General features: G+C 43.5%; 40 protein-coding genes. 34 read left to right on the top strand and 6 right to left on the bottom strand.

Annotated elements, in window-relative coordinates:
* The first annotated feature begins 255 nt into the window (after window positions 1-255).
* Window positions 256-468, top strand: a complete 213-nt coding sequence (locus ACYUJT_RS21880; RefSeq protein WP_125082044.1) for a hypothetical protein — start codon at window positions 256-258, stop codon at window positions 466-468.
* A 511-nt stretch (window positions 469-979) separates the two neighbouring features.
* Here ACYUJT_RS21880 and ACYUJT_RS21875 read toward each other — a convergent pair.
* The gene (locus tag ACYUJT_RS21875; RefSeq protein ID WP_460326311.1) at window positions 980-2,650 is read right to left on the bottom strand and encodes a cellulase family glycosylhydrolase; all 1,671 of its coding nucleotides are present in this window, start codon (window positions 2,648-2,650) and stop codon (window positions 980-982) included.
* A 417-nt stretch (window positions 2,651-3,067) separates the two neighbouring features.
* Complete coding sequence (locus ACYUJT_RS21870) at window positions 3,068-4,459, bottom strand: helix-turn-helix domain-containing protein (RefSeq protein ID WP_460326308.1); 1,392 nt, start codon at window positions 4,457-4,459, stop codon at window positions 3,068-3,070.
* A 335-nt stretch (window positions 4,460-4,794) separates the two neighbouring features.
* On the opposite strand from ACYUJT_RS21870, the gene ACYUJT_RS21865 reads away from it, so the two are divergent.
* Window positions 4,795-7,377, top strand: a complete 2,583-nt coding sequence (locus ACYUJT_RS21865) for a U32 family peptidase (RefSeq protein WP_460326305.1) — start codon at window positions 4,795-4,797, stop codon at window positions 7,375-7,377.
* A 963-nt stretch (window positions 7,378-8,340) separates the two neighbouring features.
* Here the strand turns inward: ACYUJT_RS21865 and ACYUJT_RS21860 are convergent.
* Window positions 8,341-8,979 carry a hypothetical protein gene (locus ACYUJT_RS21860; RefSeq protein WP_460326303.1) on the bottom strand — a complete coding sequence of 213 codons (639 nt, stop codon included), beginning with the start codon at window positions 8,977-8,979 and terminating at the stop codon, window positions 8,341-8,343.
* 308 nt (window positions 8,980-9,287) lie between these two features.
* Between ACYUJT_RS21860 and ACYUJT_RS21855 the strand changes: the two genes are divergently transcribed.
* From ACYUJT_RS21855 to galU, 6 genes are all read left to right on the top strand, one after another.
* Complete coding sequence (locus ACYUJT_RS21855; protein WP_460326301.1) at window positions 9,288-9,485, top strand: hypothetical protein; 198 nt, start codon at window positions 9,288-9,290, stop codon at window positions 9,483-9,485.
* Between the two features lie 193 nt (window positions 9,486-9,678).
* Complete coding sequence (locus tag ACYUJT_RS21850) at window positions 9,679-11,313, top strand: helix-turn-helix domain-containing protein (RefSeq protein ID WP_460326299.1); 1,635 nt, start codon at window positions 9,679-9,681, stop codon at window positions 11,311-11,313.
* A 146-nt stretch (window positions 11,314-11,459) separates the two neighbouring features.
* Window positions 11,460-12,464 (top strand): FecCD family ABC transporter permease, encoded by a 1,005-nt coding sequence (locus ACYUJT_RS21845; protein WP_460326533.1) that lies wholly within the window; start codon window positions 11,460-11,462, stop codon window positions 12,462-12,464.
* A gap of 2 nt (window positions 12,465-12,466) precedes the next feature.
* A complete protein-coding gene (locus tag ACYUJT_RS21840) occupies window positions 12,467-13,492 on the top strand; it encodes a FecCD family ABC transporter permease (RefSeq protein WP_460326297.1) in 1,026 nt (341 codons plus the stop codon).
* A gap of 23 nt (window positions 13,493-13,515) precedes the next feature.
* A complete protein-coding gene (locus ACYUJT_RS21835) occupies window positions 13,516-14,475 on the top strand; it encodes an ABC transporter substrate-binding protein (protein ID WP_460326294.1) in 960 nt (319 codons plus the stop codon).
* Between the two features lie 134 nt (window positions 14,476-14,609).
* The gene (galU, locus tag ACYUJT_RS21830; RefSeq protein WP_460326292.1) at window positions 14,610-15,503 is read left to right on the top strand and encodes a UTP--glucose-1-phosphate uridylyltransferase GalU; all 894 of its coding nucleotides are present in this window, start codon (window positions 14,610-14,612) and stop codon (window positions 15,501-15,503) included.
* Between the two features lie 23 nt (window positions 15,504-15,526).
* On the opposite strand, the gene ACYUJT_RS21825 is transcribed toward galU, so the two are convergent.
* The 3 genes from ACYUJT_RS21825 to ACYUJT_RS21815 all read right to left on the bottom strand — a co-directional run bounded on the left by ACYUJT_RS21825 (window position 15,527) and on the right by ACYUJT_RS21815 (window position 19,627).
* Window positions 15,527-17,983 carry an O-antigen ligase family protein gene (locus ACYUJT_RS21825; RefSeq protein WP_460326289.1) on the bottom strand — a complete coding sequence of 819 codons (2,457 nt, stop codon included), beginning with the start codon at window positions 17,981-17,983 and terminating at the stop codon, window positions 15,527-15,529.
* A 115-nt stretch (window positions 17,984-18,098) separates the two neighbouring features.
* Window positions 18,099-18,830: an ABC transporter ATP-binding protein gene (locus ACYUJT_RS21820; protein ID WP_460326287.1), complete on the bottom strand. Its 732-nt coding sequence runs from the start codon at window positions 18,828-18,830 to the stop codon at window positions 18,099-18,101.
* 20 nt (window positions 18,831-18,850) lie between these two features.
* Entirely contained in the window at window positions 18,851-19,627 is a 777-nt protein-coding gene (locus ACYUJT_RS21815; protein WP_460326285.1) for an ABC transporter permease, read from the bottom strand.
* A gap of 222 nt (window positions 19,628-19,849) precedes the next feature.
* On the opposite strand from ACYUJT_RS21815, the gene ACYUJT_RS21810 reads away from it, so the two are divergent.
* The 26 genes from ACYUJT_RS21810 to ACYUJT_RS21685 all read left to right on the top strand — a co-directional run bounded on the left by ACYUJT_RS21810 (window position 19,850) and on the right by ACYUJT_RS21685 (window position 57,215).
* Window positions 19,850-21,121: a nucleotide sugar dehydrogenase gene (locus tag ACYUJT_RS21810; protein WP_460326283.1), complete on the top strand. Its 1,272-nt coding sequence runs from the start codon at window positions 19,850-19,852 to the stop codon at window positions 21,119-21,121.
* Window positions 21,122-21,135: 14 nt separating this feature from the next.
* On the top strand, window positions 21,136-21,855 hold the full coding sequence (locus tag ACYUJT_RS21805) for a DUF6270 domain-containing protein (protein ID WP_460326280.1): 720 nt from the start codon (window positions 21,136-21,138) through the stop codon (window positions 21,853-21,855).
* Window positions 21,856-21,881: 26 nt separating this feature from the next.
* Entirely contained in the window at window positions 21,882-23,207 is a 1,326-nt protein-coding gene (locus ACYUJT_RS21800) for a nucleotide sugar dehydrogenase (RefSeq protein WP_460326278.1), read from the top strand.
* Window positions 23,208-23,225: 18 nt separating this feature from the next.
* Window positions 23,226-24,236 carry an FkbM family methyltransferase gene (locus ACYUJT_RS21795; protein ID WP_460326276.1) on the top strand — a complete coding sequence of 337 codons (1,011 nt, stop codon included), beginning with the start codon at window positions 23,226-23,228 and terminating at the stop codon, window positions 24,234-24,236.
* 50 nt (window positions 24,237-24,286) lie between these two features.
* Window positions 24,287-27,823 (top strand): glycosyltransferase, encoded by a 3,537-nt coding sequence (locus ACYUJT_RS21790; RefSeq protein WP_460326274.1) that lies wholly within the window; start codon window positions 24,287-24,289, stop codon window positions 27,821-27,823.
* Window positions 27,824-27,886: 63 nt separating this feature from the next.
* Window positions 27,887-29,650, top strand: coding sequence for a glycosyltransferase family 2 protein (locus ACYUJT_RS21785; protein WP_460326272.1), 1,764 nt, complete (start codon window positions 27,887-27,889; stop codon window positions 29,648-29,650).
* A gap of 30 nt (window positions 29,651-29,680) precedes the next feature.
* Window positions 29,681-30,328, top strand: a complete 648-nt coding sequence (locus ACYUJT_RS21780) for a hypothetical protein (RefSeq protein WP_460326270.1) — start codon at window positions 29,681-29,683, stop codon at window positions 30,326-30,328.
* 24 nt (window positions 30,329-30,352) lie between these two features.
* Window positions 30,353-33,667 carry a glycosyltransferase family protein gene (locus tag ACYUJT_RS21775; protein WP_460326268.1) on the top strand — a complete coding sequence of 1,105 codons (3,315 nt, stop codon included), beginning with the start codon at window positions 30,353-30,355 and terminating at the stop codon, window positions 33,665-33,667.
* Between the two features lie 32 nt (window positions 33,668-33,699).
* Window positions 33,700-34,809: a glycosyltransferase family protein gene (locus tag ACYUJT_RS21770; RefSeq protein WP_460326265.1), complete on the top strand. Its 1,110-nt coding sequence runs from the start codon at window positions 33,700-33,702 to the stop codon at window positions 34,807-34,809.
* Window positions 34,810-34,827: 18 nt separating this feature from the next.
* Window positions 34,828-36,246 (top strand): MBOAT family O-acyltransferase, encoded by a 1,419-nt coding sequence (locus ACYUJT_RS21765; protein ID WP_460326263.1) that lies wholly within the window; start codon window positions 34,828-34,830, stop codon window positions 36,244-36,246.
* 45 nt (window positions 36,247-36,291) lie between these two features.
* Complete coding sequence (locus ACYUJT_RS21760) at window positions 36,292-37,482, top strand: alginate O-acetyltransferase AlgX-related protein (RefSeq protein WP_460326261.1); 1,191 nt, start codon at window positions 36,292-36,294, stop codon at window positions 37,480-37,482.
* A gap of 12 nt (window positions 37,483-37,494) precedes the next feature.
* Entirely contained in the window at window positions 37,495-38,238 is a 744-nt protein-coding gene (locus ACYUJT_RS21755; RefSeq protein ID WP_460326259.1) for a sugar phosphate nucleotidyltransferase, read from the top strand.
* Between the two features lie 19 nt (window positions 38,239-38,257).
* Window positions 38,258-38,800, top strand: coding sequence for a dTDP-4-dehydrorhamnose 3,5-epimerase (gene rfbC / locus ACYUJT_RS21750; RefSeq protein WP_460326257.1), 543 nt, complete (start codon window positions 38,258-38,260; stop codon window positions 38,798-38,800).
* A gap of 24 nt (window positions 38,801-38,824) precedes the next feature.
* Window positions 38,825-39,757: a glycosyltransferase gene (locus tag ACYUJT_RS21745; protein ID WP_460326255.1), complete on the top strand. Its 933-nt coding sequence runs from the start codon at window positions 38,825-38,827 to the stop codon at window positions 39,755-39,757.
* A gap of 54 nt (window positions 39,758-39,811) precedes the next feature.
* A complete protein-coding gene (gene rfbB / locus ACYUJT_RS21740; RefSeq protein WP_460326253.1) occupies window positions 39,812-40,834 on the top strand; it encodes a dTDP-glucose 4,6-dehydratase in 1,023 nt (340 codons plus the stop codon).
* Complete coding sequence (rfbD, locus tag ACYUJT_RS21735) at window positions 40,831-41,706, top strand: dTDP-4-dehydrorhamnose reductase (protein ID WP_460326251.1); 876 nt, start codon at window positions 40,831-40,833, stop codon at window positions 41,704-41,706. Before rfbB ends, rfbD begins: the two co-directional genes overlap by 4 nt.
* Before the next feature lie 247 nt (window positions 41,707-41,953).
* The gene (locus tag ACYUJT_RS21730; RefSeq protein ID WP_460326249.1) at window positions 41,954-44,869 is read left to right on the top strand and encodes an S-layer homology domain-containing protein; all 2,916 of its coding nucleotides are present in this window, start codon (window positions 41,954-41,956) and stop codon (window positions 44,867-44,869) included.
* Between the two features lie 168 nt (window positions 44,870-45,037).
* Window positions 45,038-45,982, top strand: a complete 945-nt coding sequence (locus ACYUJT_RS21725) for a glycosyltransferase family 2 protein (RefSeq protein ID WP_460326245.1) — start codon at window positions 45,038-45,040, stop codon at window positions 45,980-45,982.
* The gene (locus ACYUJT_RS21720; protein WP_460326242.1) at window positions 45,979-47,385 is read left to right on the top strand and encodes an undecaprenyl-phosphate glucose phosphotransferase; all 1,407 of its coding nucleotides are present in this window, start codon (window positions 45,979-45,981) and stop codon (window positions 47,383-47,385) included. The genes ACYUJT_RS21725 and ACYUJT_RS21720 overlap by 4 nt, the downstream gene beginning before the upstream one ends.
* Before the next feature lie 42 nt (window positions 47,386-47,427).
* The gene (locus ACYUJT_RS21715; RefSeq protein WP_460326240.1) at window positions 47,428-48,285 is read left to right on the top strand and encodes a phosphatidylinositol-specific phospholipase C/glycerophosphodiester phosphodiesterase family protein; all 858 of its coding nucleotides are present in this window, start codon (window positions 47,428-47,430) and stop codon (window positions 48,283-48,285) included.
* Between the two features lie 163 nt (window positions 48,286-48,448).
* Entirely contained in the window at window positions 48,449-49,147 is a 699-nt protein-coding gene (pcrB, locus tag ACYUJT_RS21710) for a heptaprenylglyceryl phosphate synthase (RefSeq protein ID WP_460326238.1), read from the top strand.
* Between the two features lie 53 nt (window positions 49,148-49,200).
* Window positions 49,201-51,519, top strand: coding sequence for a DNA helicase PcrA (gene pcrA, locus ACYUJT_RS21705; protein ID WP_460326235.1), 2,319 nt, complete (start codon window positions 49,201-49,203; stop codon window positions 51,517-51,519).
* A gap of 25 nt (window positions 51,520-51,544) precedes the next feature.
* A complete protein-coding gene (gene ligA, locus ACYUJT_RS21700) occupies window positions 51,545-53,554 on the top strand; it encodes an NAD-dependent DNA ligase LigA (RefSeq protein WP_460326233.1) in 2,010 nt (669 codons plus the stop codon).
* A 208-nt stretch (window positions 53,555-53,762) separates the two neighbouring features.
* The gene (locus ACYUJT_RS21695; protein ID WP_460326231.1) at window positions 53,763-55,259 is read left to right on the top strand and encodes an ABC transporter substrate-binding protein; all 1,497 of its coding nucleotides are present in this window, start codon (window positions 53,763-53,765) and stop codon (window positions 55,257-55,259) included.
* Window positions 55,260-55,371: 112 nt separating this feature from the next.
* A complete protein-coding gene (locus ACYUJT_RS21690) occupies window positions 55,372-55,701 on the top strand; it encodes a hypothetical protein (protein ID WP_460326229.1) in 330 nt (109 codons plus the stop codon).
* A gap of 95 nt (window positions 55,702-55,796) precedes the next feature.
* Window positions 55,797-57,215 (top strand): ABC transporter substrate-binding protein, encoded by a 1,419-nt coding sequence (locus tag ACYUJT_RS21685; RefSeq protein ID WP_460326227.1) that lies wholly within the window; start codon window positions 55,797-55,799, stop codon window positions 57,213-57,215.
* The last annotated feature ends 456 nt before the right edge of the window (window positions 57,216-57,671 follow it).

Genomic DNA, 57,671 nt, shown 5'->3' with positions numbered 1-57,671 from the left:
TTCTATAACCGCAAGAAAAATTACCGCTAAACGCGTTCTGTCTTCTTTGAAGGTACATCGATAGCTGTATTTCGTTTGTCTGAACTGTGAAAGTCAAGGAAAGTGGTTACTTTTTTTCAGTGAACTACGCTGAAATATTGTCTAAATTGTGACAAATTCATTTTTTATTTGCTGTTCCCCTTGCATCCAGGCCCTGGGAAAGATAACATATAGGGAGATGTGTATATACGTGATTTTAAAGAAGGGGGTTACGGCATGCGACTGCTCGCAGAAGCGGCAGAGAAGACATCAAACTTCAACGGTTTCGATATTTTTATGCTGCTGTTTACAGTAATTATTTTGATCGGCGTGGTTCGGCTCATGGTCGCTCGTCCGAAGAAGAATTTGTTTGCAATCGGTTTCGGCATCGTGAGTTTGCTCGTTTTCCTGGCATCGGATGCTGTGATGATCAGCGGCTGGTTTAAATAAATACGGAATGAGCGGAAGACACTTTGTTTCGTTACGGGACAGGGTGTTTTTTTCATTTTCATGTGATATGAAAGTGATGAGAATTGGATACCCCTAGGGTTCACCAATAACTAAAACAAACGGCAGGGATGCCGTTTGTTTATTTTTGGGAATTTGGAGGAAGCATCCGCCAGTTAGTTCGTTAGCCTGTAAGTCCGTAACCCCGTAACCCCGTAACCCCGTAACCCCGTAACCCCGTAACCCCGTAACCCCGTAACCCCGTAACCCCGTTAGCCCGAGTCTAACGAATCTCATCCACGTTATTTGTACATATTTGCTCTTATTTTGAATCTAACGAATTTCAGCAACGCTATTTACGGTTTATCTGCCTATTAGAGCAATAAAGATTGAAATAACGGCACCCAGATTCGTTACATTTCTGACAGGGGATATTTTAAACAAATAGCGATTGTGAGATTCGTTATAAAGTAAAGTCGTGAGATGGCGAACGATCTAACTTGAGATTTTAGAATTAAGTAATCGGCAGCCATTCCAGCCAATCGATGGCGATAGTACCGCTGGCAACTTCTATTTTTAACTCGAACTCTCCGCTGTTGGATATCGTCTGCTGCCCCGCCGAGATGACGCTCCAGTCTTGTGAGGACACGCCGATGGTTTGGCGTCCATAACGGCCCGTGTGCACAGCGAGCTCAGCACTCCCGGTTAAGGCGCGCAGTTTGATTTGCAGCGTGTAGGCGGCGGGGGCTTCGCACAAGAACGGGTATGCGACCCACTCTCTCGCAGAAAGAGTGACGCAGAGGCGATGCTCTTCGTTCCATTCCTCTTCCGGTTTCAAATGATAATTTGGCGTACCTTCCTGAGCCGTGAGGAATCCGATGCGGATGCCGTCACCTGGGCGAAATACGTTACTAGGGTGCTCCTTGGTCGCTAAAGCTTGTAAACCTAATAGTTCGCTATCAGCAGCAGTACCCCAGCTAGTGCCTTGGCCCAGATGTCCATAATGCTCGGCAGGTATGCGAAGCGGCAGCTTGCGCTGAACGGCTCGCAGTACGTCTGGGAGGTAATCGCAGTTGCCAAGCAGAATGTTGTCCAGGTATTCGTTGAGAATGGCTGTTGAAGCCGTCTGATCCGGTTTGTCGCCACTGCCTTCCACATAGTTCAAAATAAGCTCCCAGTTATGCGGACGGCGGATGGAGCAAGGGGAGTTAGCTGTATCGAGTTTTTTCCAGGTCCAGAAGTTCCACGAAATGTCATGACCCTCATATAAACCAAAGGCTCCGGCATACCAGCCCAAGCTGTTCTCGCCGCCTTCGCCCATGTATATAGGCAAGTTTAGTTTTTCGCGTTTCTCTAAATATGGTGCGATTCCTTCCTGGTCAGGACTGCTCCAGTACTTATGAAATTGCAGCAAAAGATTGTCATCGAACATTTCGTCTGCGGTAAACATCGACCAGTCGGTCGCCCAATGGGCGCCTTCAATGATGATCATATGCTTGTCGTCGACTTCGCGGATTGCGGCGGTTATTTCCTTGTACAGCGGCATCAGCTTGTCATTATGCATGTTGAACCATTCTGGAAGCGGCTCATTCAGCAGATCGTAGCCGCCGACGATCCATTCGTCCTTGTAGCGGTCGGCCAGCATTCTCCAGAGCTCGACTGTACGCCGCCAGTAGTTCTCGTCAGTGAACAGCTCGGGCTGGTCATGCTCGGAATCGTCGATATTCGCCCCCGTCTGCCCGCCGGGTGCTCCATGCAGATCAAGGATGACGTACAGGCTGTATTTTTTGCACCATCCAATAAAACGATCGATTAAAGCGAGTGTATCCGGGTTAAACCGTACTGGCTCGCCCTCTTCCAGCAGCCCGCGCGCATTGATTGGCAGGCGAATAGAGTTCAAGCCTTCCGCGGCGACTTGGCGCACGTCATCTTCGGTAATAAACCGTTCGCGAAACGTATCCCAAAACTCCTTGGCAGCTTGCTCTCCAATCAAATCCGTTATGAGCTTCTCGATTCGTCTTGGCCGATCCGCGTTCGTCGGCGGGAACTTCCACATATAGCCTTCCGGCAGCAGCCAGTTTCCTAGCCCCACGCCGCGAAGCAGCAGTTCTTGCCCGTCTCCGTTCACAATTCGCTGGCCTTCGGCACGCAAGTAGCCTTTTACCCGTCCATCGTCTCTGTACATTGCTTGCTCACACCTTTCGGTTGAAGTTGAGGTAGTAAAAGTGGACATTCAGCCTTAATATAGTCCTAACTTCGCCGGTTTGGGTAGGTCTCGGATTTCGGGTACGATTTTTCGGGTGGAAGAAAAAAAGACTCCTGTATTTATCTACAGGAGCCAATAGTTGTGGCTAGTTCAGTTTCTCTAGGGATGAGAGATGTTTGCTCAAATAAAAACAATTTGGAAGTGGGATGAACACAAGAAACCCACCGTGTAGGTTGTTCCTACCGATGGGTTCACTTTGTGCAACTAACTATTGTCATTAGGATGAATGAAGGCTCTAGAAGCAGGGGTTAGTTCTATCCTCCGTGCTGTGCTAAATAGCTGATAACCTTATTATTTGTTAAGTATTGAGTAGGAACGAACAGGGCAAATGCAAAGCTAGCTGTCAAAAAAAGTAACAGGATTTTTTTCTTCATTTTCATAGACTCCTTTTATTAAAGTTTTATAACTGATCAGGCTTTCTGAAGATGCTAGATCCCTATATTGTTCGAATAGCCCCATACATTTAATCATACACTTTTTATTGTTAATAAAGGAGGATTTTTCAAGTCCCTTTAGCAAAAATATGAACCCAGTAGTATAGTGTCCCTTTTTTAAATAATAGTAAGAAAGATTGTGCAATAATAGCGAGAAAAGGGTTGTACTATAATGGTTTTTGTAAATGTCAACAGTCTTATTCTCATTAAGATAATTCGCAATTTTCGACTCAAATTGCTCGAGAATATGATCTACATTGATATGATACCGATTAGCGGCTTCCATAATATTAAATAATGCTGGAATAAATTCACCTTGCTCTTTTTCGATATAAGTAACGTACTCTGGAAGTATACTGGCATCTCCAGACATTAGCTTATTCACATAAGTGTTGGCTCGCGCCCATTCTAGAAAAACATTTTTCCAATGTCGAGCGTCTGTGTCATCTTCTTTAACCCAGCTTAAATCGGCGTAGTGAAGGGTATACTGTAGTGCCCGCTCATAATCTCTCCGTGCATCCCAAACATCAGCGAGAAATAGGTTGGCTAATGCTATATATGTAAACAACGGCCTGCTTGGTTTAGAGTCTTTTTGAATTTTTACAGGTCGAGCTGCGAAGTATAGAGTTCTGGCTAAACGACCTAGTCTACTTGCTATCATCTCAACTTTATCCCACTGATTTAAAGAGCGGTATATATTGCCTAAGTCTTTGAATGCATCCAATTGATCAAGTTCATCCAGTCGCTCAACATAAGGCTCGAATAGTATAGCAGCTTGGTAATTTTCCTCTTGATTCGTTCCCAAACGGATTAAGAATAATCGATATTGGCAGAAGGCGAGTCGTTCTGAGTGCTGATGTTTCTCGCTAATTGCAACATTTTCAAACATTAATCTTGCTGCTTTACGTTTATTTTTCTGGTAGAGGTCTTCCGCTACATCGAATAGAAGGGGGGAGTACATAAGGTTATCCATTAACAAACTGATAACTTGCTGAATGCAATTCAATTTATCGAGATCTGCGCAGCGGTATAAAAAGGGCTTGAATCTTCGCCAATTGGGGATGTTTTGGCTCAAGTGATCTTTAATATACTGCTCGTAAAAATATCCCTCTGGATAATTCATTACCTTTGTAAGACGGTCCAGATGATCTACTGTTAATGTTTTGTTTTTGTTTAGTATGGAACTAAGTGTGCCTGCGTTAATATCAGATTTACTTGCTAATTTTCTTAGATTCATATTTTCATGTTTCATAAAATGGTTGAGTTGTTGGAGAATCGGGGCTGTGTGGTCCATACAAATCATCCTTTTTCAGAAATAAATTCTTATCAAACTAAAAAGAGTACCATATAAAATTGTGAATTCTCTAACTCAATAGATACTTTAAAGTCTAATAATTGTTAACATATTACAAATATAAACAATATTTGAAAGGTGGTCAATTCTATTTAATACGTTTTATAAATTTTGTTATAAATTGGATTATTAATTGAGTTTGTTGACGTGCTGGAAGGGATTAAAGCTAGAGTCTGCAAGGAATGTCTGATAAAATAAATAAGTTATCGTCGTTTCATTTTAAATTTAATGGAAATCAATATACGAGAGCCAATCGGCCTCTCGGGGAGGAATATATGAGCAGCACAACATTAACGCGGCAAGACGTGGAATTGCTGGCGCCGGCGGGCGATTGGGACTGTATGCGGGCCGCGGTGGCGAACGGGGCGGACGCGATATTTTTTGGAGTAGAGAAATTCAATGCCAGAGCCCGGGCGAACAATTTTCGTATGGACGAGCTTCCGGAAATTATGGCTTTTTTGCACAGCTATGGGGTTAAGGGGTTCCTGACCTTCAATATTCTCGTGTTCGAGGATGAGCTGCGGGATGCGGCAGAGCTGATTGAGGCTTGCATTGATGCGGGCGTGGACGCGGTGATCGTGCAGGATTTGGGATTGGTCAAAATGATTCGCGAAATGTCTCCGGACTTTCCGATTCACGGCTCAACCCAGATGACGATTACTTCGCCGGAAGCGGTCGAGTTCACGAAGCCATGGAATATGGAACGCGTGGTGCTGGGTCGCGAGAACAATTTAAAGCAAATTCAGAAAATCGGGGAGCAGGCGAAACTGCCGATGGAAGTGTTTGTTCATGGGGCGCTTTGCGTTTCGTATTCGGGACAGTGCTTGACTTCGGAAATGTGGGGCGGCCGCTCTGCAAACCGGGGGGAATGCGCTCAGGCCTGCCGACTTCCGTATGATCTAATGGTGGACGGAGAGCAGAAGCCGATGGGGGATGTGGCGTACTTGCTGTCTCCGAAGGACCTGGCGGCGATTGATTTGATGCCGGAGCTGATCGAAGCGGGTGTGACGTCTTTTAAAATCGAAGGCCGCCTGAAAAGCCCGGAATATGTCGCTAACGTCGTGAGCAAATACCGTAAGGCGATTGACCGTTATTTTGACGGGGAGGATGCCCGGCCGTCGAAGGAAGAAGTTCGGGAGCTGCAGCAGAGCTTTTCGCGCGGTTTTACGCACGGCTTCCTGGAGGGCACGAACAATAAGAAGCTCGTGGAAGGCACGTTTCCGAAGAGCCGGGGCGTGTATCTGGGGCGGGTGGAGCAGGTGCTGCGCGATGGTGTGGTCTGCCGCCTGGAGGCTCCTGTGAAGCGCGGAGACGGGGTCGTCTTCGATGCCGGGGATCCGACGAAAAAGGAAGAGGGCGGCCGCGTCTACGATTTGCGCCGTAAAGGCGTGAAGCTGGAAGGCGAAGCGGACGAGAAATGGATCGTCGATATCGTTCCGGGACGGAATGACGTCGATCTGCGGAAGGTTCACGTCGGCGACCGGATTTGGAAGACGAGCGATCCGGCGCTCGATAAGAGACTGCGCCAGACGTTCGAGACGGATAAGCCGTATCGGGTGTTTCCGGTGCATGTCCGCGCAACTGGACGGGCTGGCGAGCCGCTGGCGACCTTCTGGACGGATGTCCAGAAGGGAACGACGGTGCGCGTCGACTCCGAGCTGCTGCTCGAGACGGCGCAAAAGCGGCCGATGGACGACGCCCTGCTCGAAGAGCAATTCGGCCGTCTCGGCGGCACGCTGTTTCAGCTCGAGCAGTTGGACACATCGCTGCATGGCGATGTGATTCTGCCGATGCGAGAGCTGAACAGCATCCGCCGGCGCGCAGTAGAGCTGCTAGCCGGCGAACGGCCAAAGCCGCCCGTTTACGTGAAACGGGCGGATGCCGCCGCCACAGCTGTGCTGGGCGCGGCGGGAGGCGCTGGCGCACCACGCGCAGCGGGTGCGCCCGAAGGCGGCGGCGCGGGCGTAGCCGCGCGCCGCGCTTTGCGCGGTGAAGCGGAGCTCACCGCGCTGTGCCGCAGCCTGCCGCAGGTGCAGGCTGCGCTGGAGGCCGGCGTAGGGATGATCTACGCCGACTTTGAATTCATCAAGCAGTTCCCGGCAGCGGTGGAAGCCGTTCGGGCCGCCGGTAAGCGAATCGCGCTGGCGACGCCGCGCATCCATATGCCGGGCGAGAACGGCTACCATAACAACATCCTGCGCCTTCAGCCAGATGCGGTGCTGGTTCGCAATACCGGGGCGCTGTATTATTATCTGCGCCATCGCCAAGAGAATCCGGACGCACAGCATCCACAGTTGATCGGTGACTTCTCACTGAACATTGCCAATCACAAGACTGTGGAACTGTTTCTGGAGACTGGCTGCGATATCGTTACGCCATCCTACGACCTCAACATTCAGCAGATGGTTGATTTGCTGGGACAAAGCCAGGGCATGGCGGCAGACATGGAGATCGTTATTCACCAGCACTTGCCGATGTTCCATACGGAGCATTGCGTATACTGCACCTTCCTGAGCGAAGGCACGGACTATACGAACTGCGGCCGCCCCTGCGAAGAACACAGAGTATCGCTGCAGGATCGGATCGGTATGTCTCATCCTGTTCGCGTCGATGAAGGATGCCGCAACACCGTATACAATGCGATTGAGCAGTCGGGTGCGGAATATCTGCGGAACTTCCTGGAGCTTGGCGTGCGAAGCTACCGTGTCGAATTTCTGGAGGAAACGCCGGAGAAGGTGCATGAGGTCATTCATCTCTACACCCAAGCCCTGCGCGGTGAAATTAGCGGAACCCAGGTATGGAAGGCGCTCAAAGCAACGAACCAGCTCGGTGTGACGCGCGGACAACTGATCAAGTAAGCTGGCTGATAACAAGCCAACTAAGTGAAGCTGGCCGATAACAAGCTAATTAAGCGAAGCGGACTGAAGTTATAAGCCAACTAAGCAAAACGGGCGAATCAAGTTAAGTGCACGACGAAATGCGAAGCTAGCCGCCCGAACCATAGGAATAACCAACCAAAGCCCCTCTGTCGCTATGTAATTAAGCGGAAGAGGGGCTCTTTTTAAGATGCTAGAAAGTATACAATTTAGAGTCAATACTTGCTTATATCGTAAAGAAAACTATCGCCAAACGCGTTTTATCATCCTGGAGATTACGCCCTGTAGACATTTTTCTCATATGATATGTTCGTCCATACGGACAGACACACCGTGCGCTTCGAAGGAGCATCCGACCATCTGACCATCCGACGGTTAGCCCAAGTCTAACGAATCTCATCAACGTTATTTGTACATATTTTCGATTATTATAAATCTAACGAATATCAGCCACGCTATTACGGGTTTATCTGCTGTTTGGAGCAGTAAAGAATGAAATAACGTTACCCAGATTCGTTACATTTTGAAAGGGGCTATTTTCAAACAAATAGTGATCGTGAGATTCGTTAGAAAATCTTGGTCGCAGTCTAAGCCTCAGTCTCGCGTCTCGATCTCGCGCCTCGATCACATGCCTTGGTGTCACGTCCCAGTCTCACATCACGGTCGCAGTCTAAGCCTCGATCTCATACCTCAGTCACACGTATCGCCCGCTGCCTCGTTCACACGTCTTGGTCTCGTGTCCCGCCCCACGTTTTGCTCCTCCACCGCGTCCGCTTGCTGCCTCAATCTCGCCCCCATATCTCGCTCCCTGTCACGCTCTCACCCCCGTTCCCCGGGAGCCTGCGCACTCGAAGTTCGCCACTTGCACTCAGCAATGGTTTGCTAGCGAGATGGCGAAGGCTCTATCTCATTGCGAGCGTCCCAAAGCTTATCTCCCACCCCCACTTATAGCGCAGCAGTAATTTTACCTGCAGATATAGTACTCGTATAGTCGGCGGGCGTTCCGGTATGCTCGTAGCCCGTGGGCCAAAATATCGTGGCTTCCGGCGGGGAAGAATTCGCAGCTGACATCGTCTCCCAAGCTCCGCTGCTATCCTTGTAGCTGAAACAATCGCATACGACGGCATCATGGCGGGTCGTCCATTCCGGTAGGGGGTCAGGCACGACCTCGAATTTCTGATCGCAAGCGGCAACGACAAGCCTGGCATTGGTCAATGAGCCGAACGGTTCCTCTTCAGCGAAGAAGGTCTTCACGACCTCACCGGCAACCTTGAACTCCAGCTGGCTTTCGCAATTCAGGGATAATTCGATCGGTACTACCGCGCCTCCTTTTATCGTGAATGGCCCGCCATCGTTGGCAAGCCCGGTATTCCAGAACCAGTGCCAGTTATCATTTACAGCTTCAGCGGGCTTGGTGGATAGACCACACTCATAATGGACATTTGCGCCAAAGACACCCAAATAGAAGTTGATGAAGCCGACATTTTTCTCGAAGGTTGCGATCTTGGGAAGCTGAATGGTAGTTTTTAGCCCATATACATCTTCATTCGTGGACCATCGTAGAATTTTTGCATACTCTTCCATGACTATAACCTCTTTTCTTATATTTTTTGGGAACAAGAGAGGACAAGCCATTGCCAAGTCGAACCCGATTGCCCTCTCATGAATATAGGAAGTTTTTGCAGGAGTCTTACAACCGGATTGTTTAAAAAATTTCAAAAGATAGAACAGCCCGAAGTCGGCCTATTTCCAAACATTTGGTGAACTCGCTCCCAAATCGCCTGAGAAAGCACTCTATTCCTTCATCGAAAATGGCATACATGGTATAATGTAAGCGTAACCAATATATAAACGTTCGTGTTGTTCATTCATACAAAGGGAGGATGAATTTCATGTTCGAAGGGTTCTTGGAAATGCAGGCCGTGGTTACTCGCGTACATGAGAAGCTGGGGCTTGGCGGGGAATCGGAGTACCGCAAGCTGGAATACGGTACGGAGCGCTTTCTTCACACGCCGGAGCCAGGCAGACATCATCCGAGCCAAGAGCAGGAGCAGTCTGGGCGCTTCTCTATTCGCAAAATCTGGAGCTAGTAAAATCAGCAGTCGGACCCGGTTAGCTTAGGGGTGGATGAGCTGCAAAGCAAGAGCAATACAATTCAGCAGCAGACGGTTATTCTCGTTGAAACGAGGGACCGTCTTTTTTGTGTCTTCATCCCTATGCTATAATCATATGTTGATAATGATAATTATTATCACTAAATGAGCTAATGGAGCTGACACGGAAATGAAGCCAAAAACGATGGATACGGAAACTTTTTTACATAGCGTTTTATATGAGATTGAAGCTGTGTTCCAAAGCACGTCGCTCCCGGAATGGGCAGACGGGCAGCAACCTATGAACCGCCATTTGCTGTTGTTTATTGAAAAGGGGAGGGGAGAGCTTGTTGTCAACGGGACTGCCTCCCAGTTTACACATAGATCATTACATATCTACCCTCCAGGCACGGTGCTGGAAATGCCGATCAAGCAAGCAGGAAAAGCCGCGTTATATGGCGTTGTATTCAATTTGTTCAAGGAGACGGAGAATACGGGGAATTGCAAGCTCTGGAACAGAGAGGCGGGCTTTCCTTTGCAGGGCTATATCGAGATTTCCGATGATCGGTTCCTGAGCTTACTCCGGCTATTGGTCTCCTTAGGAGAGGAAGCCGTGAGCAAGAAGCGTTATATCGCCCGGCAGTACTTACAAGATATGTTGGAGATCCTGCTAGCTGAGGTCCAGCCTGCCGCTGCAAATGATCTGCATCAACGCATCAAAGCTACTTTGGAATATATGCATGCGTATTATCACGAGGATATTCGGGTCGATAAGCTAGCGGCCATAGCCCAGCTTCATCCTTCTTATTATTCCCGGGTGTTCAAGAAGATGATGTTTAAATCGCCAGTAGCTTATTTGACGGATCTTAGAATGAACAAAGCTAAGGAGTTGTTATTGACGACCGATAAATCCGTGCGCGACGTAGCGGCTGTTGTCGGGTATGGCGATGAGTTCTATTTCAGCCGACGATTTAAGGACACCAGCGGTTATTCTCCGACATTTTTTACCCGAAAAAAAGAGTTAAAGCTCATTTCGCTTTCCTCCCCCTATACGGACCATTTGTACACGCTTGGCTTGAAGCCGTCCGCTGCTCAGCTGCATCGGCACATCCCCCTTTCTGCCAAACCGCTCCAATTGCCGGAGCATGCTTCCGATCCATGGGAAATTAGCCGGCAAATCTTTCTGGAGGAAGCTCCGGATTTGATTGTGTGCAAAGATAATGTGCTGCATCATGCGCGGGCACATATTCACGATATTGCGCCGATCGTAGCGATTCCGTGGGCGAGCAAGGACGTTTATACGCATTTGCTGGAAATCGCTGATTTGGTTGATAGAAGGCAGGCTGCATTAGGGTGGCTGGACCACCACGAGCAGGCCGCAGAGAGAGTGCGCCAGAACGCTCGCCAGACCATCGGCAGAGCTGTGGTAACGATTTGCGTGTACCGTGGGCAGGAGCTGCGAATTTATGGAGCGAGAAATATCGGCCATGTGTTTTATAGATCTCTGCAGCTTGCGCCGCCGGATCGAGTTCGCGAACAAATGGAGCCATTCCCGGAAGGAACAGGCTTTACCTGGACGTCCATTACGCCGGATGAGCTCAAATTTTATGAGTCGGATATTCTGTTCATCGCAGTCGAAAGGGATAGCGATCGGCAACAGATCCTGAAGTGGCAGCGGACAAATCCTTCGTGGATGAATCATCCTGCGGTGAGGAGCAAGCGGGTGTATTTTTTAGATCGTGATAAGTGGATGAACTATGCCCCGTTTGCCATCAATCTGCAAATGGAGGAACTGGAAATGTTCTTGCATCAGGGGCTGAGATAGAAAAGTCCATATTCAAAGTAAGAAAAGGTCATGGTAACGCTGAAGTTTTCATTTATAATTAACTTTCGATAATGATAATCAATATCAATTGTGGTGCGAAGCGCGATTACAAGCGAAAGAGGGGAGATTCTTTCTTAGAATAGATGATGACTTGGAAAAAAACGATGGCAACTTGCGTATATTTCATAGCTGCTACTGCAGGCCTGATTTTGACCATTGTCTTGGCTATCTCTTACGGGGCCAAGGAAATGACATTGGCAACGGTATGGGAGGCCGTATTCCGTTACGATCCGGCTGCGACCTCTCACCAAATTATACATGACTTAAGGCTGCCGCGCGTCATGGGCGCAGTGGTTACGGGGATGGCCCTCGCTGTTGCTGGAGCGGTCATGCAGGGTGTCACACGCAATCCACTGGCTGATTCAGGGATCCTTGGCGTAAATGCCGGCTCGGCTTTCGTAGTTGCTTTAAGCTTTGCTATTCTTCCCGGGCTGTCCTACTCCAATTTAATTTTGTTATCTTTTGCCGGGGCAGCGTTGACGACGCTTCTTATTGTCTTGCTTGGCTCATCGGCCCCAGGGGGATTAAGCGCCTTGAAGCTGACGATTGCGGGGGCGGTCCTTGCGGCGATCCTGCATGCGTTAAGCTCGGGGATTGCCATATATTTCGGGCTTAGCCAGGATCTCGCTTACTGGTATGCCGGAGGCGTAGCAGGCGTCACTTGGGAGCAGCTGCGGGTGCTTGCGCCTGTTGTACTTACGACGATTTTGCTGGCGGGGATTTTGGGCCGTTCGATTACGTTTCTGTCGCTCGGCGAGGAATCTGCCGTCAATCTTGGAATTAAGGTTGGCCGGGTACGGCTATTCAGCATGGCTGCTGTAGTTATATTAGCGGGTTCGGCCGTGTCCGTAGCGGGATCGATCAGCTTTGTCGGCCTTGTGATCCCCCATATTGCCCGGCGTTTTGTGGGAGTGGACTATCGAATCCTGATTCCATTTTCGGCGATCTTGGGAGCGATATTGCTCGTATGGGCCGATTTTGCTGCACGGATGGTTAATCCGCCACGGGAGCTGGCGATCGGCACGATGGTCGCCTTGGTGGGCGTTCCCTTCTTCCTTTACTTGGCGCGCCGAGAGAGAAGGGGCATTTAATCATGAGTACAAGCCATATTGTTCAAAAGAGGGCCAGAAGAGCTCTCTATGTCAGCGCGGTATTCACGATACTAGCCATCATTGTCCTATTGATCAGCCTGAACACAGGCAGCATGCGGCTAGCTCCGGAGGTGATTTGGCGGACCTTGCTGGGCTATGGCACGCCGGATGAGAAGATGGTGTTGTTTGAATTTCGCTTACCGCGGATTATCGTGACGATGCTGGCGGGCATCGGCCTCGGTGTTTCGGGCGCTATATTGCAAGGGGTATCCCGCAATTCCCTTGCCGACCCTGGGATATTAGGAATTCATGCGGGAGCGGCACTAGGGCTTATGGTGTTCATATCGTTTTTTCGGACGATGGAGGGCTCGGCGGCCTTAATGATTCCGTTGTTCACCTTTGCAGGGGGCGTGATGACGGCAGTAATCATTGTTGCACTTGCTTATGATCGCCACGAAGGAATTGCGCCGATTCGGCTTATTTTAGTCGGCATTGCTGTAGCCGCAGGCATCCATGCGGTTACACTGGTGCTGTCTTTGAAGCTTGATCCTGATATATACGCCTTTGCCGCGCGCTGGTTAGCGGGCAGTGTATGGGGAAGGGATTGGGTGTATGTATGGGCTTTGCTGCCCTGGATTGCGCTGCTCGTGCCCCTTGCCTACATGCGTTCCAGAACGCTCGATATATTCGCGTTAGGCGATGACATCGCCGCTAATGTCGGAAGCCATGTGACCCGGAACCGCGTCGTGATGCTGGCTGTGGCCGTGGCGCTGTCCTGCGCTAGTGTTTCTATGGCGGGCGGAATCGGCTTTATTGGACTGGCTGCACCGCATATTGCCAAGCGGCTGACCGGTCCTCAGCATCGGCATTTCCTACCAGTGGCGGCTTTGGTTGGACTGATTATTTTGGTAGCCGCGGACACGATTGGACGCTCCGTCTTTCAGCCTAACGCTGTTCCGGCTGGCATCGTTGTTGCAGTTATTGGAGGACCGTATTTTTTGTACCTGTTATTTAAAACTAAAAATTAAAAACTAATTTGGAGGAACCATACATGAAACAAAAGCTATTATCTATTATTGCAATGTGTCTGCTCATTTCGCTAGTATCCGCTTGCGGTCAAAGTCCGAAAGGGGACAACTCAAGTTCCAATCCGGCGACGGCCACGACTGCGACCACTACTACGGATGCACCGGATGTGTTTGTTCACGACCCTGATGCTAGAATCGCTTCGATGTCGATTCATATTACGAACAATCTGCTTGCACTTGGCATCAAACCGGCTGGTTCTGTCATCGGCGGGGATGTCAAAGACTTTTTGCCGCATGTGGCCGATAAATTGGAGGGGGTCGCCAAACTGGGTGTAGTTACGGATCCGGACATGGAGGCGGTGCTGGGATTGAAGCCAGATTACATATATATTGATAAAGTGTATTCGGGAGAGGATCTTGCCAAGTATGAGAAGATTGCTCCGACGATTGTCATCGATATGGATAACGGAACGTGGCAGGATCATTTGAAAACTATTGCAACCCATGCAGGACGTGAAAAGGAAGCAGAGAGCTTTATCCAAGCGTATGATGAGAAGGCCGAGCGGGTCAGCGGTCTCATCCAGAAGGAACTGGGTGCAGATGCCAAAGTAATGGCTATACGCATGACAGCCAAAGAGCTTCGCGTCATGGGGACAAGACGTCCGCTAGGGCCGATCATGTTCGATGATCTTAAGCTGAATATGGCTGATGGAGTGGAGAGGATTCCTGCGACGGAGCCTTATGAGGTCATCTCTAAGGAGGTTCTGCCGGATTTCGATGCGGACGCGATTTTTGTCATCATTAGCAAAGGCAATGAAGCGAAAAATAATTTCGATGAATTAGAGAAAAATTCGGTATGGCAAAACTTGAAGGCCGTAAAAAATAATCACGTTTATGTTCTCGACGGCCAGAAATGGCTGGACTATTCATCGCTGGGCCATGACATGGCCCTTGACGATGCGGAAAAACTATTTAGTAAATAATATCGACGGTTCTTCCGGTTGAATCTGGGGGAACCGTTTTGTTTAGATTTAGGCCAGAATTAACGTACATGCCCACTTTTTGTGTATAATAGGCATATATTATTTCAGGTCTTTTATTTAGAAGGGGATTCGGGATGAAGATACGTAAAGCCATTATACCTGCGGCAGGATTAGGAACGCGATTCTTGCCGGCGACCAAGGCGATGCCCAAAGAAATGCTGCCAATCGTGGATAAACCGACGATTCAGTATATCGTCGAAGAAGCGGTGGCCTCGGGGATCGAGGATATCATTATCGTAACTGGCAAGAACAAACGCGCTATTGAGGATCATTTTGATAATTCGTTCGAGCTTGAATTTAATCTGCATGAGAAAGGCAAGTGGAAACTGCTTGAGGAGGTTCGTAAATCCTCAGAGATGGCGGACATCCATTATATTCGGCAGAAGGAGCCAAAGGGACTGGGGCATGCAATTTGGTGCGCGAGAAAGTTCATTGGAGATGAACCGTTCGCGGTGTTGCTTGGGGATGATATCGTCGAATCAGAGAAGCCTTGCCTAAGACAAATGATTGAAGTGTATAATGACCAGAAGTCATCGATTGTAGGCGTTCAGCCGGTGCCTTGGAGCGAAGTGTCCCGGTACGGTATCGTGGATGGCACGGAAATCGGGGATCGAGTTTACGTAGCTAATCAACTAGTAGAGAAGCCGCAAATGGAGAAGTCACCGTCCAATTTGGCGATCATGGGGAGATACATTCTAACCCCTGCTATTTTCGGTATATTGGAGGAGCAGCACGTTGGCGTGGGCGGCGAAATCCAGTTAACGGATGCGATATCCAGGCTTAAAGAATATGAGCAAATTATCGCCTACAATTTTGAAGGAACCCGGCATGATGTAGGCGAGAAGCTGGGATTTATTGAGACTACAATACACTATGCTTTGCAAAGTGAAGAGTTGAGAGATCAACTGCTGGGGTACATGACGCAGATCGTCGACCGAAATGAACGCACAAAAACGGCTTCTCGTTAAACGAGAAGCCGTTATTATTGTGTCTAGAATTGCAATTTTGCCAGCTGAGTGATGGTGTCCTTCTCCGATGGGTCAATTTGGATCAACTGATCGTATACCTCTTGGTCATTCGCTCCGCTTTTCTGCAAAGCAGCCAAATACCAGACGGCGATTTCTTGCATGCTTGAATCATGCAAGTTTTCAGTCAAGCCATTTTTCAGAACGGCAGCTGCCTGCTCTGGTTCATTCATCATGAACTGCATTTTTCCGGCACTTAACGTCATCTGCGGTGTAATATAGAATTCTCCGCCTTGGAATTGTCCTGGAGGGAGACTTTTTAAATGCTCGACTCCGTCAACAACATGCTGATAAGCATTCAGTCCGGTTTTGAAGTATTGCTCTTTTTCGGCGATATTTGCTTGGCCAAGTGCCTGATAACCGAGCTCATAGGATTGATAGATCAGTTGATCATACCAATTCATATCCCACGCATATTTGTCTGCGTTGTTTCTATAAATAGCATACGCCTGCTCGTTTTCCCCTTTTAATTGGTGCAGGGCGATGATCTGGTTATAGATGTTTTTATTAAACGGTTCCTTTTTCAAGGCATTCGTTAGTAAATCATAGCCTGCAGTGTAGAAAGTCTCATTCTGCGTCTGTTCATATCCTGCTTTCAGAAGCACAGACATATTCAATACAGCATCAGGCTGGCTGGCACGTTTCTGAAGCGCACGATCCAGCGGGGCTTTGATCTCCTGGAAGTTGGAGCTTGTACTCATTAATTCTTTTCCTCTAGTTACTTCATCATTGGCTTGAATGTAGCGAATCGAGGTAAAGATTAATACTAATGAAGCGATGACCGCCCCTGCGCTATACAACCCGCGAGCTGCGGAAGGTTTTAAAGACAGGCGCTTCACGGGCCCGTTATCCATCGCTGCCGCCATACCGGCCAATCCCAGGAATACGAGTATACCGATATAAACATAGCTCATATTGAAGTCCATCAAGCTGTGAATGAACAGCGAGAATACGAGGATGAAGTATATGAAATGAGATTCGCGCTGCTTTTCTGATGAACGAATATAACCTTTAATATATTTGTAGAAAATAAACAGAATGAAAGCCATAAATACCGCTAAGCCTAGAATACCGACTTCCACTAAATACTGCATAACAAAGCTGTGCGCCTGCCGGCTGAGATAAGGGTTGTTCTGATATTTTTCATATAGAGAAGCCCATGCTCCACCGCCCGCGCCAATGACGGGATAGTCCTTCATGACTTTAAGTGCATCTTTATAGAAGGTTAAGCGCTCGAGCACACTGTGTTGTTGGAAGTTAATGTTCTCCAAGCGTTCACCGATATTTCCCGGCAATAAGTGCTTGGCATTCGTCCCAAGGAAAACTGCTGCAAGAATGACGACCGCTACGACGGAACCGATCGGCAGCCATAGGTTAGACAGCTTACGCACAGACAAGCTGCTTAGGCGCTGTTCCAGCTTAGGAGCCAGGAAACGCTGGATAAGCCAGGCAAGAGCTGCGACGATAACGGATGCGGCCAGCACGTAACCCCAGCCTTTGGCTGGATCATTGATGAGACCTTGGTGAAATTGCTGTCCTAACTCAGTTACAGGTTTGGCAATTAGCAGCGTGCCAATACCGGCAATCAAACAGTACAGAATCCATAGAACTTGCTTTGCCGGTTTTAGGAAGATCAGAAGTACGATAAATACGACCGGAAGGAAAACTAAACCACCGCGTGATAGAGTCAGCAGGATGGATAGCGCTAGCGGTACGAGCATGAAGCCATGAATCGCTTGCTCATACCATTTCCGGGAACGCGTAATGGCGAACACCGCGACAAAAAAGAAAGCCATCAGAAATGCCGCGTATGTATTCGGATATTGAAACACTGAAGCAAGCCGCGGACCGTTAACATCAATCCAGACAGCCTGGTTATACACTCCATTAAATACAGTGTTCGAAAACCATCCTACGAGTGCGGAAGCGGTTCTGCCCTGGCCAAGCCAATTGAGCAGGCCAAATATTACGATAATGTAAGCGGCAGTAATCGTCGTTATTTCGACAAACCGGTTAGCCTGTTTATTTTGCAGTAAATATAGACCTATAATAAATAGGATAGCGTACAGGCACTGGATGAGTAGCATGTTCATTGCAAAATAACGCGAAGCCGCTGATATGATCGAGAGCAGGTACGTGATTGGTACCAGCAGTACGAAGGCGGCTGTCCAGCTGCGCTGATCGTCCAGTTTAATATTTTTGTAGTAAGCGGCAAGCCAGATCAACAGCAGGAAGCTACCGATTATGACAGACCAATAGATCGGCTTCTCAAATTGCAGAATAAGGCCGTTGAATAAGCCGGCCTGGAACGGAGCCCAGATCATCAAAAAAACAATACCAATCTTTAATAGCCATGCAGCGACCGACAATTTCTCTCCATTTCTCGACGCTGAGGCCTTTTTCCCGTACACTGGATTCGACAAGGTTACAATCTCCTTTGCTTGTAGATACGTCAATTATTTTAGCATAAATTAAATGGTAGAGACCAGTTTTGTGAAACAAGGCTGCCCCAGAGATCATTTTGGGAGCAGCCTTGTATTAATTTGATTTGTATTTGTCACAGATAACGTCTGCAGGACCGATGTCCTTGACTGTCCCGTGTTCTAGCCATAGTACGCGATCACACATATTTTTCATTTGCTCAATGGAATGAGAAACGAAGAGAACTGTAGTTCCAGAATCCATAAGTGACTTCATTTTGGCTTCGGACTTTTCCTTAAATTTGTGATCCCCTACGGCTAGTACTTCATCTACGATAAGGATTTCCGGCTTAACGAGCGTAGCAATTGAAAAGCCTAAGCGTGCCTTCATACCCGAGGAATAATTTTTTATGGGTACATGAATAAACTTTCCTAATTCAGAGAATTCGACAATCTCGTCAATCTTTTCTTTAATAAATTTTTTGGAATACCCTAACAGCATGCCATTCAGATATATATTTTCCATGCCTGAAAGTTCACCATTAAAGCCGCCTCCAAGCTCGAGCAGAGGGACGAGCGAACCATTTCTTTCAACCGTTCCTGAGGTAGGCTTTAAAATTCCAGCAACTATTTTAAGCAGGGTGCTTTTGCCTGCTCCATTTAATCCTACAACTCCGAAGACCTCTCCTTTTGTAATTTCAAAACTGACATTTTGAAGTGCGGAAAACTCCTCATATGTTATCTTTCGGTTCACGCTTTGAATGAAAAATTGTTTGAGTGAATTAATTTTCCCACCCATTAGTTTATATTTCATGGAGACATTGTCTACTCTAACAGCAACTTCACTCATTATTTCATCTCCATTCCATGTTACAGATAGAATATAAATTTATCTTGTTTTTTATAGAACAGGACTAGCCCGATTAAGATTAAGATTAGCGAGTATACCAAGCTAAATAGATGAGCGCTCACCGAAGGCATCGTTTGATAAATTAATGCGTCCCGGAACATTTCAATAATATTAAAAATGGGATTGAGCTGAATGATCGGCAAGAAACGCTCAGGTATAATATTTGCAGGATAAAAGATAGCAGACGTATACATAATGATCACTAGCGCCAAAGAGTAAATATGCTGCATATCTCTGAAAAACACATAGATGGTAGACAGAATCATCCCGATTCCAATACTAAAAAGAAGCAAATAAAACAATGGAAATATAATCGTTAAATTAACCCATGAAAAGTGAAGCCCGCTTAGTATCATAACGGGAACAACCGATATCATGGCTAATAAAGAGTTAACGAACGAAGAACATATTTTAGATAATGGAAAATAATACTTCGGCACGTATATTTTTTTGATTAGTCCTGCATTAGAAACTATGGACTGCATGCCGAAGTTTGTCGCTTCGGAAAAAGAAGCATACATGAGTCTGCCGGAAAGTACATAGATTGCAAAATATTCAATCGAGCTGGAAAACAGCTCTGAGAAAATGACCGTCAGTACCAGCATAAACAAAAGAGGATTCAAGATGCTCCAGAGTATTCCGAGAATCGAATTTCTGTATTTCAGTTTAATATCTTTACGAATCAATTCTAGCATTAAATCTTTATATTTATAAAAATTTAGCAGGTATGTTTTCATCCATGATTCCCCCAAAGAGGTAATGTTACAATATAATCTGACTAGCAGTGATAATGGTATCACAAACGATATTTTTCTACAATTAATAGGGATATTGTTATGTTAATTCGAGCCATATTACCGATATTCCAAAGATAATCATGATATAATATACCTCAGTAAAAAGAACTTAATTAATGCTGATATAAGTAATCGAAGCTAGAGACTCAAGGAGATGCAATGATGAAGATATGTGTTATAGGTTTAGGCTATATTGGACTGCCAACTGCAATTATGTTTGCTAAGCACGGAATCAGTGTCCATGGTGTTGATATAAATTCTACGGTTATAGAAAATCTTTCTTCAGGTCAGATTCACATTGAGGAGCCGGGACTTAAGGAAATGCTGGCTGATGTTTTGGAGACAAGTGAATTGGAGTTTGGAACACATCCCGTCGAGGCGGATGTCTATATAATAGCTGTACCAACGCCGGTGAATGAGGATAAGTCTCCAAATTTGGATTATGTTATAGAAGCCACTCAATCCATCGTTCCGTATATCAAAAAAGGAAACCTAGTAATTCTGGAATCGACTGTACCACCAAGGACTACAGAAGATGTGCTACTTCCAATTTTAAGAAAAAGCAATCTGAACGTAGAGTCCGAATTATTTGTAGCCCATTCTCCCGAAAGAGTTCTCCCAGGAAAATTGTTGCATGAATTAGTCAATAACGATCGAATTGCTGGGGGAATAAATTCTGAATCAGCTAATAAGACAGCGGAATTATACAGAGTTTTCGTTAAAGGAAACATTCATTTAACGGATGCCACTACTGCAGAAATGACAAAATGTATGGAGAATACCTATAGAGATGTTAATATTGCGTTAGCTAATGAACTCGCTAAGGTATGCTATGATCTAGATATTAATGTTTATGATGTCATTGAAATGGCGAATAAGCATCCTAGAGTTAACATTCATTCGCCAGGCCCTGGAGTAGGTGGGCATTGCTTGGCTATAGATCCTTATTTTATATATAATCAGTCTCCCCATAACGCTAAACTTATCAAATTAGCCAGGGAAACGAATGACAGCATGCCGAAATTTGTAGCAGATATTATTGAAATGTTGCTTATCAGCGTCAAGCAACCTAAAATCGCTGTATTCGGTACTTCTTACAAAGGAAATATAAACGACCAGAGGGAATCCCCTGCTTTAAAAGTAATTGAGATATTAGAGAATAAATATAGCAATTTATCTATTTACGATCCTTATGTAACAAGCGAAGAGATTGTATCTATGGAAGAAGCTGTGAAGGATGCAGATCTAATAGTAGTATTAACGGATCATTCAGAATTCAAAGAAATGGATCATCATTACTTAGCGAGACAAATGAGAACACCATTAATTTTTGACACAAAGAATATTATTCCCGTAAACAAGGATTCAGAGCTTCAGGTTGTCAATTTCGGGAATTCATTTTTAAATAAATACTCTCAATGTATTTCGTATTAGAACGGAGGGTTAAGATGGACTTTTTTATTTTTGGCAGTTGTGTCTCTCGAGATATATTCAATTATGCTGCAGATGATAGAGTGGTTGATTATTTTGCAAGAAGCTCAATTGTAAGCCTTGTTAGTGAACCCTTGGATATTGATGATGATTTGATTTCATTGGAATCAGAGTTCAAAAGGAAAATGCTTAAGCGAGACTTAAAGAAGGATTTTTTTAGTGTCATAGAAAATACAAAATCAGATTATCTAATTATCGATTTTGTGGATGAAAGACTGGATTTACTTTTATTAGATGGAAAGTACTGCACAAGATCAAATGAATTGGTAAGTTCCGGTTTGGAACAACATTATAAATTCCAACTAATAAAGAAAAATTCACCTGAAATATTACACTTGTGGACAGAGGCCTGTAAGGTATTTGTTGATCGACTCATTGAAAGTGTCCCAGAAAGTAAGATTATTTTGCATAAAGCGACGTGGGCAAAAAAGATAATTGATAACGGCGAAGAATCTGGGTTTGATAATAATTACAATAATTTTATAGATTTTAATAATAAATTGCTAAGTTCGTTTTATGATTATTTCAATTCCCTTCTTCCTAATATTAATGTATTAGAGATAAATGAAGAGCTCAGAGTTGCGAATAAAAATCATAGATGGGGATTAGCCCCGTTTCATTATATTGATGAGTACTATTTAGAGGCTTTGAAACAGTTGAAGGAATACAAGAGTTGACACCTTTTAAGGAAAGAAGTGGTATCATGATCGGCACCAAAGATAACTGTATAACAATGGAAAAAATAAAATCAAAAACTGCAACATTGGGAGTTATTGGTCTGGGCTATGTTGGATTGCCGTTGGCCGTTGAAATGGCTACAGCTGGCTATAGCGTAATTGGCTATGATATAAATCAAGAAAAAGTTAGTTCTATTAATAACGGATTCAACTATATTGCAGATATTGCTGATGATACCCTCAGAGACGTGGTAAAAAGGGGGGGGCTTAAGGCTGAAAGTAATTTTGATACCATCGCAAATTGTGATTGTATTTGTATTTGCGTTCCTACTCCGCTAGATGAACATCAACAGCCAGATATTAGTTATATTACAAGTACAGCGGAAAAATTGGCTGCACACCTTAGACAAGGGATGTTAATTATTTTGGAATCCACTACATACCCTGGAACGACCGAAGAGCTTCTTAAGCCTATTCTTGAGAAAAGCGGGTATAAATGCGGAGAAGACTTCTATTTAGCATTCTCGCCAGAGCGAGTGGATCCCGGCAATAATGGATTTAAAATAAAAAATACTCCTAAGGTTGTTGGTGGGATTACGCAGGAATCCGCTGAAATGGCAACAATGATGTACCAAAATGTTTTAGAAGCACCCGTGCATGTAGTTTCAAGTCCTGCTATAGCAGAAATGGTAAAAATATTAGAGAACACTTATCGTAATGTTAATATTGCATTTATTAATGAAATGGCTATGTTATGTGAAAAAATGAATATTAACATCTGGGAAGTTATCGATGCGGCTAAAACAAAGCCTTATGGATTTCAAGCTTTTTATCCGGGACCTGGATTAGGGGGGCATTGTATTCCGCTTGATCCTTATTATTTAGCCTGGAAAGCTAGAGAATATAGCTTCCATACATCGATGATTGAGACGTCTGGCCAAGTGAATGATAAAATGGCAGAGTATTGCTTGCAGCGTGCTATGAAGATATTGAATAAATATCAAAAGTCGCTAAGTGCTTCGAAATTACTCGTGTTAGGAGTAGCATACAAACAAGATATTAATGATTACAGGGAAAGTCCCGCGCTTCGAGTAATCGACTATTTGAAGAGAGAGGGAGCAAGTGTTTCGTTTTATGATCCGTATATTTCGGAATACACAGAAAAATCTGAAGTATTTAAAGGGCTGGAACAACTCACACCTAATTTAGTAGCTGAATTTGACCTAGTCATTATTACCACAGCACATTCAAACGTGGATTATGATATGGTTCAGCGGTATTCAAAAGTAATTTTTGACACAAGAAATGCCATGAAAAACATTGATGACCGTGAAAATATAGTGTTATTGTAATGTCAAAGGGGGAATTGTATGAAGCTAAGTTCTCATTGTTTTGACAATTTAAAGATTTCTGGTTTTGAAGGTGAATATATTTTTGAGAAAATTAAAAGTACAAATTCTTTTTATGAAAGCCACCTTCTGCTTAAATGGAGTGAATATATTTCCCCTGATGCTGTTGTATACGATATAGGAGCAAATTTAGGCAATCATGCGCTTTATTTTTCAAAAAAGACTAGGGCTAAATCAATATATGCGTTTGAACCGGCTGATATTAATTTTAGCTTGCTAGAGAAGAATTGCATGGACAATGATTGTGATAATGTACAAATTTTTAACGTTGCAATTGGCTCGAAAGAAGATAAAGCCAATATGAATATAAGCTTAGATAATTTAGGACAGTCGTACGTTACCTTAGAAAGCACCGGTGATACTGTTGTAAAGACTTTAGATAGTTTTAACGATATTGAACAGCCAACATTCATTAAAATTGATGTTGAAGGTTATGAATTGGAAGTGTTAAAGGGTATGAATAATATTTTAAAACATTCACATCCCACACTTTGGATAGAAGTTACATCTGAAACTGTAAAATCAGTTTATGCATATTTAAGCCAGTTTAATTATCAAATCCAAGATTATTATGATTTTAATTTTCTGTTTGTTTATGATGTTAAGACAGGTATTACAACGGATGAAGCTATTTTTAGACATTTGAAACTAATCGATTTAATGTGGATAAAAAATAAGAAATACTCGGAAGATCAATTGTATTATAAAGAAAAAACATTAAAACTTATCACTGAAATCAAGGCGGTTAAACAAAAACGTATTGAACTGCTGGAGAACCTTCATGAAAAGAAGCTACAAAATGAGCGGAATGTAAATAGAATTAGGCAGTTAATATCCGATTTAGAGCACATTAAACAAAGTAAAAATGAATTGTTGGTTATTATTAATGAAAAAAAGAACGAAAATGAAATTCTTTTAAATAAATATAGAAAACTCATAGAAACTTATGAAAAAGATAATCAGAAATTTTAAATTGACACAATTTTCTGGGATTGAGAGGGCATATGAAACTACCAATAAACATGTTGGCGATTTTAAGTGATACCACTAGATCTTTATTTACAAATATTATTAATATGTACAGTATTAAAGAAGTTGATCTTGAAAGGAAGATCGACTTCTTGCTTGTCGAATCATTAATTGCGAGAGATTATTTAGATGAAATAAATACTATAAAGGCTAGGAATATACCTTCTGTTTTATGGTTTACTAGCAGTTTCATTGATGTTGCCAATGATAGTGTTTTATTGGAAATTTTTGACTTTGTGATAGTTAGTGAAGCTAAATATTTGGGGCAGATGATAGAAAAATTAGAACCCTTAGGAAAAAAGGTTACATTAATCCCCCCTGGTTTCAATCCATGTTTCCATAATCCTCTTGATAGGAATACATATACAGGCGGTGTACTACATTACTCCCCTTTATCATTAAACGGTTACACGAATGAGAGCATTAAGAGATTTTCTAGTTTTACCAGGGAGGCATTACTGTCATTCCTTGCTCATGATTTGAAAATATATGCAGATGACGAAATGTTAAGTCTTTATCCAGAATATGCGGGAGACTTTGTAGTTGATAAGCAAAAATTAGCAGAGGAATTCAATAAGAGCAGCATTATATCGTTTTTTGGGAATTCAACTAATAATCAAACCTGTATTCCGCATGAAGTGTTAGCAGCTATTGCGCAGAATAAACTCGTTTCAATTCCTAATTGTGGTGCTGTTAACAAAATGTTGGGGATGCTAGTTTACTCAGGAAGTTCAAAAAAACAAACGGCTTATTGGTTAGACACTATTAGTAAAAATAAGCTATGGACCCGTAGAATTATTTCGCAAGCACATAGAATTGTAATGAATGAGTATTCTTCTCAATCGATTTTAAGGAAAATGTATAAGTTTATTACTGGTAAAAGTCTAGCAGAAACCAAGATTTCAGTAATTTCGTTTTGTAATTCTGAGACGGAAATTGAGAATATAGTACGATATTATTCCATACAAACATATCCTGAGAAGGACTTAACGATAGTATGCTCTTCTGGTGTAAATAAACCTGAAGAAAAAAAGGATATTAGGTGTATAGCAGTTGAAGATCTTTCGAGTGAAAGTTTAGCGGATGTCATTAAATCTGAAATGTTTACGATATTTGATCCCGAAAATGCCTATGGCCATGAGTACGTTTCAGATCTTATGAATTCACGGAGTTACACTGTGTGTGACGGTTATCTAAAATCCCAATCCTATCAAGCCAATGATTTGCAAATTGTTGAAGGAGCGGAAGATGAGTATATTGTCGTTAATTCAACGGAATTGACAAGAGGAATATTTAGAACAGATAAGTTTAAACATATTAGGTTTTTGACTTTACTATCTTTAAGAGTGGAAGGTAAGTTCCAGGTAATAGACGGGCAGCAGTTTGTATATAAAGGGAATATACTTCCTATGGAGCAAATAGAAAGATTTTTTGACACAACTGAGTCTGATGATTTGCCTAAATTAAATGAAATAACGGCTGAAATTCGGGAAGCAACCGAACTTAACAAATTAGCTGTGGATATAGCAGAGGAAAGGGTCAACTATTTTCCTTTGGATGTATATGATGGTAATAATAACGCTAACTTTAATAGGGATAAAAACTCATTGATCTGTAAGTCAGATGTTCCAGGTAAAATTAATTATTATTGCCCTAACAACTATTCCACAACTAGTTTTGCAACTACGCCAATAGATATACCAGAACTATTCAAGTGGACGAATGTAAATGGCTGTACTTTTCAACTGGAAGTAAAAGGAGAGAAAATTGGAGAAGTAGATGCTTCCGTAATGTTTGTTTTCTATGATCATGAAAAGCAAATCCATCAAACACAAGTTTATTTGAATGATTCTGTTGTTACAGGGCTGCCTCCAGGAACAGTATGCGGGGTCCCGCTTGTTAGAGTTGTAGGTCAAGGGGAATGCAAGATCACTGAAGTAAAAATAACTATTTATCCTTATGTGGAAATTCCAATTTTGTGGTTTGCTGATTCACACGATGATGTAATTATTAATGAGGAGAGTATAGAGTTATCTCTGGAACTAGAAGAAGGAAAACACATATATTTAAGACCGTTAGAGTATCGGAACAGTCCATTCTCATTACCTCCTGCTAAAAATCTTTTATCAGATTTGCATAAAGGAGAATATTACGAATTAGAGGTAGATGGCATCGTATCTTCAGAACTGCAAGTTGATGTTATCTTACTTTATTATGATGCAGAAAAACAAATTGGGCGTTCAAATTTTTCTATTGGAAAAAAGGGAGTGTTTTTTATTGATGCCAATGTCGAGAAAATAGCTCCTGTTATTCGAATTGCTGGTTCTGGGAAATTTTTAATAAATAAAATAAAGATCAGATCTGCCGATGAACTGGTTAATTTTCATGGAAATAATGTTTTGCCAGAAGAGAGGTACTTGCTTGTAACTAATAATTATCCAAGTAATAATGATATCTACGCGAATATGTTTGTTCATAGGAGAGTAGTTTCGTATTTAGCTGAAAAAATGAATGTTTGTGTGTTTAAAAACCTGAATCAGAGAAGCGGAGATTTTTCCACGTATTCATACGAAGGGGTTAACGTGTTCAGCGGCAATACTGAGGAGTTAAAATTGTTTATACAAATGTATAAGCCAAGTAAGATTCTTGTTCATTTTATGTCGAAAAATATTTTAAGTGCCCTGGAAACAGCCGCTCCCCAAATACCAGTATTAGTTTGGATGCATGGGGCAGAAGTATACCCAATTACTAGCAGGCTGTTTAATTACAAGAATTATAATAAAGCAGCTAGTGATTTAAATAGCAGTTTACAAAGAGTAGACGCGATTGCAGAGATGTTTAATAAGAAAAACTATACATTCATCCCTGTATCGAATACTTTTCGTCATGATATTGAAGAAGTATATGACATTAAACTAGAAGAAACATCTCATCCTACGATTCATAATTTTATTGATAATAAAATCTTTGGTTACCGCAAAAAAAATGCAGAACTAAGAAAGAACATTATCAGCGTAAAAAGCTTTAAAACTAGAATGTATGCTGGGGACATGTTGCAGCGGGTTGTAGAACTATTGGCCTCGAAACCGTTTTTCAGTGATTTATCATTTACATTTTATGGCCAAGGGGATCTGTTCTATGAATCTATAGGTTCATTAGTAAAGTATCCTAATGTTAGGATTTATCATAAATTTTTAAATCCGCAAGAGTTGTCTTCTTTATATAGCCAAAATGGAATTGTGTTAAATCCTACTAGGCATGATACGCATGGTGTGTCTCGGGATGAAGCCATGGCCTGCGGATTAGTACCTATAACTAATGATATTGCCTGTGTGCCGGAATTCGTGGATTCAGAATGTGGATTTATAGTCCCTCCTGAAGATGCGGAGGCGATGGCAGCATCAATTGAGATGTTGTACTACAATCCTGAGTTATTTTTAAAGATGTCGGAGAATGCAGCAAATCGAGTTCGAAGTCAATGCGGTTTTGACAGAACGATAGCAAGAGAAATTGAATTAATTACGCTATAAAACAAATAGACGCTGAGACATACTAACAAGAGAGTAATTGCATAAGGAAGGAGAACTTTTTTGATGCGATTAAAAGACAGGCTAATAAAATTAAAATACACGCTTGATTTAAAGAAACTCCAAGTAGTTATACCAAAAAACAAGAAAAAAGTTGCTGCAAAATTAAAGCTTAAAAAAGACAGGCAGAGTGTTGCTGCGGCTTCGGGTTTGATCGGAAAGCAAATGGAAACTCATTTAAAGGAATATATAGACTGGCACCCTTTTAAAAATGCTTTTGCTAATAATATAGATTTCATATTAATTGATGACGAGGCACTTGATATAGATTTTATGAAAGTGAACCAAGCAATTGAGATTTTCAAAAGTAGAAAGCCGATAATCTTCTTTTTGAAAAAACTCCCCAGCCAAACTTCATATGAGCATACATTGCAGTACGCTCATAAAATATATTTGTGCAAGAATATTGAAATTCAGGGGACTCCTTTTGAAAATGTTGGAGATAAAATTGAGGTAGTTGATTATTATGTCGATATGAAAAAAAATTCACCCAAAAATAGGGCTGCTAGTGCTGGAAGGATAGGCATAGTAATAGATGATTATTCAATAGAGCAGGAATCATTTGAAGAATTAATCGCCGCTTTAAAGAAATGGTCTTTCCGAGAAGATCTCCAAATCATTTGTTTCAAGGGAAAGGCGCTGTCTTATCTCTCTGATAAACCTGATTTAGTTTCTAGAATCTCTGGAATTTGTACTGATGTGAATGAAGCTAATCAAAATTTTGATGCAGTGTTGTTGATTAATCTGACCAAAGATAAAATAAATGACTTTGAGTTAAGTAAGAGACTGTCACGGGGGCAACTAGCGATTAATGCTTATTCGAATAATAAGGCTTATTATTTTGATAATGTTTTGACTGGAGTTTCAGAAAATTTAATAAACTATATAGAGGGATTACAAAGGCATTTTTCGTTAGAAGAGATTAGCGTGAATTGTATAAGAAAGGTAGCTCGATCACAATCACAAAAAGTTCATTTGAAAAGGATTGCTCAAGCAGAGTCGCAAAGGAATATTAAATCTCATGGAATTAGTATTGTTGCTTGTACAAGTAAGCCTACCTTTTTAAATAATATCATTGAAAACTATCATAGACAGATTTATGAAGATAAAGAATTGATCATTGTATTGCACAGCAATAAATTGGATATTGAGGCGTTGAGAGCAAAAATAACTGATCCGAACATAAAAGTTTATCAAAGAAATCCTAATGCCATATCTTTTGGGTATTGCTTGAACTATGGTGTAGCTCTAAGTAATAAGGAATATGTAGCAAAGTTTGATGATGATGATTACTATGGTGAGGAGTATTTATCCGATTTAATGGATGCTTTTAGCTACTCAGATGCAAAGGTAGTGGGGAAATTATCATTCCATTCATACTTACACGGATCTAATAAGTTTGTAACTCGAAAACCTGGAAATGAATATAAATATACTAGCTTTTTACCCGGGGCCACATTCCTAATAAAAAGGGAAGTATTTGAGAAAAATATGTTTCGGGATATTCCGAGAGATATAGACGGCAGGTTTTGTTTTGATTGTCATGCAAATAAAATAAAACTTTATTCTGTTGATTCATTTAATCTACTAGTTAATAGACTTTCTGACAAAGGAATTCATACATGGAAGGCATCAGACCAACTTATCATTAGGCAATCACTACCTGCAAATGATTCAATAGATGAGGAGCTTCTTCATAATTCTGCTTATTTACTTTCAAATAATAGAAGCTCTACATTTACTGATGCAATTAAGTCGATTTGTGTTTAATATGCGTTTTCTTTGGGAAGGTGATTTTTTATGGAAATAGCTGATTGGGTCTATTCACAAATACAAGAAGATGACGCAGTCTTAAATATTTCAGATACGAGTTCTGGTGTGATTGCAAGTAAGTCAACTACAGTTGTTAATCCTAAGCAATTGGACAATAAAGAACATATCTTAGATGATAATAAAGAATATGATGTCGTAATATTATCCTGGATAGGGGAGCTTCCGGGCAACATTGTTGACTGTGTTCATAAACTTACCAAATTGGATAGTAAACTTATAGTCATTTTTTCCAATGAACAATACAACGATGACGTTGATCTAAATATCGTCAACTTTATTAATAACCTATTTAAAGAGTTTGTGATGTATAAGATTAATGCGTTTTCTGAAGGAATTGTGGCGTGCTTTCGGAGGACAAATATAGAGACGGCGGATAGAACGGATAGTAACAAGTTAAAAGAAGTTGTTGCTTCTAAAAACAAGCAGATTTTGTCTTTGCTTGATAGCGAGGAAAAGGCTCTAGTTGAGCTAAGGGATTTATATTTTGAATTTAATATGTTGGAAGCTAAGTATGAGAATATTAGGAGTAAATACGATTTATTGAGCAATTCGAAACTGGGGAAATTAACTTTAAAATACTGGAAGTCTAGAGGAAGGATTCCCGATGACTTTTAAGCAAACATTTATGGGAGCATAGTTATGGACTTAATTTATATACAAAAGAAAATTGATGAAATACAAAGGCTTCGTTCGCAAATTATGAATGAGATGGATACTGGAATTTCAAGTTTGGAAGGAAACGATCCATTAGAATTGTATCATTCAAATAAATTTAAGCGGAATTTCGCGGATATTAAGGATATGAGAGTTGCCTGTATTATGGATGAATTTACTTATCATTCTTTTGAGCCGGAATGCTTATTAATGCAGGTAACTCCATCAAATTGGAAGACCGAATTGGAGGAATTTAAGCCTCACTTATTTTTCTTGGAATCTGCTTGGAGGGGATTAGAGGGATTATGGAACACAAAAATCGCCCATCTAAGCAATGAGATTATTGAAATAATAAATTATTGTAGAAGAAATGAGATCCCAGTCGTATTTTGGAATAAAGAAGATCCAGTTCATTTTGAAACATTCATAAAGACTGCCAAATACGCCGATGTTGTATTTACTACAGATATTGATTGCATTAAAGCATATAAAACAAGACTTAAGCATAACCAAGTTTATTTAATGCCCTTTGCTGCTCAAACGAAATATCACAATCCGATCGAACTCTATAGCAGAGCTAACAAGTTTTGTTTTGCGGGAGCATATTATAAAAGATATCCTGAAAGGATAAAAGATTTAGAAACTTTTACTCAAGTGATTGATGAAATGAATGGTTTGGATATTTATGATAGGAATTTTTACAATAATGATGAAAATTATGCTTTCCCAAGCTCTTATAAAAAATATATTGTTGGTCACATTAAGCCCCATGAGATTGATAAAGCCTACAAACAATACCGTTATAATATTAATATGAATTCAGTTAAACAATCGCAGAGCATGTGCGCTCGCCGTATTTTTGAACTACTAGCATCAAATACAGTGGCAGTAAGTAATTATTCGAGAGCAGTTAGGAATTTCTTCGGTGATCTAGTCATTTGTACCGATGATGGCGGATTGCTAAAAAAAGAAATTAAAAATTTTGAAGATGACAACTACTATTATAAATTAAGATTAGCCGGTTTACGGAAAGTGTTAACGGAACATACTTTTCGAAAAAGATTGGCTTATTTGGTTGATAAAATATTTATTAATTCACAACCTGAAGAACCAAAGACAGTAGCCGTTATAGCAAAAGTCAAATCAAAAGAAGAATTAGAACAAGTGTTACTGAGCTTTAATAGACAAGCATATGAAAATAAAGAACTTATCATATTTACTGAATCCGTTGACTTAAAGTTAAATGATAATAACATTCGTGTTATGTCCGATAAATCAGTGGATGAAATTACTAGACTTAAACGCAGTTATGATCATTGGTGCTTTTTTTCTGTGAATGATTACTACGGAGAGAATTATATAAATGATCTGCAGTTAGCTTGGGAGTATACCGGGGTAACAGTTATAACTAAACAAAGCCATTACATTTTCGAGGACGGCAAGTTCACATTTATGAACAATGGGGGAAGTTATACTACTGTTGGTCACCCGCAAATTAGAAAAGCTTTGATTAACGTTAGGGATGTAGAAATTGAGGATTTGAAACATTGGATAGAATCAATCGATACGGAAGCAATTACAATCCCTTCCTTTTCCATAGATGAGTTTAATTATTGCATGAATTATTCCGGTTTAAAATGTGAGACAGTGGACGACTTAATTATTAATGATACAGGAATAAGCATGACAGATATGTATCATATTGCGGAACATATTAAACCTAACGCAAGAAATTTGCAGAATGTTACCTTTGACGCCAATGAGATATACGCTAAGCTGAATAAACCAAAAAACTTAAAATTCAAATACGTAAATGGGTCTATTTATGTAGAATCTCGCTTAAAGTCAAAATTGGAGTATGCTTACCTTAATGAGTTGATTAGTCTACAAGGAAGTAATAAATCTAATAAGTTAAACGTTTTTTTTGACATGGAGACTGATTCAAACTCACTTACTACAGAGGTTGCTATTATACTTTTGGACGGGGAGCATAACGTTATATCTTCTTCTGTTCTTCCGGGTAATAAAAAGGTAACAATAGATAGCGATAAACGTGCAATAAATTTGAAATTAGGATTCCGTTTTTCTGGCAAAGGAACTTGTAAAATAAAAAAGGTGATTATAGGTGATATTGAAGTTGACTCAGGATGTTTCCTTAATAAATCACAAACCTTGCTTATTACTGACAATTTTCCTAACTATTCTGATTTATATCGATCCGCATTTGTATATAGCCGTGTAAAGGAATATAAAAATAATGGTTTACTAGTGGATATTTTTAAATACAATAATCGTTATCCAACAGGTTTTTCTGAATTTATGGGGCATGATATTATTTGTGGACACAGTAATGAGTTAGTCGATACATTAAGATATATGGAATGTGACACTGTAATGATTCATTTTCTTTCCGAAGCTCTATGGAGTGGCATTAGACATATTATTAAGGGAAAGAAAGTCGTTATATGGCTGCATGGTGCCGATATTCAACCGTGGTTTAGACGAAAGCATAATTTCGTGACCGAAGAGCAAATAACTAGAGCTATGAAGGATTCGGAGAGGAAAATGAATTTTTGGAGAGAAATCTTCAGTCTTGCATCCGAAGAAAGTGGGTATAATTTACACTTCGTATTTGTATCTGATTATCTTGCACAAGAAGCATTTAAAGATTTAGATATTAATTTGCCCAAAAATAAATACAGCGTCATTCATAATTATATTGATAGTGAAATTTTTCAGTATCATAGAAAAGATAAAGAACTTCGAAAGAAGATACTTTCAATTCGCCCTTATGCTAATAACAATTATGCTAATGATCTTACTATAAAGGCAATACTTTACTTATCGAAAAAATCTTTTTTTAAAGATTTGGAATTTAGATTGATAGGCAAAGGAGAGCTTTTTAAATCAACAGTAAAACCAGTTCGTAAATTTAAAAATGTTATTATTGAAGAAAAGTTTTTGAGACAAGATGAGATAGCAGAATTACACAAGAAGTATGGCATTTTTCTGGTTCCAACGCGTATGGATTCTCAAGGCGTATCTAGAGATGAAGCGATGTCATCCGGGCTAGTTCCAATTACGAATAGAGTTGCAGCAATACCTGAATTTATTGACGAAAGTTGTAGTATGCTTGTTGAACCTGAAGATTATATAGGTTTAGCGAATAGCATTGAAACGCTATACTTTAATTCTGAACTATATGAACAACTCTCTCAGAATGCAGCTTTGCGTGTTCGAAAACAAAGCGGTTATATTACGACGATTACAAGAGAGTTAGAGTTGATTAATCAGAAGTAAATAGAAGTAAGTATACACAAGGGGATGAGGGCTTGCCAACCAAACCAAAGATCGCGTACTTAATGCATGTGGACTGGAATTGGATCAAGCAGCGTCCCCATTTTATTTATGAGGGATTAACACGGCATTATCCAGTAGATCTATTTTATATTAGAAAACTAAATACAAACGGAAGAGAAGACATCCGTAATTCAAGAAATAATTATTCTAATTCTCAAGTAAGAACTCTATATAAACTGCCCCTTTCCGGGAGATTTAAGTGGCTGAGGCAGCTCGAGAGGCTTATTAATAGAGAAGCAATTGATTGCTTAGATGAATACGATTTGATATGGATAACCTCTCCTTTGTTGTTGGATTTTATTCCCATAGAACGATTAAAGAAAAAAAAGGTTATTTATGACTGCATGGATGACTTTCTTGGATTTTATCCGGGAAGCAAACGAGTTGATAGGTTAAAAGGGCTCGAAATTAATTTGATTAAACAGACGGACTTATTGTTTGCATCATCCCAATTTCTTAAAATGAAACTGGAAAAGACTTATGGAAGCTACTTAAATTCTCTGCCTATTGTAATTAATAATGGAATAAAGTCGGACTTATTAGAGTCGTTATCTTCAAATTATTGGAGAAAGAAAAATTTACAGGCGCAGATAAACATTGTTTACATAGGTACGATCGGGGAATGGATTGATTTTGATTTGATTCTCGCTGTTTTGGATAAGATCCCGAGAGTGGTTATTACAATGATTGGACCAGTAGATATAAAGACTCCCACGCATGAAAGATTGAAATTTGAAGGGATAGTTGTTCATGAACAACTTCCTGACTTTGCGAGAAGAGCAGATGCTTTCATTGTTCCTTTTAAAATTAGTGACCTGATAAGGGCTGTGGATCCCGTAAAGGTATATGAATATATTTGTTTTCAGAGACCTATTTTTGCTATAGAGTATGAAGAGATGAAGAAGTTCTTACCTTTTATAAGAATGTATTCTAATACGGAAGAACTAGTGAAGCAAATTAATCTTTTAGTTAACAATGAAGTTGAAATGTATACTCAAAGTGAGGCCACGGATTTTTTAGAGAAGAATACATGGGATATGAGAATAAAAGACATTACAGAGCATTTACACAAAATTGAATAACGTTGGGGGATAGGTAAGTTGGTATTTAGCAACTTAGTTTTTTTATTTGTTTTTCTACCTATTGTAATAGTCAGTTATTATCTAATAAGAAAAGAATTTAAAAATATTTTATTGTTAGTTGCCAGTCTTTTTTTCTATGCTTGGGGAGAACCAAGATACATTATATTAATGATTATATCTATTATAATCAATTATTTTATGGGGCTAATTGTTAATTATCGATTCAAACACAGGAATTATAATAAATTAATTTTAGCAGCAGCTATTATATTGAATCTGTTAATTCTTTCATATTATAAGTATGCAGATTTTATATTATCTAATTTGAATGGTCTGTTCGGATTAGAATATGAGCTAAAGGCAATCGCCCTACCGATTGGTATCTCATTTTACACATTTCAAGCAATATCTTATCTAATAGACATTTATAGAAATGAGTCAAAGCCGCAGAAGAATATAATAGATTTAGCTCTGTACATTTCTTTCTTCCCACAATTAGTTGCCGGTCCAATTGTAAGATATGAATCTATCGCCCAACAGTTAAAACTCCGTTATGAAAATGTAGGGTTATTTTCACAGGGGGTAAGGCAGTTTATCATCGGGCTTGCCAAAAAAATATTAATTGCTAATCAGGTGGGATTGGTGGCAGATGAAATATTCTCAACCAATACAAGCCAACTTTCTCCTTCGTTAGCTTGGGTAGGAATTATTGCATATACTTTGCAAATTTTCTTTGACTTCTCTGGTTATTCTGATATGGCGATTGGACTAGGGAAGATGTTCGGGTTTAATTTGCCAATGAACTTCAACTACCCGTATATCTCAAGAAGTGTCACTGAATTTTGGAGAAGATGGCACATCACTTTAGGCGGATGGTTTCGCGATTATGTTTACATTCCTCTTGGCGGTAATCGTACGAGTACGTGGAAATATATTAGAAATATTATTATCGTATGGTTTCTAACGGGCTTATGGCATGGAGCCAGCTGGAATTTTGTAGCATGGGGATTGTATTTTGGAGCTATTATTGCCTTGGAGAAATTCGGGTTTGGAAAATTGTTGTCACGATTATGGCGGCCGATACAGCATATTTATTTAATAATCATTGTAGTGATCGGGTGGGTATTTTTTAGATCAGAGTCCTTTACTCAATCATTTACTTATTTAAAGACAATGTTTGGATTCTCGAAAGTAGGCTTTTTTGAATTGCAATCTTTATATTATATTCATGACTATTGGCTATATTTCGTAATTGGTATTCTATTCTCTATGCCAATAGGCCAAATGTTGACCACTGCAATTAAAAGAAGGGTTTCTGAATCGGCATACAGTCTTGTAGAAGTTGTTCAAACCGTTCTTATATTAGGGTTATTTTATGTTTCAGTACTTTATTTAACCAGTTCTACATTTAATCCGTTTATTTATTTTAGATTTTAAGATAGGATGCAACTGACTTGTGCTAATGATAAGGGAGAAGAATTTATGGCTAGATGGACTAGATTAAATCAAATAATTCTTAGTGCAGCCTTCATAATTATTATTGTAATTATGGGAGTAACAACTATGATTTCAAGCGATAGAGATTTGTCTAAAGTGGAAAATCGTAACTTGGCCCAGAAACCGGACTTGAGTCTAAACAGTTTGTTGTCTGGTTCATATTATAATGACTACGAACTTTATTTTAGTGATCAATTATTTCAAAGGGATTTTTTAGTCAAAGAGTACACGATGTTGCAGTTAAAGCTGAATAAGACAATCATTAATGGCACGGTGATCGGAAAAGATGGCTGGTTGCTTCAAGAGCCGGTAGGTGCAAAAGCTACTAGGTTGCTAGATGAAGTCGCGGGAGATTTAAATACTCTTGGGGATTGGCTTGATAAAAGAGATACGCCCTTGTTTTTTGCATTAGCGCCTCATAAAGTTAACATTTTATCTGATAAGTATCCAGATTACTTTCGTAAAAGCAGAGGATACATTAATAGAGAGTACTTAGTGGGTGAATTAGATCCTAAGATAAATTACATCAATTTGACTGAACATTTTCTAAGTAACTACAATAATAATGATATAGAAGGCATGTATTTTAAAACTGATCATCATTGGAATGGTAGAGGGGCTCAGGCTGCTCTACCAGTAATTATTAGCCAAATAGATGAGAAGTTAAAAAATAGTCATGAAACCAATATTGAATATGTTAGGGAATGTGATGATTCCTCCAGTTTTACCGGAAGTTACAATCAAAAGATTTTTGGTTTGATCGACTCTAATGAAGAATTTAAGTGTCGTTTTATTTCTGTAAATAGTCCACACCTTATTTCTTTTAGCGCAGCTAATTACAAAGGTGATTTAGGTGGAATAGAGGATGTTTTTGGGGCAGGAATTAATCTGGGTCGAGATGAAATTACATATTCAGGTATATTCTCTGCCGACTTAGTAGAAATTAAATTTGAATATGAAAACCCTGGCGATATTAATTTGTTAATATTAAAAGACTCCTATGCTAATCCTATAATTCCAAATATTGCTGAACATTATTCCAAGACATATGTACTTGATTTACGTCATTATAAGGAAAAAAATGTTTATCAATATATTGAAGATAATAATATTAATGCAGTATTAATTCTTCATAATGACATTAACTTAATGGGAGAAATGTATAAATTTAAATGAGAGGTGAGTTAGTTGAAAGCCATTATCCTAGCAGGAGGCACAGGCTCACGCTTATATCCGCTAACCAAGGTAACCAATAAACATCTTCTTCCTGTTGGGAAGTATCCTATGATTTTTCATGCCATATCTAAATTGAAACAGGCTGGCTTGGAAGACATCCTTATTGTTACCGGGAAGGAGCATATGGGGGATGTCGTTAACCTTCTCGGAAGCGGTCGTGAAATGGGCGTGACTTTTACGTATAAAGTTCAAGATGAAGCGGGAGGGATTGCTCAGGCGCTTGGATTGGCGGAGCAATTTGTTGGTGAGGATCAGATGGTAGTTATTCTAGGAGATAATGTATTTGCGGATAACATTGCCCCTTATGTAGACAACTTCCGCCGACAAGGACAAGGAGCAAAAATATTATTACAAGAAGTTCCTGATCCGCATCGATTTGGTGTTGCCGAGCTTGAAGGAGAAAGAATTATCTCCATTGAGGAAAAGCCGATGGAGCCCAAAAGCAAATATGCCGTGACGGGTATTTACATGTTTGATTATAATGTATTTAGCATTATCAGGAAGTTGAAGCCTTCCGGACGTGGTGAACTAGAGATTACTGACGTGAATAATGAGTATATCGAACGCGGAGAGCTGACTTTTGATATCTTGCAGGGTTGGTGGTCGGATGCAGGCACTCATGCTTCCTTGGCAAGAGCGAATGAACTGGCTAAAGACTTGGAATTTGGCAAGGAATTTGGAAAATTAAAGCTATAATCCGGGAGGGACTATAGAAATGAAGGTAACTCCTCTAGAGTTAGAAGGCGTATATTTGATTGAACCGGTGGTGCATGCTGATCACCGGGGTTTTTTTATGGAAAGTTATAATCAGGCAGTTCTGCAGGGACATGGGCTGGATGTGCAGTTTGTGCAGGATAATCATTCATTGTCTGTAGAAGTTGGGGTGCTTCGCGGCTTGCATTATCAGTTGCATCCTAAAGCCCAGACGAAATTAGTGCGTGTGCTGTCGGGTGAAATTTATGATGTAGTTGTTGATATCAGGCGGAATTCACCGACATTCGGACAGTGGGTAGGAGTGACTTTAAACGAAATTAACAAATATCAATTGTTAGTCCCGAAAGGTTTTGCTCACGGATTCTGCACAACAGCGCCAAATACACAGGTGCTGTATAAGGTGGATGAATTATATTCACCCGAGAATGACAGGGGGATTATTTGGAATGACCCTGCTTTGAATATTAATTGGCCCGTAACGGATCCGCTGCTTTCGGCTAAGGATCGTTTGCATCCCGCACTTGAGAATGCGGAATTGGACTAAAGAGGAATAGGAATTGATTTGAATATGTATAAAGTTCAAATATTATTGTCCACTTATAACGGAGAAAAATATATCGATGAACAAATCGAAAGCCTTCTTGCTCAAGAGAGTGTGGATTTGCACATATTAATCCGAGATGACGGGTCGACAGATCAGACAGTAAACAAACTGCGCCATTACTCCAACTTATATCCGGAAAAGATCACGGTTTATACGGCTCTGAATTTGGGAGTGGTGGCGAGTTATTTTGAATTGCTCGAAGGTTGCTCTGATGAATATGATTTCTTTGCATTTTGTGATCAAGATGACGTATGGGATCGCGATAAGATCATTCAAGCGATTAGGTTGCTGCAAAGCAGCTCGAACGAAGGGGCTTTAATGTACTGCTCCCCGACTAGAATGGTCACGGAGACTCTTTCATACTTAAGCACTTGGCCGCTTCAGCCCCCAAGGCCTTTAACGTTGTATAACTCGCTTATTGAGAATGTAGCTGTAGGCTGTACGACGGTATTGAATCAGAATGCGATGAAGCTAATCAAAAACAATCTGCCAAGTACATTATCAAATGTAATCATGCATGATTGGTGGGCGTATGTGATCGTTTCCGCTTTTGGCCAAGTTATATTCGATTCAAACTCTTATATTCAATACCGCCAACATAGCCATAATGTTTTGGGGGGGCAAGTAGATAATTGGCTTGGAAAATGGAAAAAGAGGCTGCGCCGATTTTTAAAAGGGCAAAATCATCAAATTTTAAGCAGGCAAGCAAGAGAGTTTTTTAAGTGTTACCATTCCATGTTAAGCGCCGAGCAAAGGAAGCAGGTACAAAGATTTTTGGACGTTCTTGATCGGAGTATGCTGCATAGAATGTGGTATGCTTTTCAGACTCCCTTTTACAGACAAGTATTTATGGATAATTTGATCTATAAATTCGTCTATATAGCAGGAAAAGTATAAGGTTCTCTAATTTTAATGGATTGGATTTTTAATCTGACTAGGAGGTCTCAATTCATGAAATTGCTGGTTACAGGCGGTGCCGGATTTATCGGCAGCAATTTTGTGCTATATATGCTACAGCAGTATCCGGAGTATGACATTATTAATGTAGACTCCCTAACGTATGCAGGTAACTTGGAAAATTTAAAATCAGCGGAGAACAATCCGAAACATACGTTTGTTAGAGCCGATATTACGGATGCAAAAGCGATGAATGACCTTATCCGTCAGGGCGTTGATGTCATTGTGAATTTTGCGGCTGAATCCCATGTGGACCGTAGCATTCTGGAGCCGGATGTGTTCGTGAAGACGAATGTGCTGGGCACGCAAGTTCTGCTGGATATCGCGCGTAAATATGAGATCACCAAATTTGTGCAAGTCTCTACGGATGAAGTATATGGAACGCTTGGAGAGACGGGGCTGTTTATGGAGACGACTCCGCTCGAGCCTAACAGTCCTTACTCCGCAAGTAAGGCAGGGGGAGACCTGCTCGTCCGTGCTTATCATGAAACATTCGGATTGCCCGTTAATATTACGCGCTGCTCCAACAACTATGGTCCGTATCAATTCCCGGAGAAGCTGATTCCGCTAATGATTTCCAGAGCCTTGGCTGATGAACCACTGCCGGTCTATGGAGACGGACTGAACGTACGGGACTGGCTATACGTCGAGGATCATTGCAGTGCAATTGATCTGGTTATTCATAAGGGACGAAATGGCGAGGTATATAATATAGGCGGAAACAATGAACGGACGAACCTGCAAATTGTTCAGACCATTCTGGAGCAGCTTGGCAAGTCCGAATCTCTCATTACTTTCGTAAAAGACCGTCCAGGACATGACCGGCGTTATGGCATTGACCCGGCTAAAATCATAAACGAGCTGGGATGGAAGCCGAAACATAACTTTGAAACAGGCATCAAGGAAACGATTGAGTGGTATTTGCAAAATAAAGAGTGGTGGACTCGGATCCAATCCGGGGCATACCAGGAGTATTATGCCAAGCAGTATGGCGAGCGCCTCGGTGAGCGTGCATGAGAGTCCTTGTAACCGGGGCCAACGGGCAATTAGGTCAGGATGTTGTTCGAGTATTCCATCAAGCAGAACATAATGTGCTGCCCTGCGATCGAGAGACATTGGATATTACCGACTACGTGAATTGCTTGGAGCGTACACAAGAATTCAAGCCTGACGTTGTCATTCATTGTGCAGCTTATACGGCTGTGGATCAAGCGGAGAGCGATCCTGATGCAGCTTACGCAGTTAATGCTTCTGGGACCAGAAATATGGTGTTGGCTGCTCAGAACGTAGGCGCGAAGTTCTGCTATATTAGTACGGATTACGTATTCGATGGAGCCGGGAATGCTCCTTACCATGAATATGACAACACGAACCCGCAGAGTATTTACGGCAAATCGAAGCGGGCTGGCGAGGTGCTGGTACAGAGCTTATCAACTGCCTTTTTTATCGTGCGAACCTCTTGGGTGTATGGCCTGCATGGCCATAATTTTGTGAAAACGATGCTGAAATTAGGTAAGGAGAAACCTGAGCTGCAAGTGGTTAATGATCAGAAGGGCTCCCCGACCTATACGGTTGACTTGGCGCAGTTTTTGCTCGAACTCGTCCAAACGGAGAAGTACGGAATTTACCATGCCTCCAATACAGAGGAATGCACCTGGTTTGAATTTGCCGAGGCCATTTTTGCCGAAGCGAAGAGTATTATGGGCGAGGACTATCCTGTACGTTTAGATCCTTGCACTACAGAGGCATTTCCTCGGCCAGCTCCGCGTCCACGATATTCGGTTATGGAGCATCTTGCAATTAGAACGAATAGGCTTGCGGATCTTCGACCATGGAGAGAGGGGCTTCGGGAATTTTTGAAAGAGTTGGCAGCAAGCGAGAACAAATAATTAGCGTCGGCACTGTCGAATTGAAAGATGCTAGCGCTAAACCACCCCGGAACTCATCATAGGATGGGTTCTTTTTTATGGGTAAAACTACTAAACAGAATGAAAAATCATTACCTTTATAATCTTTTAGTCCTACTATAATATTAAAATTTTATATTCAACTAAGTCTTTAGTATGTATAATGAAATCATCGCCTATTTCGTTAGGTGTAGTTTTGTTTATCTAATCACAGGGGAGGAAGGAAGATTTGAAGCAGCTTAGAAGAAAGAGCAACAAAATCCTGGGCTTGATTCTGGGGCTTTCACTGTTGGTTTCATCGGCAGCAGGAGCGTTGGTCGCACCGGCGCAGGTAAACGCCGAGTCAACTGCCAAGGTGAACAGCCTTCAGCAGCACTGGGCAGGAGCAGTCCTCAAAGAATGGCAAGACAAAGGCTACATTAAAGGAGATGAACAGGGCAATCTTCAGCCGGATGCTAAAGTGACAAGAGCCGAGCTGGCGGCATTGGTCAACCGTTCATTTCAGCTGGAGGACTCAAAGGGTGTCTCGTACAGCGATGTTAAGACAGAGGCTTGGTATTACAAAGATGTAGCGAAGGCGGCAGCCAAAGGTTACATGAAAGGCTATGAGAACGGAACCTTCAAGCCAAATGCCAACGTTAGCCGTCAAGAGCTGGCGGTTATTTTAACGTCATTGCTTGGGCTTAAGCCTTCCGATGCTTCCAATTCCTTCAAGGATACGACGAACAGTCCGGCTTGGAGCAAAGGGGCGATCGGTGCTGTAGCGAACAGCGGGCTCATGAAGGGTAATGACGGGAAATTCAATCCCCTTGCGCCAGCAACTCGCGCAGAAGTCGTAAGCGTGCTGGACCGGGCATTGAAGCAATCATCCGTTCAGGCCATCGTGACTTATGATCAGGCAGGGACCTATGGACCGAGCACTGGGACCGAAACTATCAAAGGTTCAGTACATATTACGACTGCCGATGTGACCTTGAATAATCTGGTCATTGAAGGCGACTTGTTGCTTGGCGAAGGCATCGGAGAAGGGGACGTTACTCTGAATAACGTTACCGTCAAAGGTTCCACGTTGGTTGAGGGCGGCGGTAAGAATAGTATTCATGTCGTCGATTCCGTGCTGCTAACGGTCATTGTCAATAAAAAAGACGGAAGCGTTCGTATCGTTGCTGAAGGCAATAGCTCAGTATCGCAGGTTACACTTCAGTCCGGCGCTATTCTGGAAGAAGCGGGGCTGAGCGGAACGGGATTCCAGGATCTGATCCTCTCCGAGCAAATTCCGGCAGGAGCAGAGGTATCGCTAGCAGGTAAATTCGAGACGGTTGACGTGGTGGCAACTTCGCTGAACATCAATCTGACCTCGGGATCTATCGGCGAGCTGGTTATCGGCGATCTAGCTGCAGGCAACAACATCCAAATCAGTGCTGCGGCCCTCATTTCCTCGTTGATCCTGAACGCGGCAACGAATGTGGGCGGACAAGGCTCAATCGGGCATGCTACAATCAATGCTCCCGGTTCAACCTTGGCGCAGCGTCCGGGAATCGTAAGCTACAATAACAATAGCTCCGCTAATATTGGCGGACAGTTATCCTCAGGCAGCACAGGGACTTCAGGTGGATCGGGCTCAAGCAATAGCGGCGGCTCCACTCAGCCTGAGCATAATCATCTTGTCGTGACGAACGGCAAAGTAAGCCTGAAATTCGTCAATGTAGTCTCAGGTCTGGAGCTTGCAGATCTGAATATTACTGCGACGATTGCAGGAGAAGCTGTTAGTCTGGAGAATGTCGTATTCGACAGCTTGGCTAACGAACTCTCCTTTGATTCTCTATCATTAGAAGAGCATTATGGTAAGCAATTGGTTGTAGAAGTAACTCCTAATGAGGGAGTAAATAAATTTAGCGGGACATTAAGCGGAAGCGTACGGCTTGAAGGCTTTGCCGGTACGATTGTCGATGTGGACGATCAGCCGGTAGAAGGCATGACGATTAAATTCCGCAGAGGTCTTGCTAACACGAGTGGGGCCGTAGCCGCCACGGTAATCACCGATCAGAACGGATCGTATTTGGTCAACCTGCCGGCCGGCATTTATACAGGTGAGTTGAACAAAGCTGGGTTTATTAAAGGTTACGTAGTTGGAGTATCGGTTAGCGATACGTTCAATCGTAGTGAAAATGCTACAGCAATTAAAGTGCCGGAATCCGGAGAACTGCGTATTGTACTGACATGGGGCGAGAAGCCACGGGACGAGGATTCCCACCTCATTGGCCCTACACCGGCCGGTGGCAATTTCCACACATGGTATGCAGACAAAGAACATCGCTTTAACGGCGAATTGTATGCGGATCTGGATCATGATGATGTTGATTCCTATGGTCCAGAGACAACCACGATTCGTAAAAGAGTCGATGGTATTTACACGTTCTACGTGCATAACTATTCCCGAAACGGTTTTGATGGCAAGGAAACCTTGCGTAAATCTACCGCGAAGGTAGAAGTTTACGATGCAACCGGCACTCCGCTGGCTACTTACCATATCCCTACGGGAGAAGGTACGGAGCTGTACTGGCATGTTTTCGATATGAAAATTGAAGGAGCCAACATCGAATTTATCGAGAAGAATCTTCTCTTGCACGACGCTCCTAGCGGTTCTGTATCGGAGCCAAGCGCAGAGTACGCACTTCTGCAGCAGGAGCAGAGTAAGCTGGCTTCCGTCACAACGGTTACTTATGATACACAAGTAGGTTCGGCATTGTCGTTGACTGCTCCGGGTGAATCTTTCTTCGCGGGTACGCAAGTCAAAATCCGCAATGTATTCCCTAACTCCGTAACGGATGCTGTCTACTTGACGAAGAGCCTGGATGCAAGCGAGCTTGTCTTCGCTCAATACAACAATTCCGGTGAAACGGCATACTACAATGTCGAGGTCGAGTTAACCAGAGGAAGCTTTACGGTTACCGCATGGATTGATGTTGAACTGCCTACGCTGGATGTTTTGCTAAATGAAGCAAAAGCTTCCGCAGCGGCTCTGGGCAGACTAGAGCTTGCGGGCGAAATTCAAGCTGTTGAAGATGCGCTGGGGAACGGCGTCGATGTAACGGCTAAAATCGCGGCCTTACAGTCTCTTCTCGACGCTCTAGCAAATCTATAATTAGTCAATTTTATTCATAGCTTCTGTCTAGTTCGTTCTTAAGAAGAAGCGGCCTTCATCGGTGCAAACCTATGAAAGGACCGCTTCTTTTTTCGTTTAATATAAGTAACTCTATCTATATGTTATAATGTCGAGAGATTACTATTTTTGTCAGGGGCGCGTTTCATAATGGATTTAAGCATTATTATCGTAAGTTACAATACTTGCCGCCTAACACTCGATTGTCTGCAATCGGTGTTCGACTCCAGGACGGCTTATCAATATGAAGTTTTTGTGGTCGATAATGCTTCTTCGGACGATTCCGTAGAGGCGATTTCGCGCGAGTTCCCGCAGGTGATTCTTATCGCCAACGAGGAGAATACCGGCTTCGCCAAAGCGAACAATCAGGCGATGGAGATCGCTAACGGCCGCTACGTACTGCTGCTTAATTCGGATACGATCATTCAGCCGGAAACGCTGCAAACGATGGTGTCCCTCATGGATGAGCGGCCGGATCTTGGCGCGGCGGGCTGCAAAATCATCCTTCCCGATGGTTCGCTGGACAAAGCCTGCCGGCGGGGTTTTCCTACGCCATCGGCCTCGTTCTATTATGCGTTCGGCTTTTCCAGGCTGTTTCCTAACACGCCGCGTTTCAATCAGTACCAGTTGGGTTATCTCGATCCGAACGAGGCATATCCGGTTGACTGCCTAATGGGGGCCTTCATGCTGGTACGGCGAGAGGTCATCCAGCAAGTCGGTGGCCTCGACGAGACCTTTTTCATGTATGGGGAGGATGTCGACTGGTGCTACCGCATTAAGGAAGCGGGCTGGGGCATTCAGTATGAGCCGGCAACATACATTGTTCACTATAAAGGAGCGAGCAGCCGCCGCAAGCCATTTAAAATTATCTATGAATTCCACCGGGCGATGTGGGTATTCCACCGCAAGCATTATAAACGTCACTATTCGTGGTTGACGAATGCAATCATTTACACGGGTATAGCCGTAAAATTGACGCTATCCTTGGTCAGCAACAAATTGAAGCCGGGCAAGCCGGCAATCCGCTCGGTACCTGGATCAGCCTCTCAGCAGGCGGTACAAGGAACTGACAGTAACATGGAGGTGAGACGATGATACGGAAAAATCAGCGATTCCTGACCCAACTATATATTTTAGCCGATTTCATGTTCATTCAGCTCTCTTTCCTGCTGGCCTGGTGGGTGAAATTCGAGAGCGGCCTTATTCCTTACGAGCCGCCGCTTTCTATTGAGATCTATGCGTTCTGGAGTTTGGTCTACGGTGCTGTGTCCATCCTGGTGGGCATTCTCATTTCCTTTTATTCTCCCAAACGCAAGAAGCGGTTCGCCGATGAAGTGCTGAAGATCATCCAAGTGCATTTCACGAGCCTCGTTATCCTGCTCAGCTTAATGTTCTTCGTGAAGCAGGTCGACATTTCACGGTACTATCTGGCTATTTATATAGGCTTAAATTTGCTCTTTATTATGCTTTATCGTTATTTCCTCAAAAAATCGCTAAAGCAGCTTCGCCGTAAAGGCTACAACAAGCAGTTCGTGCTCATCATCGGAGCCGGATCGCTCGGCCGCAAATTCCATGACAATTTGAAGTTATATCCGGAGCTCGGTTATGAAATCATTGGATTTCTTGACGATTATCAGCAGGGGAATGTCGGCGAGAAGGGCAAATACAGCCCGATTCTCGGTACGGTCAATCAACTCGAAGAGATTTTGGAAAGCAAGCTCATCGATGAAGTGGTGCTGGCTCTGCCGCTGAACGCGCATTCCAAGTACGCTAGAATCATTTCTTCTTGTGAAAAGGCCGGTGTGCGGACGCTCATCATTCCCGACTTTTTCGATTACTTGCCAGCTCGTCCGTATTTCGACAACTTCGCGGGCATGCCGATGATCAACGTGCGTGATATCCCGCTCGATATGACGGGAAACCGCCTGGTGAAGCGGGCCTTTGACATCGTATTTTCCATAGCGGCTATTATTATGACCTTGCCAGTGATGCTGTTCGTCGTGATCGGAATCAAGCTAACCTCGCCGGGTCCAGTCATATTCAAGCAAGAACGGGTCGGGCTGAATCGCCGGACATTTCAAATGTATAAATTCCGTTCGATGAATGTGCTGCCGGAAGGGGTCATTGATACGGGCTGGACGACCGAGAACGATCCGCGGCGGACGAAGTTCGGATCGTTTATCCGCAAGACGAGCATCGACGAGCTGCCGCAGTTTTTCAACGTGCTAGCGGGGCATATGAGCGTTGTGGGACCCCGTCCGGAGCGACCTTACTTTGTAGAACAGTTCCGGGAGGAAGTGCCGAAATACATGGTGAAGCACCACGTCCGGCCGGGCATCACCGGATGGGCGCAAACACATGGCCTGCGCGGGGACACGTCGATCGAGGAACGGATTCAGCATGATATTTTCTATATTGAGAATTGGTCGATGCTGCTGGATATTAAAATCATTCTGCGGACGATCATCCACGGCTTCGTGAACAAGAATGCTTACTAGACTGTGTATGAAATTTCGTGAAGCAAAGGACGTTGTTAGAAGATGAGAAACAAGCTGCTATATAGTCTGTTGGCTGTCTGTGCGCTAGGAATTGTGCTGTTTGCGATATGGCAGCGGCCAGCGGAACAGTCACTTACCGGCTTCAAAGCTCATCGCATCATCGCTCATGCGATGGGCGGAATTGAAGACATGACCTACACGAATACGCGAAATGCTTTTATAGCCAACTATGAGAAGGGAACCCGGGTGTTCGAAGTGGATTTGCTGCTGAGCAAGGACGATCGATTGATCGCTCGCCATGAATGGGGAGAATTCTTCACGAACATGCTCCGTCAGCAGGACGGGATAAGCGAAGAGCGATCCGGGGCAGTATGGACGGCAGAGGAATTTGAAAATGTCAAAGTCGACGGGAGGTACGAGCCGCTTTTTTGGGACGATATCGTGGAACTGCTGGCGGAATATCCGGATATCTACATCGTGACGGATACGAAGCAGATCAAGCCTGAGGAAATCGACAGCATTTTTGCCAAAATTGTCGATAGCGTGAAAAGCAAGGATCCGAAGCTGCTGGAACGCATTGTGCCGCAAATTTACAACCAGCCGATGCTGGGGCAGATTAAGCAGTACTATCCTTTTGATTCCGTGATCTATACGCTCTATCAATCGAAGGACAGCGATCGGCAAGTGATCAACTTTGCCCGCAGCAACGGGATCGCCGCAGTAACCATGTCCGAGGGCCGGGTTAACGAGAAATTGGTCAGATCCTTGAAGCGGGCGGGAATACCGACGTATGTCCATACGATCAATGATATGAAGCTGGTGTCCGACTATAAGAAGATGGGTGTATACGGCTTCTACAGCGATTTCCTGGCTGGGAACGATACTGATTCCGCGTCTTGATCTGTTCCCCTTACATGCGAACATTGACACGGTATCCTTCGTCACTTAGACTAGAAATGAAGCGGTTATATCGCGTTAGAACAGACATCATGAATAATGGGAATTTAAGGTGGCGGGGCGTGTGGCAGGCCCCGTTTTTCGTGCCGATGTAGGAGGAGTGGAATTGAAGCAAACGATATCGTCCTGGCGACATGTATTCAAAATAGACCCCGACCGCAACTTGGATGATGCGGCCTTGGAGGCGATCTGCCAGTCCGGCACCGATGCCATAATGGTAGGGGGCTCGAGCGGCGTTACCTATGATAATACGGTAGAGCTTCTATCCCGGGTCCGCCAGTTCGAGGTTCCTTGCGTGCTGGAGGTTTCCAGCCTGGAAGCGGTCGTTCCCGGCTTTGATTTATACATGATTCCGATGGTGCTGAATACGAAGCACCCCGATTGGCTGATCGGTCATCATGCGCGAGCCGCCCATAAATATAGCTATTTGATCCCTTGGGAGCAGTTGATTCCCGAGGGCTATATCATTTTGAACCCGGATTGCACCGCTGCAGCCGTCTCCGAGGCGAATGCAGCCCTGACGGAATCCGAGACCGCTGCTTATGCGGAAATAGCCGACAAACTGCTGCATCTGCCGATTGTTTATTTGGAATATAGCGGCATGTTCGGCGATTTAGAGCTGGTCTCTGCCGTGCATCGCACATTGGGCGATGCACAGCTGTTCTATGGCGGAGGCATCAAGGATGCCGGCACGGCACGGCTGGCCGCTGCGGCCTGCGATACGATCGTGGTTGGCAATGCGCTGTACAGCGATCTGGAACAGGCGTTGACGACGGTGACTGCAGTTAAGCCTAGTTGGGCATAGGCAGTTGCCTGCTGCTGCCAGGTGTTCTGAACTGAATGAAAGGAGTATTCTCTATGCAACCTGTGAACATACAAGATGCGATAACAAAACTGAATCCCGAGCAGCGTAAAGCCGTGGTGACGACGGAGGGGCCGCTGCTCATTATGGCGGGTGCGGGCAGCGGCAAGACGCGAGTGCTGACGCATCGCATTGCTTATCTTATAGCTACGCGCAAAGCCCCGCCATGGGCGATTCTTGCGATTACGTTTACCAACAAAGCAGCCCGGGAAATGCAGGAGCGCGTTTCACAACTGGTAGGGCAAGAAGGAAAGGACATTTGGGTCTCGACCTTCCACTCCATGTGCGTTCGGATTTTGCGGCGGGACATCGAGCGGATCGGCTTCTCCTCGAGCTTCTCTATTCTCGATTCGACCGACCAGCTGTCCGTCATTCGCAATTGCATGAAGGACCTGAATATGGATACGAAGAAATTTGAGCCGAAGGCTGTTCAGGCGATGATCAGCACCGCCAAGAACGAATTGATCACCCCTCAACAGTATGAGCAAAAGATAGGGGACTACTTCGAGGGCATCGTGGCTAAAGTTTATACGATGTATCAGAAACGGCTGCGTCAGAACAATTCTCTGGATTTCGATGACCTGATTATGAAGACGATCGAGCTGTTCAAGGAAGTACCTGATGTGCTCGATTTCTACCAGAAGAAATTTTCTTACCTTCATGTCGATGAATATCAGGATACGAACAGGGCTCAGTACATGCTCTGCAAGCTGTTGGCTAATAAGCATCACCGCATTTGCGTGGTCGGTGACAGCGACCAGTCCATTTACCGCTGGCGGGGAGCAGACATTACCAACATACTCAATTTCGAAGAGGATTATCCCGAGGCAACGACCATTCTCCTGGAGCAGAACTACCGCTCCACCTCGAACATCCTCAATGCGGCCAATGCTGTCATTGCCCTGAATACGGGCCGCAAGCCCAAAAAACTGTGGACCGATAAAGGCGACGGCGACAAAATCAAAGTATACCGCGCAAGCTCCGAGCATGACGAAGGCTACTTCGTCACGTCGGAAATTCATAATAGCATCAAAAGAGGCAGGAGCTATCGGGATCATGCTATTTTGTACCGGACGAACGCTCAATCCCGGGTGATCGAGGAAACGCTGATCAAATCCGATATTCCTTATCAAATCGTCGGCGGGATTAAGTTCTACGACCGCAAAGAGATCAAGGATTTGCTCGCTTATTTACGGCTACTTTCCAATCCGGACGACGATATCAGCTTAACGCGGATTATTAATGTGCCTAAAAGAGGTATCGGCGACACGACCGTCGCCAAGCTGGCGGCTGCGGCGGCCGAGCGGGGAGTATCGCTTTTCCGCCTGCTCTATACGGTGGACGACCTCGGATTTTCTGGACGGACGCGGAATGCACTCGTCGAATTCTATGACATGATTGCTGCGCTGCATCAAATGGTTGAATATTTATCCGTGACCGAGCTGACGGAGAAATTGCTGGAAATGACGCAGTACCGCTTGGAGCTGCAAAATGAGAATACACTCGAATCCCGCTCCCGTCTCGAGAATATCGATGAGTTCCTCTCGGTGACGATGGAGTTCGAGAAAAATAACGAAGATAAGACGCTTGTTGCGTTTCTGACCGACTTGGCGCTGATCTCCGATATCGATACGATGAATGACGAGGAAGAGGATCAGCCCGGGGATGCGGTCATCCTGATGACCATGCATAGCGCCAAGGGCTTGGAGTTCCCTGTCGTCTTCGTTATCGGGATGGAGGAAGGGGTGTTTCCGCATAGCCGCGCGTTTCAGGATGACGAAGAGCTGGAAGAGGAACGCCGTCTTGCTTATGTAGGCATTACGAGAGCTGAGGAGCGCTTGTTCCTCACTTGCGCGCAAATGCGTACGCTCTTTGGGCGGACGTCGGCTAATGCTCCGTCTCGGTTCCTTGAGGAGATTCCGGAGGAACTGAAGGAGGATACCGACATTGCCCGCGACCGCTACCGCCGGGGCGCAGGAATTGGCGGGGCTTATAGCGGCCGCGGCTTCGGTGCAAGCACAGGAAGCAACTTCGGCCACCGTTCTACCGATAGGGGAGGAGCAAGGCCGTCTGCGCCGGCATCGAGCGGCGTAACCGTGACGACCGGCGTTACCGCGTCCCAGGCCGCCAAGAAGGCAGGCTCTGCCGACTTCAATGCGGGTGATAAAGTGTCGCATGGCAAATGGGGCATTGGGACAATCGTAGCGGTTAAAGGCACGGGGAATGATATGGAGCTGCAGATCGCTTTCCCTGCTCCGACAGGAGTGAAGCGGCTGCTTGCGGGCTTCGCGCCGATCACGAAAGTGGAAGAGTAATCATATTTAGGAGGGTTGTCCGTATATGGATGCGATGCAAACGATGGAGCGGCTCGTCGAGCAATTGAACCAATACAACTATCATTACTACACCTTGGATCAGCCTTTAGTGAGCGACAAGGAATATGATGTCCTGTACGATCAGTTAACCGCGCTAGAGGCAGAGACTGGCATCGTTCTGCCCGATTCTCCTACAGGACGGGTCGGCGGAGAGCTGCTAAAGGGCTTCGAGCCGCATCGTCATTTGGCTTCGCTTTGGAGCCTGGACAAAGCGCAAACGGAGGAGCACCTGATCAACTGGAATAACCGGGTGCTTCGTCTGATCGGGGATTATAACAGCAAAAATCCGGACACCCCGCTTCCGCCGCCTACCTATGTCGTTGAGCTTAAATTCGACGGGCTAACGCTGAACCTGACATATACGGACGGGAAGCTCGTACAGGCTTCTACTCGGGGGAACGGCGTCGTCGGCGAAGGAATTTTGGCTCAGGTGAAGACGATTAAGTCGGTACCGTTGACAATTCCGTACCGCGAAGGCACGATCGAGGTTCAGGGTGAGGGTATCATGAACCTGTCCGTCCTGGCCAAGTACAACGAGACCGCTGCCGAGCCGTTGAAGAATGCCCGGAATGCCGCTGCTGGGGCGCTGCGGAATTTGAATCCACGGACGACGGCAGAACGGAAGCTGAATGCGTACTTCTACAACGTTGGCTATTCCGACAACATTCAGTTTACAGATCATCGCGAGATGATGAGCTTCCTGCAGGACAATCGTTTCAAAGTGAACTCGTATATCGAGTACTTTGACGATTTCGCCCAGGTGATGAAGGCGCTCGAACAAATTCAGGAGCGCAGAGATTCACTCGATTATCTAATTGATGGAGCCGTCATTAAAGTTACGGATATGAGAACCCGCGAGGTACTTGGCTATACTGATAAATTTCCGAGATGGGCGATCGCCTATAAGTTCGAGGCTGAGGAAACGACGACGATTCTGGAATCGGTATCCTGGAATGTCGGGCGTACCGGCAAAATTACACCGCTCGCCAAGGTTGAGCCTGTTGAGCTGGCCGGCGTAACGGTGCAGAACTGTACGCTGAATAATGCCGGGGATATCGAGCGCAAGAACTTGAAGTTTGCGCTCGGAACCCGCGTGTTCATTCGCCGCTCCAATGATGTCATCCCAGAAATTCTCGGCAAAGTGACCGATGAGCAGGATGGCGGAGAAATCGTGTTCCCGGATACCTGTCCGGCTTGCGGTTTTCCGCTGGAGCAGCGGGGAGCGCATCTCTTCTGCAACAATCGCTTCGATTGCAAGCCGCAAATCGTCACTCGCATCACTCACTTCGCTTCCCGGGACGCGATGGATATCGAGACGCTTAGCGACAAGACAGCCGAGCAGCTATTCGATGAGCTGGACATTCACGAGCCGGCGGACCTGTATGAGATTAACTTCGAGCAGCTCATTAAATTAGACCGCTTCGGGGAGAAGAAGGCGAATAATCTGCTTGATGCGATCAACAAGAGCAAGGGGCGGGATTTGGCTTCCTTCCTGTATGCACTAGGTATTCCGAATACCGGTAAATCGACCACGAAGGTGCTGGCCGATCATTTCCGCGATCTGAATCCGATTATGTCGGCAACGGAGGAAGAGCTGGTGCAGCTGCCGGATATCGGAGGCATCGTCGCCGAGAGCATCGTTACGTTCTTCGCCGATCCGTTCATGCAGGCGGGCATTCATAAAATGTTGGAGCTTGGGGTGGAGGCCAAAGCACCGGAGGAGCGCGCACCGGTGAAAGATTCCTTCTTTACGGGCAAGACAGTAGTGCTCACCGGAACGCTGCACCAGCTCAGCCGTGATGAAGCATCGGAGCGTCTTGAGGCTCTGGGTGCCAAGGTAACGGGCAGTGTATCGAAGAAGACCGATCTCGTCATTGCCGGAGAGAAGGCGGGTAGTAAGCTGACTAAGGCCAAGGAGCTCGGCATCCCGGTCATCGAAGACGAGAATGAGTTCGTTCGATTGTTGAACGAGTAGAACATAGGATATTATGTGGAATTGAATAGAAGTATAAGGAATATCCCTCGGCAGGCAGAAGCTTGCTGGGGGTATTTTTTTGAAAAAACATACAATCTATCAAGCCTTATGAGTTTTTTTATATAAAAAGCTTCCAAAATGTAACCATGTTGCCATCAATTACGTTTATAATGATGAACTAGTGAAAATACAAATTTTGGAGGTAAAAATGTTTATTAAAGGAATGAAAAAGACGCTGTTCTTGATCATGTGCCTGGTGCTTGTAGCGGGATGTACTAGCAATCCCGGTTCTAAAGAGCCCGAGCAGCAAAGCTTGAGAGTGATGTTCTGGGATGAAAACTACTTCTTCCAACAATATGGCGATTTGTTTACCATGCAGTACCCTAACATTGAGATCGAGGTCGTAAGCACTAATAGTATCTATAGAGATATGGGCCCCGAAGCGGACTATGATAAGGCTTTTCAGGATTTTATCGAGAAGGAACAACCGGACGTGCTCATGGTGAGCATAGATCAGATGGAGACGTATATTTCCGAAGGTAAAATCCGTGAGCTTGATACTTTGATTGAGCGGGACAAATACAGTATCGATACGATTTATCCTGCTTTGATCGAACTTTTGAAGGAACGCGGGGATAATAAAATTTACGGTCTGACTCCGAATTTTTACGGTTCGGCAATTTTGTATAACGCAGATTTGTTTGCCAAACACGGTGTAGAATTGCCGCGTGATGGCATGAGCTGGTATGACATTATAGAGTTGGCCAAGCAATTTCCTACCGAGGGTGATGAGAAGACTCGCATATACGGCTTCGACAATAACTGGGGAATCAACATGATGCAGCTTGCATCGATGATTTCCTCGTCTGAAGGAATTGAACAGATCGATACGAATGCGATGAAGCTTACGTTGAATACCGATTCGTGGAAAAAAATATATCAGACCGCTCTTGATGCCATGAAATCAAATGTATTTTATAACCCTGGAGAGGATGGCTTCAGAGGCGGTTCGATGGAAGAATATTATCAAAGCCAGCCGTTCTTGATGGGAAGAGCGGCGATGACGACCGGCGACACGTATGTTCTGCGCAACATGAAGGAAGCTGCAGAAGCTTTGAAGGATTACAAACCTTTTGAAGTGGGCATCGTGGCGGGACCGGCGGCATCTACCGACCCGGATAAATCCAGAAACATCAGCGTAAACGAAGTATTCGCCATTTCGGCAAATTCTCCGAATATGGATGCTGCCTGGGAATTCATCAAATTCGTCAATGGTGACCAGTTCGCCAAGATTAAGTCGAGAAGCTTGAATAATGGATTGTTGTCCCGGATGGGATACACCGACGAATATAACGGCATTAGTCTTGAGGCTTATTATAAACTGAAGCCGCTGCCGACCGACTACTCGGGAATGAGAAAAATCCCTAACGGATTTTATGAAAAATTCCAGCCTCTACTCGATACGGAATTGAAGGCCGTAGAAGATAACACCAAATCTCTGGATGAAGCTTTGGCGAAGATTGAGTCCGAAGGCCAAGTCGCTTTGGATCAAGCGCTGAAGGAACAGGAAGAGAAGAAGAAGGAAGAGGAAGCCAAAGGCGGTTCAAGTGAAGGGTCTGCTGACAACTCCGCAGAAACTTCAAACTCCAGTGAAGGCTCTGACGGCGCGGAAGTCTCTACAGAAGGCGGCGCTAACGAGGGCTAACCCGAAGACTCTTCCGAAGATACTACTCGAACAAGGAATTTATTCAATGGACTCCATACTGACGGAATGATCCGGTGAACTGGGCTGGCTAAGAAAAAACGGATGGGTGTATATGAAACGACTATTGTACGGCATCGTCATGCTTTGTTTTATGGACTTGTTTATACAGCTGCCTGTCATGGGACCGTTCGCCAAGAGCCTTGGCGCCGGGTCATTCGTTATTGGTCTTGCTGTCGGATTATATTCGCTGACCAATATGTTCGGGAATATTGCGGCAGGCTCCTCGGGAATTGGGGCCCTGACAGCGGATTATAATATTGCTCTGCGTATTGCGTCGGGGATTTATACTGCTGGCGGGCTGAGTGGTTGCGCTGATGAAATATGCGGAGCTAAAGGGAAAAGAGAGAAAATCGGTTTAAGTCGATTGATACGAATTTCATAAAATCACAACAGGTTAATCCTCTTTTCGTAAAGTTAGGATTAACCTTATTTTTTGTCAGCGTGAAATTAATATAATTCTAGTACTGCGAGGTTGTCATGTATAGAAAAATACATAGGAATAGCTTACGAATTAGCAATTGGGTTATCTCCACATTCCTGCTCTCACTGCTGTTGGTCTCTGGTTGCGGACAAGAGCAGGAGATCCTGGATACTAACCGGAAGACGGCGATAAAGGTCATGTATTGGGATGAGGCTACGTATTTTAACAATTTCGGGGATTTGTTTGCTATGAAATATCCCCATATTGAGGTTGAGGTTGTCAGCACCTGGGAGCTTCAAAAAGTTGATTATGCGGATTCGGAGCGAGCACTCGAGGAATTTATCGAGAAGGAGCAGCCAGATGTTCTTATGTTGAACGCAAGGCAATTCGAACAGTTGGCTCCTAGCGGCAAGCTCATAGAATTTGAGCCGCTTATTCAGCGGGATCAATATAATGTGGATTCGATTTTCCCAAATCTGGTGGGGTTGTTAAAGGAAAAGGGCGATGGCCGGCTCTATGGTCTTGCTCCCGTTTTCCAGGGGAGTGTTCTTTATTATAATGCAGACTTGTTCACCCGATACGGTGTTGAGCTTCCTCATGATGGCATGACCTGGCAGGAAGTTATCGACATCGCGCGCCGGTTTCCTGCGGAAGTGGATGAAAAGGCTCGGATATATGGTTTTGGCGATCAATTTCCTTTGTCTTGGGATAGCTGGATCTTCACGTTAAACGCCACGTATGGTTTGAGCATGCAAAATGAGCAGACTGGGAAGCTGACCATCAACACGCCCGCTTGGAAGAATATTTACCAACTTGCCTTGGAGGGCTGGGAGTCGGGGGCTATTTATACTGATGGGGACTCCCACTCTTTAGGAGATGGGTCGATAGAGGACTATTATAGGAGGCAGCTTTTCTTAATGGGACGAATCGCGATGGTGATAGGCGATCAATCCCTGCTCAGCAGATTGGATGAAGCCAGAGAGAACGTCAGAGATATTGACGAGTTTGAGGTAGGAATGGTCGCAGGCCCCGTCGATCCGGCAGCTCCGGAGTATACCCGTGATATTTCGCTTCGAGGCATTTATTCGATTCGAGCCGATTCTCCCAATGTGGATGCAGCATGGGAATTGGTCAAATTCATTAACGGTGAGGACTATGCACGGATAAAATCAAGAACCATAAACAATGGGCTTTTGTCGAGAATGGATTATTCCACGGAGTACCATGGTCATAGCCTGGAGAAGTTTTATAAGCTTAAGCCTAAGTTGGATGATAGTATTATTATGTATGACACACCTCCAGGGGTCTCAAATGAATTGTTCAAGCTTTCTGAGCGGGAGTTGATGCTGGTGCTGGATAAGAAGACAACTCTCGACGAGGCGCTGCAGACCATTGAGTCGGAAGGACAGGCGCTGCTGGATCAAGCCAAGAGAGAAGAGGCCAGGGTGGCGGAGGAAGAGAATAATAAGAAGTAGTTTTACTAGACAATAAGACGGCTAAGAGCTAAATGACGAGCAAGTATGATAGCACCGGGAAGGTGCTTTTTTATTCGATTGTGTACAGGCTTTTTTTACCACTATAATATTCAAAAAAATATATTGCATTATGTCTTCAGCCGTGATAAATTATTATTTGTCGCTCGAAACGAGCTAAATAAATTAGCTTCGAAAACAGTTGACAGCAACATGCGAGTCTGATATAATACTTAAGCGTTCGACAAAAATCGATTCAAATTGAGTTATGTTGAACGGAAGCAAGTTCTTTGAAAACTGAACAAATGGAACTCGTTATTTTTAAGATTCAACAATGAATCGTCAGATTCAAAATGAGCAAGTCAAACATCTTAGCTGAAAGAGATTTTGCCTTCGGGTAAAACTTCCTTTCATCTCGGATGAAAGATCCCATCCATTTGGATATGCGATGCTTTCATC

It is taken from the genome of Paenibacillus sp. YSY-4.3, from assembly GCF_054767475.1.
This window is presented reverse-complemented; position numbering and strand designations above follow the sequence as displayed.

Bases quoted from the DNA above. Each gene is read 5' to 3' on its own strand.
- ACYUJT_RS21880 (WP_125082044.1), top strand. From the start codon at position 256: ATGCGACTGCTCGCAGAAGCGGCAGAGAAGACATCAAACTTCAACGGT.
- ACYUJT_RS21875 (WP_460326311.1), bottom strand. From the start codon at position 2,650: ATGTACAGAGACGATGGACGGGTAAAAGGCTACTTGCGTGCCGAAGGC.
- ACYUJT_RS21870 (WP_460326308.1), bottom strand. From the start codon at position 4,459: ATGGACCACACAGCCCCGATTCTCCAACAACTCAACCATTTTATGAAA.
- ACYUJT_RS21865 (WP_460326305.1), top strand. From the start codon at position 4,795: ATGAGCAGCACAACATTAACGCGGCAAGACGTGGAATTGCTGGCGCCG.
- ACYUJT_RS21860 (WP_460326303.1), bottom strand. From the start codon at position 8,979: ATGGAAGAGTATGCAAAAATTCTACGATGGTCCACGAATGAAGATGTA.
- ACYUJT_RS21855 (WP_460326301.1), top strand. From the start codon at position 9,288: ATGTTCGAAGGGTTCTTGGAAATGCAGGCCGTGGTTACTCGCGTACAT.
- ACYUJT_RS21850 (WP_460326299.1), top strand. From the start codon at position 9,679: ATGAAGCCAAAAACGATGGATACGGAAACTTTTTTACATAGCGTTTTA.
- ACYUJT_RS21845 (WP_460326533.1), top strand. From the start codon at position 11,460: ATGACTTGGAAAAAAACGATGGCAACTTGCGTATATTTCATAGCTGCT.
- ACYUJT_RS21840 (WP_460326297.1), top strand. From the start codon at position 12,467: ATGAGTACAAGCCATATTGTTCAAAAGAGGGCCAGAAGAGCTCTCTAT.
- ACYUJT_RS21835 (WP_460326294.1), top strand. From the start codon at position 13,516: ATGAAACAAAAGCTATTATCTATTATTGCAATGTGTCTGCTCATTTCG.
- galU (WP_460326292.1), top strand. From the start codon at position 14,610: ATGAAGATACGTAAAGCCATTATACCTGCGGCAGGATTAGGAACGCGA.
- ACYUJT_RS21820 (WP_460326287.1), bottom strand. From the start codon at position 18,830: ATGAGTGAAGTTGCTGTTAGAGTAGACAATGTCTCCATGAAATATAAA.
- ACYUJT_RS21815 (WP_460326285.1), bottom strand. From the start codon at position 19,627: ATGAAAACATACCTGCTAAATTTTTATAAATATAAAGATTTAATGCTA.
- ACYUJT_RS21810 (WP_460326283.1), top strand. From the start codon at position 19,850: ATGAAGATATGTGTTATAGGTTTAGGCTATATTGGACTGCCAACTGCA.
- ACYUJT_RS21805 (WP_460326280.1), top strand. From the start codon at position 21,136: ATGGACTTTTTTATTTTTGGCAGTTGTGTCTCTCGAGATATATTCAAT.
- ACYUJT_RS21800 (WP_460326278.1), top strand. From the start codon at position 21,882: ATGATCGGCACCAAAGATAACTGTATAACAATGGAAAAAATAAAATCA.
- ACYUJT_RS21795 (WP_460326276.1), top strand. From the start codon at position 23,226: ATGAAGCTAAGTTCTCATTGTTTTGACAATTTAAAGATTTCTGGTTTT.
- ACYUJT_RS21790 (WP_460326274.1), top strand. From the start codon at position 24,287: ATGTTGGCGATTTTAAGTGATACCACTAGATCTTTATTTACAAATATT.
- ACYUJT_RS21785 (WP_460326272.1), top strand. From the start codon at position 27,887: ATGCGATTAAAAGACAGGCTAATAAAATTAAAATACACGCTTGATTTA.
- ACYUJT_RS21780 (WP_460326270.1), top strand. From the start codon at position 29,681: ATGGAAATAGCTGATTGGGTCTATTCACAAATACAAGAAGATGACGCA.
- ACYUJT_RS21775 (WP_460326268.1), top strand. From the start codon at position 30,353: ATGGACTTAATTTATATACAAAAGAAAATTGATGAAATACAAAGGCTT.
- ACYUJT_RS21760 (WP_460326261.1), top strand. From the start codon at position 36,292: ATGGCTAGATGGACTAGATTAAATCAAATAATTCTTAGTGCAGCCTTC.
- rfbC (WP_460326257.1), top strand. From the start codon at position 38,258: ATGAAGGTAACTCCTCTAGAGTTAGAAGGCGTATATTTGATTGAACCG.
- ACYUJT_RS21745 (WP_460326255.1), top strand. From the start codon at position 38,825: ATGTATAAAGTTCAAATATTATTGTCCACTTATAACGGAGAAAAATAT.
- rfbB (WP_460326253.1), top strand. From the start codon at position 39,812: ATGAAATTGCTGGTTACAGGCGGTGCCGGATTTATCGGCAGCAATTTT.
- rfbD (WP_460326251.1), top strand. From the start codon at position 40,831: ATGAGAGTCCTTGTAACCGGGGCCAACGGGCAATTAGGTCAGGATGTT.
- ACYUJT_RS21725 (WP_460326245.1), top strand. From the start codon at position 45,038: ATGGATTTAAGCATTATTATCGTAAGTTACAATACTTGCCGCCTAACA.
- ACYUJT_RS21720 (WP_460326242.1), top strand. From the start codon at position 45,979: ATGATACGGAAAAATCAGCGATTCCTGACCCAACTATATATTTTAGCC.
- ACYUJT_RS21715 (WP_460326240.1), top strand. From the start codon at position 47,428: ATGAGAAACAAGCTGCTATATAGTCTGTTGGCTGTCTGTGCGCTAGGA.
- pcrA (WP_460326235.1), top strand. From the start codon at position 49,201: ATGCAACCTGTGAACATACAAGATGCGATAACAAAACTGAATCCCGAG.
- ligA (WP_460326233.1), top strand. From the start codon at position 51,545: ATGGATGCGATGCAAACGATGGAGCGGCTCGTCGAGCAATTGAACCAA.
- ACYUJT_RS21695 (WP_460326231.1), top strand. From the start codon at position 53,763: ATGTTTATTAAAGGAATGAAAAAGACGCTGTTCTTGATCATGTGCCTG.
- ACYUJT_RS21690 (WP_460326229.1), top strand. From the start codon at position 55,372: ATGAAACGACTATTGTACGGCATCGTCATGCTTTGTTTTATGGACTTG.
- ACYUJT_RS21685 (WP_460326227.1), top strand. From the start codon at position 55,797: ATGTATAGAAAAATACATAGGAATAGCTTACGAATTAGCAATTGGGTT.